This is a genomic window from Dictyoglomus sp. DH, assembly GCF_055181375.1.
In genome coordinates this window covers 1095176-1152846 of sequence record NZ_CM143706.1, presented here as the reverse complement: position 1 = coordinate 1152846, position 57671 = coordinate 1095176, and the positions used below count along the sequence as shown (strand labels likewise).

At 32.3% G+C, this 57671-nt stretch carries 64 protein-coding genes, 1 tRNA gene and 1 other annotated feature (2 of these 66 running past the window's edge); of the genes, 4 read left to right on the top strand and 61 right to left on the bottom strand.

What is annotated here, in order from left to right:
• The 3 genes in view from ACY3JJ_RS05600 to ACY3JJ_RS05590 are tightly spaced (at most 11 nt apart) and all read left to right on the top strand, a layout consistent with a single transcriptional unit that may run on beyond the window.
• Positions 1–871: the 3' portion of an ABC transporter permease gene (locus ACY3JJ_RS05600; protein WP_463091171.1), read on the top strand. It extends 515 nt beyond the left edge of the window; only the last 871 of its 1386 coding nucleotides appear in the window; its start codon lies off the left edge, out of view; it ends in the stop codon at positions 869–871.
• Positions 872–882: 11 nt separating this feature from the next.
• Positions 883–1851 carry an ABC transporter ATP-binding protein gene (locus ACY3JJ_RS05595; RefSeq protein WP_463091170.1) on the top strand — a complete coding sequence of 323 codons (969 nt, stop codon included), beginning with the start codon at positions 883–885 and terminating at the stop codon, positions 1849–1851.
• Complete coding sequence (locus ACY3JJ_RS05590) at positions 1844–2830, top strand: ABC transporter ATP-binding protein (RefSeq protein WP_463091169.1); 987 nt, start codon at positions 1844–1846, stop codon at positions 2828–2830. Before ACY3JJ_RS05595 ends, ACY3JJ_RS05590 begins: the two co-directional genes overlap by 8 nt.
• Positions 2831–2839: 9 nt before the next feature.
• Here ACY3JJ_RS05590 and ACY3JJ_RS05585 read toward each other — a convergent pair whose 3' ends face one another.
• The 10 genes from ACY3JJ_RS05585 to ACY3JJ_RS05540 all read right to left on the bottom strand — a co-directional run bounded on the left by ACY3JJ_RS05585 (position 2840) and on the right by ACY3JJ_RS05540 (position 11678).
• The gene (locus ACY3JJ_RS05585; RefSeq protein WP_463091168.1) at positions 2840–3142 is read right to left on the bottom strand and encodes a YerC/YecD family TrpR-related protein; all 303 of its coding nucleotides are present in this window, start codon (positions 3140–3142) and stop codon (positions 2840–2842) included.
• Positions 3126–4433 (bottom strand): 3-phosphoshikimate 1-carboxyvinyltransferase, encoded by a 1308-nt coding sequence (gene aroA, locus ACY3JJ_RS05580; protein ID WP_463091167.1) that lies wholly within the window; start codon positions 4431–4433, stop codon positions 3126–3128. Before aroA ends, ACY3JJ_RS05585 begins: the two co-directional genes overlap by 17 nt.
• Positions 4434–4436: 3 nt before the next feature.
• Complete coding sequence (locus ACY3JJ_RS05575) at positions 4437–5279, bottom strand: prephenate dehydrogenase (protein WP_463091166.1); 843 nt, start codon at positions 5277–5279, stop codon at positions 4437–4439.
• Positions 5276–6304: a 3-deoxy-7-phosphoheptulonate synthase gene (gene aroF / locus ACY3JJ_RS05570; protein ID WP_463091165.1), complete on the bottom strand. Its 1029-nt coding sequence runs from the start codon at positions 6302–6304 to the stop codon at positions 5276–5278. Before aroF ends, ACY3JJ_RS05575 begins: the two co-directional genes overlap by 4 nt.
• A gap of 71 nt (positions 6305–6375) precedes the next feature.
• On the bottom strand, positions 6376–7449 hold the full coding sequence (aroB, locus tag ACY3JJ_RS05565; protein WP_463091164.1) for a 3-dehydroquinate synthase: 1074 nt from the start codon (positions 7447–7449) through the stop codon (positions 6376–6378).
• A complete protein-coding gene (aroC, locus tag ACY3JJ_RS05560) occupies positions 7437–8603 on the bottom strand; it encodes a chorismate synthase (RefSeq protein ID WP_463091163.1) in 1167 nt (388 codons plus the stop codon). The genes aroB and aroC overlap by 13 nt, the downstream gene beginning before the upstream one ends.
• Entirely contained in the window at positions 8591–9430 is an 840-nt protein-coding gene (aroE, locus tag ACY3JJ_RS05555) for a shikimate dehydrogenase (protein ID WP_463091162.1), read from the bottom strand. The genes aroC and aroE overlap by 13 nt, the downstream gene beginning before the upstream one ends.
• 86 nt (positions 9431–9516) lie before the next feature.
• Positions 9517–10245, bottom strand: a complete 729-nt coding sequence (locus ACY3JJ_RS05550) for an amino acid ABC transporter ATP-binding protein (protein WP_463091161.1) — start codon at positions 10243–10245, stop codon at positions 9517–9519.
• Positions 10238–10894, bottom strand: coding sequence for an amino acid ABC transporter permease (locus ACY3JJ_RS05545; RefSeq protein ID WP_463082173.1), 657 nt, complete (start codon positions 10892–10894; stop codon positions 10238–10240). The genes ACY3JJ_RS05550 and ACY3JJ_RS05545 overlap by 8 nt, the downstream gene beginning before the upstream one ends.
• Positions 10895–10904: 10 nt before the next feature.
• Complete coding sequence (locus tag ACY3JJ_RS05540; protein WP_463082174.1) at positions 10905–11678, bottom strand: basic amino acid ABC transporter substrate-binding protein; 774 nt, start codon at positions 11676–11678, stop codon at positions 10905–10907.
• A gap of 89 nt (positions 11679–11767) precedes the next feature.
• On the opposite strand from ACY3JJ_RS05540, the gene hslO reads away from it, so the two are divergent.
• Positions 11768–12655 carry an Hsp33 family molecular chaperone HslO gene (hslO, locus tag ACY3JJ_RS05535; RefSeq protein WP_463091160.1) on the top strand — a complete coding sequence of 296 codons (888 nt, stop codon included), beginning with the start codon at positions 11768–11770 and terminating at the stop codon, positions 12653–12655.
• A 34-nt stretch (positions 12656–12689) separates the two neighbouring features.
• On the opposite strand, the gene ald is transcribed toward hslO, so the two are convergent.
• The 51 genes from ald to secY all read right to left on the bottom strand — a co-directional run.
• Positions 12690–13805 (bottom strand): alanine dehydrogenase, encoded by a 1116-nt coding sequence (gene ald / locus ACY3JJ_RS05530; RefSeq protein WP_463091159.1) that lies wholly within the window; start codon positions 13803–13805, stop codon positions 12690–12692.
• A 25-nt stretch (positions 13806–13830) separates the two neighbouring features.
• A complete protein-coding gene (locus ACY3JJ_RS05525) occupies positions 13831–14361 on the bottom strand; it encodes an NUDIX hydrolase (protein ID WP_463091158.1) in 531 nt (176 codons plus the stop codon).
• Between the two features lies 1 nt (position 14362).
• A complete protein-coding gene (recN, locus tag ACY3JJ_RS05520; RefSeq protein WP_463091157.1) occupies positions 14363–16108 on the bottom strand; it encodes a DNA repair protein RecN in 1746 nt (581 codons plus the stop codon).
• Between the two features lie 7 nt (positions 16109–16115).
• Entirely contained in the window at positions 16116–16907 is a 792-nt protein-coding gene (locus ACY3JJ_RS05515; RefSeq protein WP_463091156.1) for an NAD(+)/NADH kinase, read from the bottom strand.
• A complete protein-coding gene (locus ACY3JJ_RS05510) occupies positions 16883–17707 on the bottom strand; it encodes a TlyA family RNA methyltransferase (protein ID WP_463091155.1) in 825 nt (274 codons plus the stop codon). The genes ACY3JJ_RS05515 and ACY3JJ_RS05510 overlap by 25 nt, the downstream gene beginning before the upstream one ends.
• Positions 17704–19566, bottom strand: coding sequence for a 1-deoxy-D-xylulose-5-phosphate synthase (gene dxs, locus ACY3JJ_RS05505; RefSeq protein ID WP_463091154.1), 1863 nt, complete (start codon positions 19564–19566; stop codon positions 17704–17706). The genes ACY3JJ_RS05510 and dxs overlap by 4 nt, the downstream gene beginning before the upstream one ends.
• Positions 19547–19981 carry a transcription antitermination factor NusB gene (nusB, locus tag ACY3JJ_RS05500; protein WP_463082182.1) on the bottom strand — a complete coding sequence of 145 codons (435 nt, stop codon included), beginning with the start codon at positions 19979–19981 and terminating at the stop codon, positions 19547–19549. Before nusB ends, dxs begins: the two co-directional genes overlap by 20 nt.
• 2 nt (positions 19982–19983) lie before the next feature.
• On the bottom strand, positions 19984–20199 hold the full coding sequence (locus tag ACY3JJ_RS05495) for a DUF2273 domain-containing protein (protein ID WP_463091153.1): 216 nt from the start codon (positions 20197–20199) through the stop codon (positions 19984–19986).
• Positions 20200–20733 (bottom strand): Asp23/Gls24 family envelope stress response protein, encoded by a 534-nt coding sequence (locus ACY3JJ_RS05490; protein ID WP_463082184.1) that lies wholly within the window; start codon positions 20731–20733, stop codon positions 20200–20202.
• On the bottom strand, positions 20730–21095 hold the full coding sequence (locus ACY3JJ_RS05485; protein WP_463082185.1) for an Asp23/Gls24 family envelope stress response protein: 366 nt from the start codon (positions 21093–21095) through the stop codon (positions 20730–20732). Before ACY3JJ_RS05485 ends, ACY3JJ_RS05490 begins: the two co-directional genes overlap by 4 nt.
• Before the next feature lie 31 nt (positions 21096–21126).
• The gene (gene accC, locus ACY3JJ_RS05480; protein ID WP_463091152.1) at positions 21127–22470 is read right to left on the bottom strand and encodes an acetyl-CoA carboxylase biotin carboxylase subunit; all 1344 of its coding nucleotides are present in this window, start codon (positions 22468–22470) and stop codon (positions 21127–21129) included.
• Positions 22463–22906 (bottom strand): acetyl-CoA carboxylase biotin carboxyl carrier protein, encoded by a 444-nt coding sequence (gene accB, locus ACY3JJ_RS05475; protein ID WP_463091151.1) that lies wholly within the window; start codon positions 22904–22906, stop codon positions 22463–22465. Before accB ends, accC begins: the two co-directional genes overlap by 8 nt.
• A 38-nt stretch (positions 22907–22944) precedes the next feature.
• Positions 22945–23502: an elongation factor P gene (efp, locus tag ACY3JJ_RS05470; RefSeq protein ID WP_463091150.1), complete on the bottom strand. Its 558-nt coding sequence runs from the start codon at positions 23500–23502 to the stop codon at positions 22945–22947.
• A 22-nt stretch (positions 23503–23524) separates the two neighbouring features.
• On the bottom strand, positions 23525–24598 hold the full coding sequence (locus ACY3JJ_RS05465) for an aminopeptidase P family protein (protein WP_463091149.1): 1074 nt from the start codon (positions 24596–24598) through the stop codon (positions 23525–23527).
• Positions 24599–24621: 23 nt separating this feature from the next.
• Complete coding sequence (locus ACY3JJ_RS05460) at positions 24622–29415, bottom strand: secretin N-terminal domain-containing protein (RefSeq protein ID WP_463091148.1); 4794 nt, start codon at positions 29413–29415, stop codon at positions 24622–24624.
• A 1-nt stretch (position 29416) separates the two neighbouring features.
• Positions 29417–29989: a hypothetical protein gene (locus ACY3JJ_RS05455; protein ID WP_463091147.1), complete on the bottom strand. Its 573-nt coding sequence runs from the start codon at positions 29987–29989 to the stop codon at positions 29417–29419.
• Between the two features lie 10 nt (positions 29990–29999).
• Entirely contained in the window at positions 30000–30572 is a 573-nt protein-coding gene (locus ACY3JJ_RS05450; protein WP_463091146.1) for a type IV pilus inner membrane component PilO, read from the bottom strand.
• On the bottom strand, positions 30569–31123 hold the full coding sequence (locus tag ACY3JJ_RS05445; RefSeq protein WP_463082193.1) for a PilN domain-containing protein: 555 nt from the start codon (positions 31121–31123) through the stop codon (positions 30569–30571). The genes ACY3JJ_RS05450 and ACY3JJ_RS05445 overlap by 4 nt, the downstream gene beginning before the upstream one ends.
• 4 nt (positions 31124–31127) lie before the next feature.
• Complete coding sequence (gene pilM / locus ACY3JJ_RS05440) at positions 31128–32120, bottom strand: type IV pilus biogenesis protein PilM (RefSeq protein WP_463091145.1); 993 nt, start codon at positions 32118–32120, stop codon at positions 31128–31130.
• Between the two features lie 72 nt (positions 32121–32192).
• The gene (locus ACY3JJ_RS05435; RefSeq protein WP_463091144.1) at positions 32193–33395 is read right to left on the bottom strand and encodes a hypothetical protein; all 1203 of its coding nucleotides are present in this window, start codon (positions 33393–33395) and stop codon (positions 32193–32195) included.
• A gap of 13 nt (positions 33396–33408) precedes the next feature.
• Complete coding sequence (locus ACY3JJ_RS05430) at positions 33409–33963, bottom strand: PilW family protein (protein WP_463091143.1); 555 nt, start codon at positions 33961–33963, stop codon at positions 33409–33411.
• Positions 33960–34352: a type IV pilus modification PilV family protein gene (locus tag ACY3JJ_RS05425; protein WP_463091142.1), complete on the bottom strand. Its 393-nt coding sequence runs from the start codon at positions 34350–34352 to the stop codon at positions 33960–33962. Before ACY3JJ_RS05425 ends, ACY3JJ_RS05430 begins: the two co-directional genes overlap by 4 nt.
• Positions 34330–34806 (bottom strand): type II secretion system protein, encoded by a 477-nt coding sequence (locus ACY3JJ_RS05420; protein WP_463091141.1) that lies wholly within the window; start codon positions 34804–34806, stop codon positions 34330–34332. The genes ACY3JJ_RS05425 and ACY3JJ_RS05420 overlap by 23 nt, the downstream gene beginning before the upstream one ends.
• Positions 34803–35576, bottom strand: a complete 774-nt coding sequence (locus ACY3JJ_RS05415; protein WP_463091140.1) for a prepilin peptidase — start codon at positions 35574–35576, stop codon at positions 34803–34805. Before ACY3JJ_RS05415 ends, ACY3JJ_RS05420 begins: the two co-directional genes overlap by 4 nt.
• 12 nt (positions 35577–35588) lie before the next feature.
• Complete coding sequence (gene thrS / locus ACY3JJ_RS05410) at positions 35589–37490, bottom strand: threonine--tRNA ligase (protein WP_463091139.1); 1902 nt, start codon at positions 37488–37490, stop codon at positions 35589–35591.
• Positions 37491–37554: 64 nt separating this feature from the next.
• Positions 37555–37776, bottom strand: a binding site (T-box leader).
• A 5-nt stretch (positions 37777–37781) separates the two neighbouring features.
• Positions 37782–37856 (bottom strand) — tRNA-Val (locus ACY3JJ_RS05405).
• A 13-nt stretch (positions 37857–37869) separates the two neighbouring features.
• Positions 37870–38310: a Holliday junction resolvase RuvX gene (gene ruvX / locus ACY3JJ_RS05400; protein WP_463091138.1), complete on the bottom strand. Its 441-nt coding sequence runs from the start codon at positions 38308–38310 to the stop codon at positions 37870–37872.
• Positions 38307–40913, bottom strand: a complete 2607-nt coding sequence (alaS, locus tag ACY3JJ_RS05395) for an alanine--tRNA ligase (RefSeq protein ID WP_463091137.1) — start codon at positions 40911–40913, stop codon at positions 38307–38309. The genes ruvX and alaS overlap by 4 nt, the downstream gene beginning before the upstream one ends.
• A 264-nt stretch (positions 40914–41177) precedes the next feature.
• Positions 41178–42104: a tetratricopeptide repeat protein gene (locus ACY3JJ_RS05390; RefSeq protein ID WP_463091136.1), complete on the bottom strand. Its 927-nt coding sequence runs from the start codon at positions 42102–42104 to the stop codon at positions 41178–41180.
• Positions 42104–42496, bottom strand: a complete 393-nt coding sequence (gene acpS / locus ACY3JJ_RS05385; RefSeq protein ID WP_463091135.1) for a holo-ACP synthase — start codon at positions 42494–42496, stop codon at positions 42104–42106. The genes ACY3JJ_RS05390 and acpS overlap by 1 nt, the downstream gene beginning before the upstream one ends.
• Before the next feature lie 5 nt (positions 42497–42501).
• On the bottom strand, positions 42502–44331 hold the full coding sequence (gene glmS / locus ACY3JJ_RS05380) for a glutamine--fructose-6-phosphate transaminase (isomerizing) (RefSeq protein ID WP_463082205.1): 1830 nt from the start codon (positions 44329–44331) through the stop codon (positions 42502–42504).
• Positions 44332–44524: 193 nt separating this feature from the next.
• Positions 44525–45862 (bottom strand): phosphohexomutase domain-containing protein, encoded by a 1338-nt coding sequence (locus tag ACY3JJ_RS05375; RefSeq protein WP_463091134.1) that lies wholly within the window; start codon positions 45860–45862, stop codon positions 44525–44527.
• Complete coding sequence (locus ACY3JJ_RS05370; protein WP_463091133.1) at positions 45859–46260, bottom strand: hypothetical protein; 402 nt, start codon at positions 46258–46260, stop codon at positions 45859–45861. Before ACY3JJ_RS05370 ends, ACY3JJ_RS05375 begins: the two co-directional genes overlap by 4 nt.
• On the bottom strand, positions 46257–47270 hold the full coding sequence (gene amrS / locus ACY3JJ_RS05365; RefSeq protein WP_463091132.1) for an AmmeMemoRadiSam system radical SAM enzyme: 1014 nt from the start codon (positions 47268–47270) through the stop codon (positions 46257–46259). The genes ACY3JJ_RS05370 and amrS overlap by 4 nt, the downstream gene beginning before the upstream one ends.
• 3 nt (positions 47271–47273) lie before the next feature.
• Positions 47274–47801: an AmmeMemoRadiSam system protein A gene (amrA, locus tag ACY3JJ_RS05360; protein WP_463091131.1), complete on the bottom strand. Its 528-nt coding sequence runs from the start codon at positions 47799–47801 to the stop codon at positions 47274–47276.
• A 15-nt stretch (positions 47802–47816) separates the two neighbouring features.
• Positions 47817–48233 carry a 30S ribosomal protein S9 gene (rpsI, locus tag ACY3JJ_RS05355; protein WP_463082210.1) on the bottom strand — a complete coding sequence of 139 codons (417 nt, stop codon included), beginning with the start codon at positions 48231–48233 and terminating at the stop codon, positions 47817–47819.
• A 14-nt stretch (positions 48234–48247) separates the two neighbouring features.
• Complete coding sequence (rplM, locus tag ACY3JJ_RS05350) at positions 48248–48676, bottom strand: 50S ribosomal protein L13 (RefSeq protein WP_463082211.1); 429 nt, start codon at positions 48674–48676, stop codon at positions 48248–48250.
• A 53-nt stretch (positions 48677–48729) separates the two neighbouring features.
• Positions 48730–49461, bottom strand: a complete 732-nt coding sequence (gene truA, locus ACY3JJ_RS05345) for a tRNA pseudouridine(38-40) synthase TruA (RefSeq protein ID WP_463082212.1) — start codon at positions 49459–49461, stop codon at positions 48730–48732.
• A 1-nt stretch (position 49462) separates the two neighbouring features.
• Positions 49463–50272, bottom strand: coding sequence for an energy-coupling factor transporter transmembrane component T family protein (locus tag ACY3JJ_RS05340; RefSeq protein WP_463091130.1), 810 nt, complete (start codon positions 50270–50272; stop codon positions 49463–49465).
• Positions 50260–51123 (bottom strand): energy-coupling factor transporter ATPase, encoded by an 864-nt coding sequence (locus ACY3JJ_RS05335; protein WP_463091129.1) that lies wholly within the window; start codon positions 51121–51123, stop codon positions 50260–50262. The genes ACY3JJ_RS05340 and ACY3JJ_RS05335 overlap by 13 nt, the downstream gene beginning before the upstream one ends.
• Positions 51114–51932 carry an energy-coupling factor transporter ATPase gene (locus ACY3JJ_RS05330; protein ID WP_463091128.1) on the bottom strand — a complete coding sequence of 273 codons (819 nt, stop codon included), beginning with the start codon at positions 51930–51932 and terminating at the stop codon, positions 51114–51116. The genes ACY3JJ_RS05335 and ACY3JJ_RS05330 overlap by 10 nt, the downstream gene beginning before the upstream one ends.
• Positions 51932–52282: a 50S ribosomal protein L17 gene (gene rplQ / locus ACY3JJ_RS05325; protein ID WP_463091127.1), complete on the bottom strand. Its 351-nt coding sequence runs from the start codon at positions 52280–52282 to the stop codon at positions 51932–51934. Before rplQ ends, ACY3JJ_RS05330 begins: the two co-directional genes overlap by 1 nt.
• Entirely contained in the window at positions 52279–53250 is a 972-nt protein-coding gene (locus ACY3JJ_RS05320) for a DNA-directed RNA polymerase subunit alpha (protein ID WP_463091126.1), read from the bottom strand. Before ACY3JJ_RS05320 ends, rplQ begins: the two co-directional genes overlap by 4 nt.
• A gap of 31 nt (positions 53251–53281) precedes the next feature.
• The gene (rpsD, locus tag ACY3JJ_RS05315) at positions 53282–53902 is read right to left on the bottom strand and encodes a 30S ribosomal protein S4 (RefSeq protein WP_463091125.1); all 621 of its coding nucleotides are present in this window, start codon (positions 53900–53902) and stop codon (positions 53282–53284) included.
• Between the two features lie 20 nt (positions 53903–53922).
• The gene (rpsK, locus tag ACY3JJ_RS05310) at positions 53923–54318 is read right to left on the bottom strand and encodes a 30S ribosomal protein S11 (RefSeq protein WP_463082219.1); all 396 of its coding nucleotides are present in this window, start codon (positions 54316–54318) and stop codon (positions 53923–53925) included.
• Positions 54319–54375: 57 nt separating this feature from the next.
• On the bottom strand, positions 54376–54750 hold the full coding sequence (rpsM, locus tag ACY3JJ_RS05305; RefSeq protein ID WP_463082220.1) for a 30S ribosomal protein S13: 375 nt from the start codon (positions 54748–54750) through the stop codon (positions 54376–54378).
• A gap of 17 nt (positions 54751–54767) precedes the next feature.
• Complete coding sequence (gene rpmJ, locus ACY3JJ_RS05300) at positions 54768–54881, bottom strand: 50S ribosomal protein L36 (protein ID WP_148805503.1); 114 nt, start codon at positions 54879–54881, stop codon at positions 54768–54770.
• Positions 54871–55122, bottom strand: a complete 252-nt coding sequence (gene infA / locus ACY3JJ_RS05295) for a translation initiation factor IF-1 (RefSeq protein ID WP_463082222.1) — start codon at positions 55120–55122, stop codon at positions 54871–54873. Before infA ends, rpmJ begins: the two co-directional genes overlap by 11 nt.
• Before the next feature lie 9 nt (positions 55123–55131).
• A complete protein-coding gene (gene map, locus ACY3JJ_RS05290; RefSeq protein WP_463091124.1) occupies positions 55132–55884 on the bottom strand; it encodes a type I methionyl aminopeptidase in 753 nt (250 codons plus the stop codon).
• A complete protein-coding gene (locus tag ACY3JJ_RS05285; protein WP_463091123.1) occupies positions 55874–56527 on the bottom strand; it encodes an adenylate kinase in 654 nt (217 codons plus the stop codon). The genes map and ACY3JJ_RS05285 overlap by 11 nt, the downstream gene beginning before the upstream one ends.
• Positions 56524–57671: the 3' portion of a preprotein translocase subunit SecY gene (gene secY, locus ACY3JJ_RS05280; protein ID WP_463091122.1), read on the bottom strand. 112 nt of this gene lie beyond the right edge of the window; only the last 1148 of its 1260 coding nucleotides appear in the window; its start codon lies off the right edge, out of view — the gene reads right to left on this strand; it ends in the stop codon at positions 56524–56526. The genes ACY3JJ_RS05285 and secY overlap by 4 nt, the downstream gene beginning before the upstream one ends.

The window sequence follows — 57671 nt, the reverse complement described above, 5'->3', positions numbered from 1 at the left end:
AACTAAATATATTCAAGACAAGTTGGGATATTATCCTCCTTTTCCTGTAACTACAATGAAAGGACTTTTTATTGAACCTAATGAGAACCAATCTATTGCCAAGGGATCCTATTCTTTTATAATTGAAGTGCAATTTTCAGATAAATCAGATACCATTGAGATAGAACCTATAATATATGGAAAGGTCTATGGTATAGCTGGAACTGACCACTTAAGAAGACCCTTAGAATTAGGAATATTGTGGGGAATGCCTATAGACCTTGCCTTCGGTTTAGGTGCTTCTTTAAGTATTACTATTATTCATCTAATTCTTGCAACAATAAGTGGTTGGTATGGTGGTATTGTGGATAACCTAATTCAAAGACTTACAGAAATATATATGCTTCTTCCATTTCTACCACTCATGATCATGATTTCTTTATTCTATAAATTAACCATATGGAAACTACTCGTTGTATTAATAATATTAAGTCTTTTTGGGTCAGGTATAAAAACACAAAGAGCTATGGTATTACAAGTCAAAACCTTACCATATATAGAAGCTGCAAGAACTTATGGGGCAAGTAACATGAGAATAGTGTTTTTATATATTATTCCTAAAATCCTACCACCTGTAATTCCTGGTTTAATAATAAGCATACCTTCATATATATTTTTAGAGGCTATCTTATCCTTATTTGGAGTATTAGATCCAACAGAACCAACTCTTGGAAGAATTATTGAAGAGGCATTTCAAAATGGAGCCTTATATAAAGGATTCTACTATTGGGTAATAGAACCATCCATCATAATCATTCTTATGGCTATTTCCTTTGCATTGCTTGGATTTGTAATTGATAAGATAGTAAATCCAAGACTAAAAGAGATATAGGAGTGAAGAAAATGGCAGATGTAGTACTTAAGCTTGATAATTTTTCAGTATCTTATAAAACTCAAAAAGGAAGTTTAGAGGCAGTAAGAAATGTAAGTTTTGAATTAAAAGAGGGGGAAACTTTAGCTATTGTTGGAGAATCAGGTTGTGGAAAGAGTTCTCTTGCAAGAGGTATCCTAAGACTTTTTCCAAGAAATCTGGAAAAAGCAAGTGGAAAAATATATCTTGATGGTGAAGATATTTTATCTTTAAAAGAAGATATTTTCCGTAAAAACGTACTATGGAGTAAAATCTCTATGGTTTTTCAAGGAGCTATGAACTCTCTTAACCCAGTATTAAAAGTCATCTATCAAGTTGCAGAACCATTAATAGTACATATGGGAATGGATAAGAATTCAGCCTTTAACAGAGCAAAAGAGATGCTAAGTTTCGTAGGTATTTCTGAATCCTTCGCAGATAGATATCCTTTTGAATTATCTGGGGGTATGAAACAAAGAGTTGTTATTGCAATGGCATTAGTTACACATCCTAAGATAGTGATATTAGATGAACCAACATCCGCTTTAGATGTTATTACGCAAGCCAACATTTTAAACTTATTAAAAATTTTGAAAAAAGAACTCAACCTTACATATATTTTTATAACCCACGATATAGCAACTACAAGTGAACTAGCAGATAAAGTAGCAGTAATGTATGCTGGTGAAATTGTAGAATTAAGCCCTTCTGAGAACTTTTATAATTTACCTGCCCATGGTTATACCATGATGCTTCTAAACAGTGTACCAACTTTAAAGACAATAAAAAAGTTAAAGTCTATTCCAGGATCTCCACCAAGTCTTATATCTCCACCAAAAGGATGTAGATTTCATCCAAGATGCCAATATGTTATGGATATATGCAGAGAAAAGGAACCTCCCATATTTAAAAAAGGTGAAGAACATTATGCTAAATGTTATATAGGTGAGAGCCATGAATAACAATGAAATCTTACTTAGAGTTGAAAATTTAAAGGTTTGGTTTGAAATCAGGAAAACAATAATATCACAGCCTCTATACGTAAAAGCTGTAGATGGGGTAAACTTTGAGTTAAAGAAAGGAGAAACCATATCTTTAGTAGGAGAAAGTGGATCTGGAAAAACTACTCTTGGAAGAACAATTCTGAGGCTTTATGAACCTACTGATGGTAAAATTTTCTTTGAGGATAAAGATATTACAAATTTACCTTTTAAGGAACTAAATTGGTACAGAAGAGAAACAGGATTTGTACAACAAGATCCTTTTGGAGCATTAGCTCCCCATTTTACTGTTTATAGAATCTTAGAAGAACCTTTAATTATTAATAAGATAGGAACACCAGAATCAAGAAAAGAAATGATTATAAAGGCATTGGAAGAAGTAAAATTAACACCAGTTTCGGATTTTATAAATAAGTATCCCCACATGCTTTCCGGTGGACAAATGCAAAGAGTTGTTATCGCAAGAGCTCTAATTATGAAACCTAAGCTAATAATAGCTGATGAGCCTGTATCTATGTTAGACGCATCTGTAAGAATTGAGATTTTAGATCTTCTAAGAGACATCCAAAGGAACCATAATATGAGTTTAATTTATATAACTCATGATCTTGCTACTGTAAGATCATTCTCAGATTGGATTTTCATTATGTATGCTGGAAACTTAGTAGAAAGAGCGAAAACTGACGAATTACTAAATAATCCTTTACATCCATATACAAAAGCCCTTCTTTCAGCTATACCAGATCCAGATCCCACAAATAGGTTTAAACTAAGAGAAGTACCACCTGGAGAACCTCCAAATCTTATAAATCCACCAGAGGGCTGTCGTTTTCATCCAAGATGTTCTTTTGCCATGGAAATATGTAAGAAGGAAGAACCAAAGGAAATTAATATCGCAAAAAATCATTGGGTGAAATGCTGGTTATATAAAGAAGGGTAGGATTTAATCCTACCCTTCTTTTTTTATCAATCTATCTAATATAGTTTTGTAACCATCTGCTCCATAATACAGAAATTTTTTCACTCTACTAATAGTAGCAGAACTTGCTCCTGTTTTTTTTTCAATCTCTTCATAAGATTTTCCCTCATAAAGCATTTTTGCAACTTTAAGCCTTTGAGATAACTCTTTTATTTCATTAATAGTGCATATATCCTCAAGAAATCTTAATACTTCTTCTTCATTTTTTAAAGAAAGAATTGCCTTCACCAAAAATTTTACATCATCATCCACCCATTTAGGCTGATAACTCAATAATATTACCTCCTAACTGAGAAACAACCTCAACAAAATTAGGAAAAGAAATACTAATACTTTCACTTTCTACAATCGTTTCTCCTTCTGCTACTAAACCTGCAATAGCAAATGCCATGGCAATTCTATGATCATTAAAAGTATCAATCTCCGATCCTATAAGTTTAGAAGGACCATATACTACAAATCCTCCATCAATTTCTTCTGCCTTACCCCCCATTTTATTTATTCCATTAACTATAGCTTTTATTCTATCGGACTCTTTTACCTTCAACTCTTCTACATCTTTAAAAATACTTTTACCTTTTGCCTGTGTTGCAATAATAGCCAAAATCGGGACTTCATCAATAAGCCTTGGTACAATGTCTCCCATAACTTCTATTGGTTCTATCTCTGAAAATTCCACTTTGATATCACCAATAGGTTCTTTTCCAACCTCCCATTCCTTTAATATTTCAATTTTGGCTCCTGATTTTTTTAATACCTCCAACATACCTACCCGTGTTTGATTTAATCCTACATGTTTAATAACTATACTTGATCCTTCAGAGATTAGTCCCGCTCCAATCAAAAATGCAGCAGAAGATATATCCCCTGGAATATAAAAATCCTTTGCTTTATAACTCTCTATTTTGTGAGTCTTTATTGTCAAACCGTCTCTTTCAAATGGTAATCCTAAATATTCAAACATTCTTTCTGTATGATCTCTTGACAATGCAGGTTCAGAAACCCATGTCTCACCTTCAGCCAATAAACCAGCTATAAGAAGAGCTGATTTGACCTGTGCACTTGCCACTTTTAACATATGTTTGAAACCTTTAAGTTGATTACCTTTTATAGCTAATGGGGGATTATTGCTATCATTTCTTCCCCAGATCATTGCACCCATATTTACCAATGGATCAATAACTCTTCTCATGGGTCTCCTTCTTAGAGAATTATCTCCTGTTATAACTGAAAACATGTTTGGTATACCACTTAAAAGCCCTGTAAGAAGCCTAATTGTAGTTCCAGAATTACCTGCATCTAAAACATCCTCAGGTTCTTTAAAACCTTTAATTCCTACTCCTTTCACTCTTATTACTTTTCCAATAATCTCTATGTTTACTCCTAAGCTTTTCAAACAATTCAATGTGGAAAGACAATCTTGAGAAAACAGAAAATTTTCTATTTTAGATTCTCCCTCAGATAAAGCAGAAAAAATTAAAGCTCTATGGGAGATAGATTTATCTCCTGGTACTAAAACCTCTCCTCTTAAAGATACACTCTTCTTAATAACAATTTTTTTCATATTCTACCCCTCAATTTTCATTCTTTTTTCCCTTGCTCTTTTAAATATTTCTTCTATTTTTTCGAAATTTTTATCCTTTAAACAGTTACTAAAAAGATCTATATTATTTTTAAATTCACAAAATACACTCAATATTTCGTCATAGTTTTCCTTTATAATATCCATCCAAAGTTTAGTATCACTCTTTGCTATTCTTGTTGTATCCTTAAATCCTGTTCCAAAAAAATTAGTTGAATTTTTTATTGACGTATAAGCCAACAAATAAGCAACAATCTGTGGTAAATGACTTGAGTATGCAAGAATCCTATCATGTTCATATGGATCAACCAAAATTGGTAAGGCTCCTATATTTTCGATAAAATTCATTAAAGTATCTATTTTATTTTTTTCTACTCTCTTAGCAGGGGAAAGAAAATAAATCTTACCCTTGAATAAATCAGGGATAGCCCCATATGCTCCTGAAATCTCTCTTCCTGCTAATGGATGTCCCCCTATAAAGACTTCACATAATAATTTATCGTTATTTACAAAAGTCATAATCTTTCCCTTAGTACTACTGGTATCACTTATGATACTTCTTTCCGTTATATAACTCTTAAGCTCTAAAAGAACATCCGTAACCCCTGAAGGATATACTGATATAAATATTATATCCGTATTATGTATTTCTTTTTCAATTTCAGATATATTGATAGAGATATGGCTAAAAATGTCTTTATCCTTCAGAAAATTTAATGTATCACGATTTTTATCAATTCCCCATATCTCTATATCTTTATTTTCTTTTTTAATTGCCATTGCTATAGATGTACCAATTAAACCTAATCCTATTATTCCTATCTTCATAATCTTCTACCTATAGCATTAGCTATGCTTTTTAATTCATCCATAAGTCTTCTGAAATCAGAGAAGGTTAAAGATTGAGGACCGTCTGAAAGAGCTCTTTCTGGATGCGGATGAACTTCAATTATTAATCCATCAGCTCCTGCAGCTATAGCTGCCTTTGCCATACTTGGAACATATCTAAAGTTTCCAGTCCCATGACTTGGATCTACAAATACAGGAAGATGGGTTTTATACTTTAAAGCTGGCACAATAGTTAAATCTAAAGTATTTCTTGAATAATCCGAAAAGGTTCTAATTCCTCTCTCGCATAAGATAACCTCCGAATTTCCACCTACCATTATATATTCAGCTGCAAAAAGAAATTCTTCTAAAGTAGCAGAAATACCTCTTTTTAATAGAACAGGTTTTCTTAATTTACCCACTTCTTTAAGTAAGGTAAAATTCTGCATATTTCTAGCACCTATCTGAATTATATCTGCATACTCTGCTACTATTTCTAAATCTCTTGGATCCATTACTTCTGTTATCACTGGTAATCCATATTTTTGCTTTGCTTCATAAAGTAGCTTTAATCCTTCTATTCCAAGACCCTGGAAACTATAAGGAGATGTACGAGGCTTAAAAGCACCTCCTCTTAAAACCTTAGCTCCTACATCTTTTACAAATTCTGCAATCTCAAATAGCTGTTCTTTGCTTTCCACAGCACAAGGACCTGCCATAATTACTATTTGATCATTTCCTATTTCCACATCAGGAGAAATTCTTATTTTTGTTCCTGAAGGATTAAATTCTCTTGTCACTAATTTATATGAAGATAATATAGGAATCACTTGCTCAACAAAAGGTAATGAACTTATCTGTTCCATTATCAAAATTTTCTCTTCCATTCTCTTCTCCCCTATCGCACCAATAACAACTCTATTTTCACCTCTTGAAATGTGGGCACCATAGTTAAATTCTTTTAATTTCTCAACAACTCTTTGTATATCTTCATCAGAAGCTCCTGCTTTTAGTACAATTATCATTTTCTTACCTTTCCTCCTTTAACAAGATTATAATTTAATATAAAAAAGATAAGTTCTTAAACTCATAAAACTCAGATTCCATAACTATCACCCTCTTTCATAATCCTTAGTATATCTTCTTCTTTTAAATAATCTACGATCTTTACCTCTCCGATCTTTTCAGGTAATATAAATCTTAATTTGCCTTTGAAAGCTTTCTTATCTCGCTGTATAAATGGAATAAGTTCTTCAAATTTATAGGGGTTATTCACTACAAACCCAAAATTTAATAAAAGTCTTTTTAACCTTTCATACACTGAGAAATCACACATCTTCAGTTTATACGCCAACTGGGTTGCTAATATCATACCAATAGCTACTGCTTCTCCATGCAAATACTTTTTATATTTACTTTTTGCCTCAATTGCATGGCCAAATGTATGTCCAAAGTTTAAGATCATTCTTAAAGATGATTCTTTTTCGTCCCTTTCAACCACGTATTTTTTACATTCAAGACTTTTCTTTATAATCCATATTAATTTTTCTTTATTTCGATTTTTAATATCTAAATAATTTCTCTCCAAATATTCAAAAAGCTCATAATCCATAACTAATCCATATTTAACAATCTCTGCTATACCACTTATATATTCCCTTTGTGGAAGGGTTTCTAAGGTTTTAACATCAATAACAACAGCTCTTGGATGATAGAAGGTACCCACTAAATTCTTTCCTTCTGGTATATTTATCCCTGTCTTCCCTCCTATGGAGCTGTCAACTTGTGCAAGTAAAGTAGTAGGTATTTGTATATAATCAATACCTCTCATATAAACGGAAGATACAAATCCTGTTAAATCCCCAATAACACCACCCCCAAAAGCTAATAAAACACTCTTTCTGTCAGCACCTAAATTAGCCATATTTCTAACAATTCTAATTACTTCTTTAAAGGATTTACTTTTTTCTCCTTCAGGAACAAATATATATGAATCTTCCTTTATATTTACGAAATCATTTTTGTAATAATTAATTAAAAATTTATGAGATATAACAAAATATGAGGAGTATGGCAAAATTAATTCATTAATCTTTTCCTTTAATATATCATCACCAATATATATTGGATATTCTCTTTCATCTGGCAAATAAATCCTTAACTCTTCCATCCCAACCTCTTATATACATAATTTTTATAATTCTCATAAGACAATTTAATCTCCTCTATATGATCTCCAGAAAATTTCTTAAGGAGTTCATCTGCAATTATCCAAGCCATCATTGCTTCACCTACAACTCCTGCAGATGTAACTACACAAACATCACTTCTTTCATAGTATCCTTCCGTTATCCTCTTTTCTTTTATATCAAAAGTTTTTAATGGTTTTCTCAAAGTTGGTATTGGTTTTACTGCAGCTCTAATCATTATTATTTCTCCGTTTGACATACCACCTTCTATTCCCCCTGCATAATTTGTTTTTCTCAAGTTTGTACTTTCATTAATAAATTCATCATGAACTCTAGAACCCTTTTCTCTACTTGATAAAAAGGCCTCTCCAATTTCTACTCCCTTCACTGAGGGAATGCTCATAACTGCATATGCCAACAATGCATCAAGTCTTCTATCCCAATGAACATGACTTCCTATCCCAATAGGGACATTTTTTGCAAGTAAAATAAATCTTCCACCAAGAGTATCTCCCGTTTCCTTTGCTTCATCTATTAACTTTCTTGCTTGTTCTTCTAATTCATCGTCAATCATTCTAAGCTCTGAGTTTTCTACTTTATTTTTAATATCATCCCAAGAAAAGTTATTAATATCAAATCTACTTTCAATATTACCTATTCCTTCAACAAAACTTATTATATCTATATCAAATTCTCTCAATATACATTTAGCTACAGCTCCTACTGCAACCCTTGCAGATGTTTCCCTTGCACTTGCCCTTTCTAAAATATTCCTTATATCATCAAAATGATACTTTACAACTCCAGCAAAATCGGCATGGCCTGCCCTTGGTTTTGTTACAGGAACATAATCGTAAATTTCTTCAGGATCCATAACATTTTTCCAATTTTCCCAGTCCTTATTCTTTATTAAAAACCCTATAGGTGACCCTAAGGTATATCCACCTCTTATTCCTGAAATGATTTCCACCATATCTTTTTCGATTTCCATCCTCTTTCCTCTTCCATATCCTTTTTGCCTTCTATGAAGCTCCTTATCTATATCTTCTTTGTTTATCTTAATCCCTGCAGGAACTCCTTCTATTATTACTAATAAACCCTTTCCGTGAGACTCACCAGCTGTTAAGAAGCGCATATTATTTTTTCTGCCTCCTCCCTCATAATATTCACAGGTCCCATAAATCCAAACCATCTCTTCCAAGAAAATGCCGCCTGATATATGAGCATATCGAGACCATTTTTATAAGGAATATTATTTTCTTTTGCCATCATTAAAAGAGGCGTCAAAGGTGGGTTATATATCAGGTCATAAACAAAAACAGCCTTATCTAAAGATGAATCCCAAGGATTACTCTTACTATCAAGTCCTAATGATGTAGTATTTATAAGTACAAATTTATCTTTAACTTTCTCCTTCTCTTCCCAAGGTAATAATTTAATAGCAATGCCCTTATTATTCCATATTTCTTCTGCTAATTTTTCTGCCCTTTCATAAGTTCTATTTGTTAAAAAAATCTCCCTTACTCCATACTCAACTAATGCATATAAAACTGCTCTACATGCTCCTCCTGCTCCTAATACTAAATAAATTATGTCCTGAGGAAGATTTAATTCCCTTAATGTATATAAAAAACCTGGTAAATCTGTATTATCACCCAACCAACAATTTCTTTTATCTCTATAGATAGTATTCACTGCCCCTAGCATTTTGGATGTGGGTGAAAGATCATCTAAGAATTCTATAACCCTCTCTTTGAAAGGTACAGTTACATTAAGTCCCCAAATAGGTAAATACTTTAATCCTAAAAATGCTTGGTTAAAATTCTCGGGTAAAATGGGTATATTTAAGTAAATAGCATCAATACCTGATGCCTGAAAAGAGGCATTGTGTATATAAAAAGATATAGAATGCCCTAATGGGTATCCAATAAGTCCTAATAATCTTGTCGATGAGGAAATCAAAGAAAATAATTCACCCCTCTTTCCACTATTTTCTCCCCTTTGAGCTTTTTAGTTAAAGGATAATTTACCAAAAAAAGCGTATTTTGTCAAATAGAAAGGATTTTACTTAGAAATTCAATAGTTCTCTCCTCCTTAGGGTTTTCAAAAAATTCTTTAGGATTACCTTCTTCTACTATCTGTCCTTGATCTAAAAATATAACTCGATGAGCCACCTCCCTAGCAAAACCCATTTCATGAGTAGCAATCATCATAGTCATGCCACCATAAGCAAGTTCCCTTATTACATCTAAAACCTCTTTTGTCATTTCAGGATCTATAGCAGAAGTTGGTTCATCAAAAAGCATTACTTCTGGTTCCATAGCTAATGCTCTAGCAATTGCTATTCTTTGCTGTTGCCCCCCAGAAAGTTGAGACGGATAACTATTAGCTTTATCCTGAAGCCCTACTCTTTTCAAGAGTTCATATGCCTTCTCTTTAGCTATTTTAGGATCTATCTTTTTAACTTTTATTGGAGCTAAAGTTATATTTTCAAGAGCTGTAAGATGAGGGAACAAATTAAATAATTGAAAAACCATACCTACTCTTTGTCTTATTTTATTTATATCTACCTTAGGATCCGTGATTTTTACTCCATCTATATATATTTCTCCTTCAGTAGGTTCTTCCAACCTATTTATACATCTTAAAAGTGTGCTTTTACCTCCTCCACTTGGACCAATAATAGCTAAAACTTCTCCTTTTTTTACTTCGAGATTTACGCCCTTTAATACATGAAGATTTTTAAATTTCTTATGAAGATTTACAACTTTAATCACCTTTTTTCAACCTCTTTTCCATCCACATTGATAAACGGGTTAAAGGTAAAGTCATAAGAAGGTAAATAAGCGTAACTCCTAAAAAGGGACTGAAAACATTTGCTTTCCAAGCAACTATCTCTCTACCAGCCCTTAAAAGCTCAGTAACAGCTAAAGTAGAAGCTAATGAACTTTCCTTTAACATAGAAACAAATTCATTCGTCAAAGGAGGAAGAATTCTTTTAAAGGCTTGCGGCAAAATTACATATCTCATGGCTTGAAAATAGGACATACCTAAGGATCTCGCAGCTTCCATTTGTCCTTTCTCTATAGATTGAATTCCCCCTCTAAAAATTTCTCCTGTATATGCAGCACTATTAATCGATAGACCGACAATAGCAGCAGTAATAGCTCCTAAATTTATACCAAAGGACGGTAAAGCATAATATATGATAAGAAGTTGCATTAATAAGGGTGTACCCCTTATAACTTCTACATATAATGTGGCTGGTATCCTAAAAATATATTTTTTTGAAATTCTTGCAAGCCCAATAAATAACCCCAAAACTACACCAATACCTACAGATATAATCGAGAGGCGCAAAGTCACTAATGCGCCTCTCAATAGATATGGGATACTTTCTATGAAGATATTTATATTAAAATCCAAAATATCACCTCTACTCTATTGGCTCTGTACCAAACCACTTTTTATATATTTCTTTATATTTACCAGTTTTCTTTAAATTAACTAAAATTTCGTTTATTTTCTTCAAAAGATCAGTATCTTCTTTCCTCACAGCAATACCATACTGTTCCTTAGTAAAGGGTTTTCCTACACATTTTAACTTTGGGTTATTCTTTGAATAATAAAGGGATACAGGAAGATCATTTATAACTGCGTCTAGTCTTCCAAGTTCAAGATCCATAAATGCTTCTGGAATTGTTTCATAGCTCCTTATCTCTTTAATCCCTACCTGATCCTTTAACTTTTTAGCACTTATTTCTCCTGTAGTACCTAACTGTACTCCAACTATTTTACCCTTTAAATCCTTCTCACTTCTTATATCTTTATTATCACTCCTTACAACTATAATTTGTCCTGAATCATAATAAGGGATAGAAAAGGATATTTCTTTTTTTCTTTCCTCTGTAATTGTCATTGCAGAAATAATCATATCAAACTTCTTCGCTTTTAATGCAGCTATTATTCCATCAAAAGAAGTATTTATAACTTGTAATCTCACTCCTAAGGCTTTTGCAATTTCATTAGCTATATCTATATCAAAACCTACAGGCTTATCACCTTCCATAAACTCGAAAGGTGCATAAGCCACATCACTACCAACTTTAAGAATACCTGCTTTCTTAATCCTCTCTAAAGCAGAAGCCCCAAATGTTGGTAAACTTAAAACAAATATTAATAGGAATAATATTAACCATAGTTTTCGCATAAATTTTCCTCCTTTTTGAAATTTTTAAAAGTATAAGAATAGATATTCATAAAAGTCAAGTATAATATATGAAGTGGAGGTGAAAAATTATGGATTACCTAATAAGAGGAATCTCTAAAGACAAAAAAATTATTGCTTATGTTGCTAAAACAACAGAACTGGTAGAACAGGCCAGGATCATACATAATGCCTCTCCTACTGCAATAGCAGTTTTAGGAAGAACTCTTACCCTAACAGCTATTATGGGGAAAATGCTTAAGAAAAAAGATGAAAGAATTAGTTTGCAAATTGTAGGGAATGGCCCCTTAGGAAATGTTTTTGCTGATGCTGATGCTAATGGAAATGTAAGAGGGTATATTAAAAGACCTTACATAGATTTGCCACCTACCCCAGAAGGAAAGCTTGATGTAGCTTCTGCAATAGGAAAAGAAGGAGTACTAAGTGTCATAAGAGATTTTGGACTTAAAAAGCCATATCAAGGAATGACACCACTTGTTTCTGGAGGAATAGCAAAAGACTTAGCTTATTATTTTGCTTCCTCTGAGCAACAACCATCAGCTGTTGCTGCAGGGGTTTATGTCAATAAAGAAGGAAAAGTAATTGCAGCAGGAGGTTATATTGTACAGATATTACCAGATTCAGAGGAAGATATTGTAAGTAAGTTAGAAGAAAATATTAATAGATTAAAACCACCAAGTCAAATGATATTAAATGGACTAAACCCAGAAGATATAATTAACAAAATATTTGAAGGATTTGATTTTGACATGTTTAATAGAGAAGAATTGAAATATGCATGTAGGTGTAGCCGAGAAAGAGCTGAAAATACTCTCATTGCTTTAGGATTAAAGGAATTAGAAGAACTACAAAAAAGAAATGAGGACATAGAAGTGAAATGTGAGTTTTGTGGTAAGAAATATATTTTTCAAAAACATGATATAGAAAAAATTATCCTTGAACTTAAAAATAAAACTTAAAAAACCCCTGGTTTTTCCAGGGGTTTTTCATACATTAACTTAATACTTTTTCCAAAGGAGTATAAGGTAGGTTAAAAGCATTAGCAACTGCTTCGCAGGTAATTTCACCTTTTACTATATTTACACCTTTTGCAAGACTTTTGTTCTCTTTCACAGCTCTTTCCCAACCTTTATCAGCAATCTCAATTACATAAGGAAGAGTATTTAGAGTTAAAGCTCTAGTTGCTGTTCTTGGAACAGCTCCAGGCATATTAGCCACACTATAATGTATTACACCTTCCTCCTCATAAATAGGATTTAAATGGGTTGTTGGTCGTGATGTCTCAGCACAGCCACCTTGATCAATAGCTACATCAACAATAACAGCACCTGTTTTCATTCTCTTTAAAAGATCTCTCGTAATTATTTTGGGGGCTTTTGCCCCTGGTACTAATACTGCTCCAATAAGTAGATCTGCGTATTCTACAGCCATCCTAATATTGTATTCATCTGCTATCATCGTATTCACCTTTCCTTGGAAATAATCGTCCACAAATCTTAATTTTCTTGGATTTATATCCAACAAAGTTACAGATGCACCCATTCCATAAGCTATTCTTGCAGAGTTAAAACCAACAGTCCCTGCACCTATTATAACCACATTAGCAGAAGGAACTCCTGGAACTCCACCTAATAAAATTCCTCTCCCACCAAAAGGTTTCTCTAAATATTTAGCACCTTCTTGGGGAGCCATTCTTCCTGCTATCTCACTCATAGGAGCAAGAAGTGGTAAAAAACCATCTTCTGTTTGTACAGTTTCATAAGCTATGCATATTGCTTTACTTTTAATAAGATTTTTTGTAAGTTCTTCGGATGCTGCTAAATGCAAGTAAGTAAATAAAATTTTTCCTTCAGTAAGAAGAGGATACTCTTCAGGTAAGGGTTCTTTCACCTTTAAAATTAATTCTGCCTCATAAAACACATCCTCATGTTTTTCTAATATTATTGCTCCTGCCTTTTCGTATTCTTCATCTGTAAAACCACTCCCTAATCCTGCACCTTTTTCAATATATACTTTATGTCCTTTTTTGACCAATGTTTGTACTCCACCAGGAACAATAGCAACACGATTTTCTTCAGGTTTAATCTCCTTAGGAACACCTATAATCATATCTCTCTTAAGCCTCCTTGTTGTCTTATATCTTCTTTGATCTTAAGAAATAATAAATAGCAATTAATGTTTTAGAATCCTCAAACTTACCACTTTCTAAAGCTTTTATTATCTCATCTGCTGTTAAAGAAATTATTTTTAAAAACTCATCATCATCAGGATTTGTATTTGTCTTCTCAAGATCTGTAGCTTCATATAGATATAACACCTCATCACTTATTCCAGGTGATGGGTAAAAAACATGAATTAACTTTAAATTTTTTGGAATATACCCTATTTCTTCTTCCAGTTCTCTTTTAGCACAATTTATTGGTTCTTCTCCAAAATCAAGTTTTCCGGCTGGAATTTCTAATAAGACTTTTTTAGCTGGAAGTCGATATTGCTCTACAAAAAATACAGATCCATCCCTTGCTATTGGTAATATAGCTACTGCACCCGGATGATGTACTACTTCTCTCTTAGCTAATTTTCCATTTTCAAGTACTACATCGTACTCTTTTACTGTAATTATTCTTCCTTTATAAATTTCCCTTTCGCTTACTATTTTCTCATCCAACTTACATCCCACCTCCTATTTCTCTCAAGTTTTCTCTACTTTTAAATTCTGACGCTTTTACTAAAAGCTCTTTGGCATGCTGTTGACTTACTTCAGAAACTATACTACCTCCTAACATTCTTGATATTTCCATCACTCTGATTTTATCCTCTAACATAGAAACCCTTATTCTTGTTTGATCATTTATAATCTTCTTCTCCACATGGAAATGATAATCAGCCCACGCTGCTATCTGAGGTAAATGTGTCACACAGAAAACTTGTCTCTTCTTGGATATATTCCATAATTTTTGAGCAAGTAGATAAGCCGTTTCCCCTCCAATACCTGTGTCTATTTCATCAAATACCAAAACAGGTGTATTATCAACTTCGTTAAGTATAGTTTTTAAGGCAAGCATTATCCTTGAGAGTTCTCCTCCAGATGCTATATGTCTCAAGGGTTTAAAAGCCTCTCCAGGATTTGATGAAAGCATAAACTCTACAACTTCTCTTCCTTTTTCTCCCACTTTTATCCCATTAATAAATATAAATCCTCCTGTTGGTTCTTGAAAATCAACCGAAAATCTTGCATGTTCCATTCCTAAATCCTTTAACTCATTTTCTACCTTTCTTACAAAATTATCAACGATCTCTTTTCTCATTTGGGAAAGAATTTCACTTTCATATAAAAGCTTTTCCTCTAATTCCTTTATCTCCTTTTCTATGTTCTCTAAATGGGCTTCCATATTAGATAAAGTATTAAGTTCTTCTTTAGCTTTTTCTTTATAATCTAAGATTTCCTCAATATTTTTACCATATTTCCTTTTTAATTGAGATATTCTATAAAGTCTTTCTTCTATATATTCAAGATCATTAGGATCTATCTCTAAATTATCTTTATATCTCATTAAATTATCAACTGCTTCACTAAGATATAATTTAGCATTTTCCAATAGTTCTAATATTCCAGAAATATTTTCATCTATAGAAGAAAGAGCTTTTATACTATTTAATCCTTCTCCAATTAATTCAAAAGCAGAATATCCTTCGTTATTTTCATACAGACATTTTATAGCATCCTCAATACCATATCTTATTTTTTCAAAATTTTGTAGCTTTTGCCGTTGCTCTAATAACTCTTCTTCTTCTCCTATTCTCAAATTTGCCTTTTCAATCTCTTCTATCTGAAAAGATAAAAGATCTATTCTTTGCTGTCTCTCTTTTTCCTTTGCATAAATTTCTTCCCTTTCGGAATAAAGACCTTTTAATCTGGAAAATAATTCTTTAACCTTTTCCCTTTGTCTTATCAATGAATCTCCACCTAAGAGATCAAAAACTTCCAACTGAAAATCCTTACGAAGAATTTTCTGATGTTCATGTTGTCCATGTATTTCAAGAATATTCGATAGTAAACGCTCTAACATTCCTACTGTAACAAGTTCACCATTTACCCTACATTTACTTCTTCCATTTTTATTTAACTCTCTTGATACAAGTAATGTTCCATCCTTCTCTTTTGGAATCTCCCATTCATCCAATAGTCTTTCTGCTTCTTCATTCATAGCAAACATAGCTTCTACTAAACTTCTATTACTTCCAGTTCTAATAATGTCTGTTGATGCTCTTTCTCCAAGCAAAAAGGCTAAAGCATCCACAAGCAGAGACTTACCAGCACCTGTTTCTCCAGTGATTACGTTTAAACCATCATGAAAATCTAGAGTTATCTCATCTATTATTGCAAAATCCTTAACTCTAAGAGCAAGAAGCATTTCTTATCTACCTCCAATGTAATTTCTTTTTTAATCTATTAATAAAATCCCATCCTGGAAGGAAAATAAGTCTTCCATAAAATTCCGCTTTAGTTATAATAACTTTTTGTCTATTTCCAACAAGATCTACTTTTTTACCATCAACCCAAACTTGCACTTGTAACGACCTTTTTGAAAAACTGATCTGAATTTCCGAATTGATTGGAAAAACAACAGGTCTAGATATAAGAGAATGGGCACATATAGGCAAAAATTCAAAAGCTTCAAGATCAGGAAAAATTATAGGTCCACCAGCAGATAAGGCATAAGCTGTAGAACCAGCAGAGGTAGCAATAATTACACCATCTGCAGGTTGTGTGTTTAACAAAGCTCCATTTATTAATAGATTTAAAGATATCAATGGAGTATTCTCAGATTTCAAAAATACAACCTCATTAAAGGCATAATAAATCTTCTCATCAATTTTTAATTTGATTACAGGATGCTGTTCTATGAAAAACTTCTTTTCATCTAAAGAAAATAAAAATTTACCTATATCTTTAAACTCAACAGTAGTTAAGAATCCAAGTCTACCTGTATTTATTCCAGCTACAGGAACACCTTTAGGTGCTACCCTTTTTAAAGCATATAATACAGTACCATCCCCACCAATTGCTATTCCCAAATCCACATCATCATTATCTATTAGAACTTCGTAATTCTTTTTTATTGCCCACTCTCTTATTATTTCTATCCCCTTTTTTGCATCTCTTTTTTTAGGGTTGTAAAATACTCCTATTTTTTGGAAAGTAATTTCCAATTCGAAAAAGCCTCCTCTACTATCTCTTTTATCTTATCTATAGAAATCTCATCTTTTTCTTGTAAAGCAAACAATGTTGGATATTCTATATTTCCTTTCCCTTCCTTGCTATAAAAATATGTAATATTTCTTAAATAAAATCCAAGAGTTTTTAAATTATTTTTAATATTTTCTATCACTTTTAAATGGACGTCAATATTCTTTACTATACCGCCCTTATTAACATCCTTTGGAGATGCCTCAAATTGAGGTTTTATCAATGAAATAACCATTCCTTCTTCTTTTAAAAAAGATCTTATAACAGGAAATATCTTCAATATTGATATAAAGGATACATCTATAGTTATAATATCAACCTTATCAGGAATATCACCTTCCTTTAAATATCTCGCATTTATCCCTTCCATCACTATAACTCTTGTATCCCTCCTTAGTTTTTCGTGTAAAACGCCCTTTCCCACGTCAATAGCATAAATTTTCTTTACACCTTCTTGTAATAAACAGTCAGTAAATCCACCAGTACTTGCACCTATATCAATAGCTATAAATCCTGTAACATTTATCTTAAATTCATCTAAAGCCTTTTTTAGCTTAAATCCACCCTTACTAACATAGGGAAAAGATTGTTGAATTTCAATGGAAACAAAAGGTGAAAATTTTACGTCAGGTCTATCTGCTAACTTGCCATCTACTTTAACCAGTCCAGCAATAATAGCAGACTTAGCTTTTTCTCTACTTTCAAAAAATCCTTTCTTAACTAATAGAGTATCGAGTCTTTCCTTAGGAGTTTTTTCTTTCAACCTTCCACCCTTGTTTTATCAAGAACCCTTATTACTTCTTTTACTACATGATATTCTTTTAAACCGTATATTTCTTTTAAGATTTCCACATTTCCATGCTCTATGAATTTTTCTGGAAGTGCTATGGGATATACATTTACGTTAAAATGAAACTTAGAAACAAATTCAGAAATTGCCCCAAAAAGTCCTCCTGTTACAATGTTTTCCTCTAATGTAAAGATATATTTAAACTTAGAGAATAATTCTTCAAGTAATGGAATATCTAAAGGTTTTAAAAATCTTAAATTGACTACTTTGGCATATATTCCCTTCTCCTTCAGAACATTATGGGCTTCCAAAGCAGTATATACCATGGAACCTATAGCCAAAAAAAGAACATCCTTACCTTCTTCTAATATCTCAGCTTTACCTATTTCAATCTTATTAAGATTAGAAGGAAGTTTTACCCCGTATCCTTTTCCTTTGGGATATCTTATTGCAAATGGACCAGGATAATTAATTGCTGTATATAACAAATCTCTAAGTTCAGATTCATCCTTTGGAGAAGAAACAACTATATTGGGGATAAGCCTCAAATAAGAGAGATCAAAAATTCCTTGATGAGTAGGGCCATCATCACTAACAAGGCCAGCTCTATCTAATACAAATACTACAGGAAGCTTCTGTAAACAAACATCGTGAATGATCTGGTCAAAGGATCTCTGAAGAAAAGTAGAATATATGGCAACTACAGGTTTTAACCCATTCATAGCAAGCCCTGCTGCAAAGGTCACTGCATGCTGTTCTGCTATTCCAACATCAAAAAATCTTTCTGGAAATCTTTCTGCAAAATAGGAAAGTCCAGTACCATCTGGCATTGCAGCTGTAATAGCTACAATCTTCTCATCCTTTTCTCCTAATTCAACTAATGTTTTACCAAAAACCTCTGTATATGTAGGTACTTTTTTTTCACGTTCTTTCTTTGATCCCACACTATGGAACTTGGAAGGTATGGCTTCTGCATCTTTATGGCCAATTCCTTTTCTGGTTGTGACATGTATCAATACTGGACAAGATAGATTATCTTTTATACCCTTAAATACGGAAATTAAAAGGGGTATATCATGTCCATCAAAGGGACCAAAATATTTAAAACCTAAATCTTCAAATATTGGATTTTCCAAGAGAAGACTCTTTAAACTTCTCTCCAATTTTAGATCTAAGGATAACAAGGTTTTTCCTAAGGGTAAATTCTTTAAAAAATTCTGAGTTGTCTGCTTAAAAAATCTATAAAGAGGGTGTTTCCTTAGCTTAGCCAAATAAACTGCTAAAGCTCCTACATTAGGTGAGATAGAATGTTCATTATCATTTAATATAACAATAAGATCTGTATTCAAGAATCCAATTTGATTCAATGCCTCCCATGCCATTCCAGAAGTTAAAGCACCATCACCTATTACTGCTATAACTTTATATTTTTCACCTTTAATATCCCTTGCTTTAGCGAATCCTAAAGCAGCAGATAAAGATGTACCAGCATGTCCTACAGCAAAATGATCATACTCACTTTCCCAAGGAGCAATATATCCACTGATTCCACCATATTGTCTCAATGTATGAAAATCTTTTGCTCTTCCAGTTACTAATTTATGAGTATATGCCTGATGCCCTACATCCCAAATTATCTTATCAATGGGTGTATTAAAAACATAATGAAGAGCTAAAATTAACTCAACAGTTCCTAAATTAGATGCTAAATGACCACCATTATTCTCTACTGTATTAATAATTACTCTTCTAATTTCTTCAGCTAAATTCCTTAGCTCTTCTACAGATAGAGATTTTAAATCATTCGGAGAATTAATTCTCTCTAACAACATTTAAATATTCCTCTCTAATTTTTAAAATCTCATCCCAATTCCTAACTATATTCCTTAAAATACCATTAACAAATCTACCAGCTTCTGGACTGACATATTTTTTAGCCAACTCAACAGCTTCATTAACAGTAACACCAGGTGGAATATCTTCAAAAGCAAACATTTCAGCTATTGCCATTCTTAAAATGTTTCTCTCCAAGCCTCCTATTCTATCTAATCTCCAATTCTTACTAAATTTACTTATAATAGCATCAGCAACATTTCTAAAATAAAGAGTACTTTCATAGAGTTTGTGAGCAAAAGCTTGAGCTTGTAGTGAAAAATCATCAAAATCTACCTCAACATTTTGACCCAATTCTTGCTGGAATAAATACATCAAAACCTTTTCTCTACATCTTGTTCTTTCTTTGCTCATTTTTACCTTCCTATCATAAATATCTCTTTAATTTTTTCTACAAAAAGAAACAATAGATTCTTATCAATTATATTACCAATTAAATACCCTAAAAGTAACATAATGATTAGAAATAAGGTTCTCCAAAAACCAATAGTAAGAATAAGGATTCCTAATATTAAAAATACTAATGAGAAAATAAATCTATATTTATAATTTTTTACCCTTTCAAGATTCATCTACTTACCCCTTTTTGAAGGAACTACATCATCAATTATTACGTTTATTTTTTCTAAGTTCAAAGGTAAAACACTTTCAAAATAAACTTTTAATCTTTGTTGCATCTCATTAACAATTCTTGTTATATCTGCACTCGCAGGAATTTTTATCCTCAAAGTAATATATATTTTATCTTTTATAATTTCAATCTCAGGTCTTATATCTTGAATTTCTGAAAAATATCCAGCTATCTCTCTGATAGAACTTTTAATACCATTAACAGAAATCATTACATCACCTAAACCTGTTCTATTTCCTATAACAACAGAAGTTTTCTCTCTATTTATAATTAAAGCAAAACTTGATGAAAAAGCAAGAACAAAAAGAATTATAAACAAAATAGCAGAAAACAAAAAACCAGGTCCCTTAGCCCAATTTATTATACTTAATGCTAATTCCCATTTAAAAAGTCCAAGGATTAAAATAAGATCAATAAAAGAGAAAATTAACAAAATTATAGAGTAAATAATAATTTCATATCTATTAAGTTTCATTTCTTCTCCTCCTTATCTTTTTTACCTATCAATACTCCTTTTATAATAACATTCACTTCCCTTACATTTAATCCTGTCATACTTTCTATCACTTCCTTAACATGGGATTGAACTTCTCTTGCAACTTCAGGAAAAAAAACATTTTGTTTTACATAAATAGGTATCATTATGTATACATCTTTCTCATACAGATCAATTTTTATACCCCTTCCAAGAGGTATACCCGATACAAGTTTCATAAATGAAGAAGAAGGCTCTCCTACTTGAGCGACACCTTCTACCTCTTGAGCAGCAATACCCGCTATTACAGAGATAACCCCTTTTGATATATTTACCGTTCCATATGAAAGTTCTTCTTTCATAGCTTATCACCACTCTCTATTTTATCAAAAATTAATCCTCTACTAACACCCTTCTTGATAAAAAGTTAGTAGAATAGTCTCCTTTTATAAATGAACTGTTATTTAGTACTTTTAAATGAAGAGGGATTGTCGTTTTAATTCCTCTCAAAACAAATTCCTCCAAAGCCCTTTTCATCCTTATTATAGCCTCATTTCTATCTTTTCCCCAAGTTATAATCTTTGCCAGTAAAGAATCATAAAAAGGTACCATTTCATAACCCTCATAAAGATGAGTATCAATTCTTACAAAAGGGCCTCCTGGAGGTATATATTTATCTATTTTTCCAGCAGATGGAGCAAAATTATTATCAGGATCCTCAGCATTAATTCTACACTCTATAGCATGTCCTCTTAATGTTACTTCTTTAAAATCTAATTTCTCTCCAGCTGCAATTAGTATTTGCCATTTTACAAGATCAATACCAGTTACCATTTCTGTTACAGTATGTTCTACCTGAATTCTCGTATTTACTTCCATAAAATAAAATCTCCCATCTTTGTCCAAAAGAAATTCAAAGGTTCCAGGACCCACATACCCAACCTTATACGCCCCTCGAATTGCAGCTCTACTCATAGCTTCTCTCAATCTTCTATCTACTACTGGGGAAGGAGATTCCTCAATTAATTTTTGATATCTTCTTTGAATAGTACAATCTCTTTCACCAAGAGAAACAATATTACCATAAGCATCTCCCATTATCTGTATCTCCACATGTCTTGGTTCTTCTATAAACTTTTCAATGTACACGCCAGGATTTCCAAAATTTTTCTCAGCCTCCAATTTAGCAAGTCTTATATTTTTTACCAATTCCTCAGGACTGTATGAAATCCTCATTCCTTTACCGCCACCACCAGCAGTAGCCTTTATAAGAACAGGAAAACCTATCTCTTTAGCAATTTTTACTGCTTGTTTTTCATCCTCAACAAGTCCTTCAGACCCAGGTAGCAAAGGAACACCTGCTTCTTTCATTATTTTTTTGGCTCTGGCCTTGTCCCCTAAACTTTCAATAACTTCCTTTTTAGGACCTATAAACATTATACCGTGGTCTTGACAAATTTCAGCAAATCTTGATGATTCTGCTAAAAAACCATATCCTGGATGGATAGCATCAGCATTTGATATTAAAGCGGCACTAATAATGTTTGGAATATTTAAGTAGCTTTGTGAGGCAGGAGGTGGGCCTATACAGATTGCCTCATCTGCCATATATACATGAAGAGATTCTTTATCTGCTTCAGAATATACAGCTACTGTTTTAATGCCTAATTCTTTACAAGCCCTTATAACTCTAACAGCAATTTCTCCTCTATTTGCAATAAGAACTTTCTTAAACATTGCTCTCTGTATCTATTAGAAAAAGTTTTTGTCCAAATTCCACTGCCTGACCATTTTCAACTAATATTTTTTTAACTCTTCCTCTTACATGACTCTTTATCTCATTCATTAATTTCATGGCTTCAATTATACATACTGTTTGTCCTGGCTCTACCAAATCACCTTCTTCAACAAAAGGAGGGGCGCCTGGAGCGGGGGAACGATAAAAAACTCCAACCAAAGGAGCAGTAATATATACACCTTCCTCAGCAACCTCTTTTATGGCTTGTAATTTTTCAACTTGAGATTCTACCTGAGGTGATGAAATAGAAACAACATAATCACCTCTTCTTAAAACCAATTTATTTTCTCCATTTTCTATTATCAATTCTGAAAGATTACTCTTGTTAAATAGACATATTAACTCTTTTAACTCTTCTAAAGACCATTCTTTCATAGTAATACTCCTTTTTTATTAAAACTCATTATTAAAATCTATGCTCTTTCAACATATTTTGCATAACGAGTATCCACTACAACTTTATCTCCAATTTGTATAAATAAAGGGACCTGTATTACTAATCCCGTTTCTAATTTTGCAGGTTTTGATCCACCCGAAACTGTATCTCCTCTAAGACCTGGATCAGTTTCTATAACCTCTAAAACAACTGTAGTAGGAAGCTCTATACCAATAGGATTTCCTTCATAAAAAAGCACACTAACGATAGTTCCTTCTTTTAAGTATTTAATTGCATCTCCTAATTGCTCCTCAGTGAGCATATGTTGTTCATAGGTTTCATGATCAATAAAATAATACTCATCTCCTTGTTTGTAAAGAAATTCTGCTTCTCTTTTATTAATAAAAGCTTGAGGAACATATTCATCTGATTTAAATGTTCTTCTCAATACATTTCCTGTTTTCAAGTTCTTTAATTTTACCCTGACTGTTGCCTGACCCTGAGCCATATGTACATGTTGGTACTCAAGTACTATATATATTTCTCCATCTAATTCAATAGTAAGGCCAGGATAAAAATCATTTACTGAAATCATCTTCTTTATTACCTCCCTTTCCCTATATTATTATAAGTTCGTTAGTAAAACTATTTAATATAGTTGCCTTTTGCTCTTTAACAACCACCATATCTTCAATCCTTACCCCAAATCTTCCAGGAATATAAATACCAGGTTCAACAGTAACTACCATATTTTTCTTTAGAATCCAATTTCCTTTTGGGGATAACCTTGGTAATTCGTGTATTTCAAGTCCTACACCATGCCCAAGACCATGACCAAAATAATTTCCATAACCATTTTCTTGAATTATATCACGAGAAACTTTATCTACAAAACTACTTTCTACACCTTCTTTTATTATTTCTTCTGCCTTTTTTTGTGCATCAAAAACGATATTGTATACTAAAAGTTCTTCTTCAGTTGGGTTCCCGATATACACGGTTCTTGTAATATCCGAATGATATCCCTCATAAATAGCCCCAAAATCAAATACAATAAACTCATTACAATATATCTTTTTATTGCTTGCCTTTCCATGAGGAAGTGCAGCCCTTGGTCCTGATGCCACAATTGTATCAAAAGCTATTTTCTCACTACCTTTTTTTGCCATTTGATACTCTAATTCTATTGCTAAATCTCTTTCAGATATACCTGGCTTTATAATTTCTAATACTTCTTCAAAAGCCCTCTCTGCAATTTTCAAAGCTGTTTTTATTTTTTCTATCTCATTTTCATCCTTAGTCATTCTCATCTCTTCTACCCAATTTTCTACTGGAATCAATTCAATATTCAATAAACCTTCAATCAACTTTTTATACTTAAAGTAATTGAATGATTGTCCCTCAAAAGCTATTCTTTTAAAATCCTCTTTTTTTGAAAGATCCTTTAAGAAAGAGAATAAATTCACATCACCATTGATAAGAACAGGCTCTACTATATTAACTTCCTGATGTACTTGTTCCCAATACCTTGAATCTACTAATATGTAACCCCCCTCCTTTAAAAGCACAAGTTCAGCTGTTGAGCCCGTAAATCCTGTAAGGTATCTAATATTCACTATATTACTAATAATAACCCCATCTATCTCTTCTTTATTTAGTTTGTTTTGTATTTCTCTAATTCTTGTATTCATAAAATATTTATCCTCATTTTGTCTTATTCTATCGTCTTAGGAGTTATAAGTATAATAAGCTCCTTCTGAACATTTTGAGTCTTTCTTGCTTTAAAGAGCTCTCCAAGAATTGGAATATCTCCTAAGAGTGGTACCTTAGACATACTTTCAATTTCTTCTTGTCTTAACAAACCACCTAAGGCAAGAGTTTCACCATTCTTCAAGTTAACTATAGTTTGTGCTTCTCTAGTCGATATTACAGGTACATCTCCTTCCTTTCCTGCATAACCACTTATTGTACTAACCTGAGGCTTAATATTTGCAGTAATAGTACCATCAGGATTTACAGTTGGTGTTACCTCAAGTATTATTCCTACATCTATATATGTAATTGATCTATTACCTTGAGCATCATAAGATACCAATGGTACCCTGTCACCTATCATGATTCTTGTAGCTTTACCACTTATAGTTGTCATACTTGGTTGAGCAAGTATTTTAGCTTTATTTTGGGTCTCTAAGGCCTTTATAGTAGCAAGTACACTTTCAGGATTTATAATACTTAACTTCAGATCTTGCCAACCAACATTAGCTTCTATTTTAATACCTGTACCTATATTTTGTGTACCCCACGCTATACCTATATCCTTTACATTTTCTCTTGATACTTCTACTATTTGAACATCCACTTTTACTTGTGGGGTTGGCTTATCAAGTTTTGCTATCATATTTTCCACAGCTGTAACTTGGTCTACAGGGCCCTGAACCAACAAAAATCCTGAGGTTTGATCATAATAGAAGGATACATCTTTAGCAAGACCTGAAACCACAGATTTTAATGTATCCAAGGATATATATTTTAACTTATACTCTTTTGTAATAATTTGTACTCCCTCTTTAGCTGTTACAACTGGTGGTACATAAGGTCTAACATATGTCACAACACCCATTTTTTCAAAAGTTATATTTCCTATTCTACTCAATATATCAATAGTATCTTGTAACTCTACCCTGTTTAGATAGAGATCTACTTCTCCTGCTACCTTTGGATCTATCACAAAGTTAATATCTGCTTTCTTACCAAGCTCCCTTAATACTTCCCTTATATCTGCCTTCTTCAAATCACAACTTACATATATCTTCCCTTCTTCTTTCTCTACACTTAATAACTCCTTCGCTACTACTACCTCTTCCCCTTTCCTCTCCACATCTATCCTGCTTATTAGATCATCAAGTACCTTCAAGTCCTCTTCCTTTCCTTGGGCTATTAATAACCTCGTCTTACTATCATAACTTAAGCTTATGTTCTTTACTAATGCCCCTCCTACTCTCTCTATGTCTGATATGTCTATATATTTCAATACATATATCTTCGTCTTCGCTGTCTCTACTGGTACCGCTACCTTCTCCTCTTGCATCTTCACATAGGTCACTTTATCATCTCTCGTTATGCTTATCTTCGCTGCCTTCTGGAGTATGTTCAATACCTCCGATAACTCTACCCTATTTAGATAGAGATCTACTTCTCCTGCTACCTTTGGATCTATCACAAAGTTAATATCTGCTTTCTTACCAAGCTCCCTTAATACTTCCCTTATATCTGCCTTCTTCAAATCACAACTTACATATATCTTCCCTTCTTCTTTCTCTACACTTAATAACTCCTTCGCTACTACTACCTCTTCCCCTTTCCTCTCCACATCTATCCTGCTTATTAGATCATCAAGTACCTTCAAGTCCTCTTCCTTTCCTTGGGCTATTAATAACCTCGTCTTACTATCATAACTTAAGCTTATGTTCTTTACTAATGCCCCTCCTACTCTCTCTATGTCTGATATGTCTATATATTTCAATACATATATCTTCGTCTTCGCTGTCTCTACTGGTACCGCTACCTTCTCCTCTTGCATCTTCACATAGGTCACTTTATCATCTCTCGTTATGCTTATCTTCGCTGCCTTCTGGAGTATGTTCAATACCTCCGATAACTCTACCCTATTTAGATAGAGATCTACTTCTCCTGCTACCTTTGGATCTATCACAAAGTTAATATCTGCTTTCTTACCAAGCTCCCTTAATACTTCCCTTATATCTGCCTTCTTCAAATCACAACTTACATATATCTTCCCTTCTTCTTTCTCTACACTTAATAACTCCTTCGCTACTACTACCTCTTCCCCTTTCCTCTCCACATCTATCCTGCTTATTAGATCATCAAGTACCTTCAAGTCCTCTTCCTTTCCTTGGGCTATTAATAACCTCGTCTTACTATCATAACTTAAGCTTATGTTCTTTACTAATGCCCCTCCTACTCTCTCTATGTCTGATATGTCTATATATTTCAATACATATATCTTCGTCTTCGCTGTCTCTACTGGTACCGCTACCTTCTCCTCTTGCATCTTCACATAGGTCACTTTATCATCTCTCGTTATGCTTATCTTCGCTGCCTTCTGGAGTATGTTCAATACCTCCGATAACTCTACCCTATTTAGATAGAGATCTACTTCTCCTGCTACCTTTGGATCTATCACAAAGTTAATATCTGCTTTCTTACCAAGCTCCCTTAATACTTCCCTTATATCTGCCTTCTTCAAATCACAACTTACATATATCTTCCCTTCTTCTTTCTCTACACTTAATAACTCCTTCGCTACTACTACCTCTTCCCCTTTCCTCTCCACATCTATCCTGCTTATTAGATCATCAAGTACCTTCAAGTCCTCTTCCTTTCCTTGGGCTATTAATAACCTCGTCTTACTATCATAACTTAAGCTTATGTTCTTTACTAATGCCCCTCCTACTCTCAAAATATCTTGTAAATCAATATACTTAAGAACATATAATTTAGTTAATATAGGCTGAACCACTGTAGGAGCTGTTTGTATTTCCTTAGGTTTAACATAATAGGTCTTCCCTACTTTTTCCATATCAAAATTGGCAAGCCTTTGTAAAATAGTAAGAACTTCATCCAGTGGTACTTTATTTACAAATAGATCTACACTTCCCGAAACCTTTGGATCTATTACAAAATTAAATTCAGTTTTCTTTGCTATCTCTTGGATTATATCCCTTATATCAGATTTTCTAAGATCTGCAGTAACATAATAAATATCATTAATTTTATCTATTTTAACAAGTTCTTTTATCTCTAAAATAGGTACTGAAGGGGCTTCACCCTTAGGTACACTTACTATTATGAATCCACCTTCTCTTATCTCATATGTGTATCCTAAACTTCTAATAATAAGATCTATCGCTCTATCTAAGGAAACTTTGTTTAAGGTAAGATATAAACCTCCAGAAATATCTTTTGAAAATATTATATTCCTACCCGTTTTTTGTGCTATTTCTTGAAGAATATCTTTAATATCCTCTCCCTTCGCATTAAGAGAAACAAGATATGTATCTTCAAACCTTTCAACTTGAACCTTACCTACTCCCTTTGTTTCTGCAACTTTTTCAGATGGTATATCTAAAATTTTGATAGCATTCTCTATCTTCGGAAATTCTGTTGATGGAGCTGAAACTATTAGCCAATTTCTCGTATCATCAGAATCAAAAATTGCAGTCTTAGAGGTTTTAGATAGAATTTCCTTAGCCTTTTGGCTTTCAAAATATCTAAGTTGATATACTTTTGTAACTAAATCTCTACTTTCAATTTTTTGAAGTTTATCAAGGTTTGCTACAATAATCACTTCTCCTTGTTGCACATATCCAAGATCTGATGATGCAAGTAAAGCGTAAAAAGCATCTCTAAATGGAATATCTTTCAAATAGACACTTATTCTTCCTTGGACACCAATATCCGTTATTATATTAAGTCCAGCCAACTGCCCCATTGCTTTTAAAACATCCCTTATTTCAGCCCTATCAAAAGAAACTGAAATCTTTTGCTGGAATTTATCTTTTACTTCTACAGGCTTAGGAGGTTCCAATTTGGTTTCTACTTTTTGTTCTTGTTGTACTTCTCTGGTTTTTACCTCAGTTATCTTGGGAGTTTCTTCCTTTCCTGGTAATTCTATTGTCTTTTGACTTACAGTCTTAGTAGTTATTGGAGCAACCTTACCTAAAACCTCTTCTGTCCCTATATATATTTTATTATCAGCTGATCTTGCAGATATAGCAGGAAAAGAAGTCTTCAAGTCGATTACTACCCTTGTAACAAACGGTTTAGTACTAAATTGAGAAATTCTAATTGAAATAATAGGACTAGAATTTACAGATATAACCTTAGAACCTAGTTTATTTACTGTATTTGTTAAATCAATCACAAATCTTAAAGGATTTTTAAGGAGTAAGCTTTTAAAATCTGGGGCTTTATTAGAAAACTCCAACACTATAAGATTGGGCTTATAATTCTTATCAATCTTTATATTCAAAAGAGTATTTTCTATTGAAGAAATCTGTTTAATAGATGAAGTTTCTTCTTTGGAATAAGCATCTGAAGGACTTAGTGTAATTTTTAAAATTCCAGAAGTAGAAGTAACTGAATACTTAGGTAAGGATCCTACAAAATTTATTACAAGTATAGTATTATTTTTATTTTGAGAGAGTTCTAAATTAGTCAAAAATCCTTTATTTATTTCAACACTTTTTGATACTGTTTTTATCTGAGTATCATAAAAAGTTACCACAATTTTTGAGGCAGATTGTTTAATATCATATTTGGGTACCGAAGTAGTTGAAAAATAAATATTTATATTTATGGTACCACCACTACCATCTTCTACTTGAATTCCCACTAAACTTTTTAAACTATTTTGAGCAACTATCCCCCCAATTAACAAAAAGTTTATAAACAGAATCAAAGAAATTAATTTTCTTATGTAAGACAAACTATTCACCTCCCAGTTTAATATTGGTTGTTTCTTTTCCTTTCCTTAAAACTACCGTATTTTCCAAGATCTTTTCCAGATATATATCCCCCCTTAACAATTCTCCTTCTCTTATGATATAGCCCCTATCACCTTCTTCAATAATTGCATAACTTTTATCCCTACTTCTTATTATTCCTGTAAGCTTAAAATTACTATACCAAGATCTAGTAACAGAAGAAGATTGCGGTACTACAGAAATTCTAGCCGTCGCTTGAGGTAAAGACGATATCTTAGGCTGTGGTTTTGGATTTAAGTCAATAACAGGTAAAAAAGGATTACTTCTTCCTAAAGCAACATTTGAATAAGTAAAGACCACTCCTATTTGTTCAGTAAAAGTTTCCAAAATTTCGGTAAAAGTATAAGTCTCTGTTGTAGTTTTTGCCCTAGGTGTTGTTATAACAGGTTCCTCTTGGGGAGTTAATACATAATTTGCCACAATATAGTATCCTCCAATCGCACCTACAATAATAAAAAGACTTATAAGGACTATTAATCTTTGTTTTGGATCATTAAATATACTTTTAATATCCATATTTCCTCACCTATTTAATTATAAATGTAGACAATATGAAGGAAAATTTTAGTTCTTTAGCAGTTGTATCTACAGGATCAATTTTTAAATCCTTTAAAAGAATAATACGAGGTGCTGTCTTTAGCTTAGCTAAAAATAAGAGAAATCCACCATAGCTACCTTGTAAGTCCACACTATAATTTCTTTCTTCATAAAGAGGTTTTGGAGCCTCTTTTTTCCCCTCTTGTGAGGTAGGCTGAGGTTGTTCTTGTGCTTGAATTGGCTTAAAACTATTTACAGAAAGCTTTGATTCTTTACATATGGTCTCTACAAAAGCTAAAAGATGAGGAAGATCTTCCTTTGTAGGTAACTTCTGTTGTAATTCAGCAAATTTCTGCAAAGATTCTTTAAATTTCTCCCACTCTTCTAAGCTCTTTTTGTAATTCAGCTGATACTTAAGAAGCATCTGACGATTATTATCAATGCTTTCCACTAATGTGCTTTTTTCATTCTCTAAAGATTTATATACAAGAAAGTAAAATCCAATAACAATAACAAATAAAAAAATACCTACAATTATCCATATATTTATATTTGGTTTCATCTTTCACCCCTCTTATACTGAGCAGCTATCCTAAAATTAATAGCAATAACTGGAGGCTGTCCAACCTTCTGAGCAAAACCCAAGGTAATTTTATCCATAAGATTGGTTTTTTCTAATTGATCTAAAAAAATTGCTATATCTTTGTAGCTTACAGCAAATCCCTCGATATTTACATTATCTGAAGAATCTAAGCTAAAACTTTTAATCCAAAGATTTTTAGGAGTAATTCCATTTATAGTCTCAAAAATATCAACCCAAGATATCTCTTTAGAAGAAATCTCATTTAATAAATTTATCTTTTCTTCATATTGTTTTTTTATGTCTTGCAATTTTTGTAATTCTTTTATTCTTATTTTAAGATCATTTATTTGGGCTTCAAGAGAAGTATTTTCGTTTCTTAAATTATTAACTTCAGATGAAAGATTAAAATAAAGAACAATCTCTCCAAATAGAAGTAATATCCCAATCACAGTAATAAGAATACCTAAAAAGGGAATTCTTATTGCCTCTTTTTTCTTAGCTTCCTTCGGTAAAAGGTTAATCTTAAACATATTCCTACATCCTTCCCCAGAAAAATAGTCCTATAGGTACTACCCAAGAAGAAAGATCTTCTAAAAATGATTTATCTTGCTTTTTTGCATTTACTATTACGTCAGAGCTAAGAGTCAATGGGGCTACTTCTGATGGTACATTTAAGAGAGCCTCTAAAAGATCCACAAAATCTTTATTTTTAGCATTGCTTCCCATAACTATAGCTTGATCTATATGTTCCTCTGGAAACTGTAGAAAGAAAAAATTAATAGATTCTTGAATTTTTCTTACAAAATCTTCCAAAATAAAAGACTTTGTAAGCTCATCTACTCCTTCTTCATGTGGATTCCATTCTTCCATAATAGTGCTTCTAAAAAATATGGGTTGATTATCCTTTATCACAACAAATTCTGCAATATTATCGTGAGTATACAAGAACAAGGTATTACCCTTAGGAAGCTCTTTTCTATTAAATACTACTGATCTTACAGCCGAAAAAATACTTATATCTACTACCTCTAAATTTAGCCCTAAGGATTTTACTATCTCCAAATATGGATTTATGATTTCTTTTGGTACTGCAACCAGCATTACTCTACATTCTTTACTTCCTTCCCTCTCTATTACATCAATAATCTCTAAATCGTACACTATATCTTCCTCAGAAAATGGAACATACCTATCAAGCTCCCATTTTATAGCCTCTCTAAGTTCTTCTTCTGGCATATAAGGAAAATTAAAAAACCTTACCACCACATTTAAAGATGGTATAGCTATATATGTTTTTGGGTTCTTTATTCTCAATGTTTTTAAGTCCTTTCTAAGAGTTTCTATTATTTTTGAAATATCTAAAGGTTGACCTCCTTGAAAGATGTCAGATGAAAAAACATCAGAAATTGCATTTTTAAAGACTACCTTCTTATCCTTTCTCCTCCCCCCATATATTAATCTTACAGGATTTCCAAATTCAATACCCAAAATAGGCTCTTCTGAAGAAAATAAATTAAAAATCCCCATCTTTCCCTTCCTTTCAACCTCTCCCTGAATAAGATTTTATTTTAATACAAAAGATATAAATAGACAACTCTTTTAAAATTCATTCCATGAAAGAATCTTTAATTTTGTCTTTGTAGCTTTTACTACATTTGTTATGCCATGAGATTGCATGATACTTTCGATATAACTTCTATTGTGTTTTATAGTACTATTACCTCCAATTCTTACAGCCTCACCTATACTGGTACCTTCTATAATAGGATCTCCAAATATAGAAAGATCATCTGTAACAGAGTCAACTTTTGCTGCATATAATATCCCCCTTATTTTATTCCCAGTACCTGTAATCTTTACATCTCCTTTTACAATAACCATCCCTTGAAACTCAACATTCCCAGCCATCCTAGCATTACCATCTATATATATCACCAACGTCCATGTCAACCAAGTATTAGTGGCAGAATTGTACCAATTATGATTACTCTTTGCATAATCAACTAAATTCTTTAAATCTATATTTCCCCCTGATCTGTAAAGACCCTGCGACATAGCTACACTTTTAAGATAATCTTCATTCAAAGTTGGCATAGAAAGGGAATTATCATTTGCAATAACGTCTATTCCTAATACAGGAGAATAAGAACCATTTATAAGTGGAGGATTACTTAAATCTACAGGACCATTAGAATATATTGCAGTATCAAAAGTCCCATCAGGCAATCTCTCTCCTTCAATAACTGCAGCTTTTCCAGAAAAATTAACAGAGGTTCCTGCAAAGACTGCAAATTTAAATGGATCAAGAGTTATTTCAGTATTATTCCCATATACTTCAAGTTTCCTAATAACCCTATAATTATCTATGGATGGTACATAGCCTTCACATCTTATCTTATATATGGGATAATCGATTAAAACTCCCCCTGAATTTAATTTTGATAAGGTATATGAAACAGTAACATTATATTCACCAACAGATATAGAACCTATATTATAGCTAAATTTAAATAAATCTCCGTTAGTATAAGTCATTGTATAGGATAATAGATTACTACTGTTGTCTATTCTTCTTAAAGTAAGGGTCAAAAATGCTAAATCTGGGTTAGAATTTATTATATAAAAAGCTTGTTGAAGTCCTGATTGAGCTAAATAAAAGGCTTGATTACTTTCAAGAGTCCTCCTTGTAATAACATTTTCTGAGGGTATAAGTTGAAGAATAATTAACCCCAATACAAATATAAAGATAACGATACTCATTAATATCACTAATTGTCCCTTTTCTTTATTATTAGAAAACATTTTTTTCTTCCCCCTATTTTAAGTAATAAGTGTTTTTTATAGGGAGAAACATTGAAAAAGTCAAGGTATAATCAACAACATTATCTTTATTTCCGTCAAATTTAAGTACCACTTGAATAACTTGAGCATTCCTTGGAGAAACAATATTCCCAGAATCATCATAATAAAAAAATATAGGAGATATAACCTTGAAATCACTTTCTGTTAGGGGATTATTACCTACCCATAAGTTCCCCTGTTTTACTTGTCTTCTGAGAATACCATTATTATCTATATAATATCTTATAGTAGATAATGTAGACGAAATAGGATTAGTACTAAAGTCATAATAAGTATAACTAAATATTAAATTACCACCATCTGAAGTACTATCAATAATAGATGCTTTTTTAACTTCCCTAATAAGTCTCTCTGCCACTAATCTTGCATTTCTTTGATATTGTATCTTTTTATTTATAAACTGATATCCTAAGGAACCTGTGGTTAAGAAACTCACCACAAGAGCAACTATTATAAGGGATATGGAAACACCAATTAAAAGTTCAATTAAAGTAAAGCCCTTTTTCATAATTTAGCCCTAAAAAATTCAATTCTAAATTCTTTATTTTCTTTACCTTCAATCCAAGATGCTTCTAATCTTATGAATTTTCCCCATGTAAGAGTATTATCTATTGTACATGTAATAGTATATACCATGTTTTTATACTTTACAACCTTAGGATAATTAGAAGTTATATAGCTATATAAAATAGTATAACTTTTTGAAAAAATCAACTCTGCCTCTTTTGAAAGGATATAGTTAGCTCTAACAAGATTTTCTACCTTTGGAGCATTATAAAAAGTTACAAAATACATTTGTAAAATTCCTACAAGTACTATTAAAAGTACCATTCCAGCTATCAATGCCTCTAATACACTAAAACCACTATATTTACTAATCTTCTGGCATTTTATCACTTATATATATCCTCCCTGTAGCAGGAGTTACTACTATATATTTTCTCATATTTTTATACCTTATTATAACAGTTCCCCCTGAAGAAGGAATTCCCAGCCTATTAAAGTAAACATACTCATTTACTCCAAAAACTGAAGAAACAAGATCTATATTTTCTTCTCTCAGATCAATTATTTTCGTTATTTTATAAAAATTACTTTTTTTATCATAACATTTTAAAACAATCTTGTCTATGGGAGGAAAGAAAAATAAAATGTTTGGAGTACCCTCATCACAAGAATATGCACTATCTCTAAGTTCTACAAGCTCTTTTAATATTAATATAGCACAACTATTCAGATTAGCTCTATCTAAGCTTGCAATTGTAACATGGAAAGAAATATAGGATAAAATTCCAATAATAATAACAGTTATTAAAAGTTCTAACAGTGTATATCCGTTTAAATTTGTCATTTAATAAAAAAAGAAATATAAAGATTTATTATAGACTCTCCCCAAAATAAAGATATGAATGATCCCGAGATTAGAAAAGGACCAAAAGGTATAGCAGTTTTTAAGTCTTTATTTTTAAATAGCAAAATAAAGACGGATATAACACTTCCTAAAATGTAACTCAAAAATAAAGCTAATAAGGATAGTTTTAATCCAAGAAAACTTCCCAAAAAAAATCCCAACTTTATATCTCCCTGTCCCATGCCTTCTTCTTTTAATATTAAAAGAGCACCTAAATATATTAAAAGTAATATTCCCCCAAAAACAATGCTTCCTAAAATGCTTTGGTAAATCTTACCTTCTAATAAAGAGAGAAAAAAACCTATTCCTAAACCAGCAAAAGATAAAACGTCAGGAATCAACATATGTTCGATATCTATAAAAAAGATTGGCAAAAGGAATGAGAAAAGTATTAATATTTTTAAACAGTGAAAAGACCATCCATATACCCAAAAAGATAGGGCAAAAAATATTGCAGTAAGGGTCTCAACCAAGGGATATCTTATAGAAATCTTTGCTCTACAGTATCTACATTTCCCTTTAAGAAATATATAACTGAAAATAGGTACAAGGTCCTTCGGTGCTAATTTATGATTACAAGAAGGACAACGAGAAGAAGGAAATAAAATAGATTCTTTTCGAGGAAGTCTATATATCAAAACATTTAAGAAACTACCGACAGCACTCCCAAGCAAAAAAAACCAGATAGTAAAAAGAATCTTAAATAACATTTATTTATCCTCCTATAAGGCTTTTTTGGTATTTATCTCGTCCGAAAGCTTGTTAATAATGACATTAAGTTCAAAAACCCCTAAATCTTGATTATGGGTTCTTACACTTACCTTCCTTTCTGCCTTTTCCTTATCCCCTACTATAAAGATATAGGGTATTTTATTATTTATAGCCTTTCTAAGCTTATAATTCAACTTGGCTTGATCTAAATCAACTTCTACCCTAAAGTCATTTTCTTTTAAAATCTTAGCAATCTCTAAGGCATAATCTTCATGCTTTTCTGATATAGGAAGAATAGCAATTTGAACAGGTGCAAGCCATAAAGGAAATCTTCCACCATATTGTTCTATAAGAATACCTATAAATCTTTCATAGGAACCTAATATTGCTCTATGTATCATAACAGGTCTTTTCTTTGTTCCATCAGAAGCATCATAGGTTAAATCAAATCTTTCTGGCAAATTAAAATCCACTTGAATTGTAGGACCTTGCCATCTTTTTCCAAGTAACCCCCTTAACTTTAAATCAATCTTAGGACCATAAAAAGCACCTTCACCTTCAGCAACTTGATAACTAACCCCTACACTCTCTAAAGCATTTTTAAGAGCTATTGTTGCTTTTTCCCATATTTCATCAGATCCAATATATTTTTCGGGTCTCGTAGAAAGAGTAATTTCATATTCATTTAAGCCAAAACTTTTTAACATAAAAAATACAAAATCTAATACTCTTTTAATCTCATCTTCCAATTGTTCTTCTGTACAGAAAATATGTGCATCATCCTGAGTAAAACCTCTGGCTCTCTCAAGTCCATATAATACTCCTGATCTTTCATATCTATAAACAGTTCCCATTTCAAAAAATCTAAGAGGTAAATCCCTATAACTTCTTACAGTAGACCTATATATAAGAACATGTCCTGGACAATTCATAGGTTTTACAGCATAATCTTTTTCGTCTACTTGTAAAAAAAACATATTTTCTCTATAATTATCCCAATGACCTGATATTTTCCACAAATCAGCTTGCATTAAATGGGGAGTAATAACTGGTAAGTAACCTCTTTTTAAATGTTCTTTTCTTTCAAATTCTTCAATAATCAGTCTTAATAAAGCTCCTTTTGGTGGATAAAAAATTAAGCCTGGACCAGCTTCTTCAAAGGTATTAAATATCCCAAGTTCTCTTCCTACTCTTCTATGATCCCTCTTTAATGCTTCCTCCCTTTCTTTTAGGTAATCATTTAATTCTTTCTCAGAAGGAAAAGATATACCATAAATTCGTTGCAACATAGGATTATTTTCATTTCCTTTCCAATAAGCACCAGAAGTACTTAATAACTTTATAGCTTTTACTTTTCCCGTAGAAGGTAAATGAGGACCCTTACAAAGATCTATAAAATTACCTTGTCTATAAAAAGATATTTTTTCTCCTTCTGGTATTTCCTCAAGAAGCTCTAATTTAAAATTCTCTTCTAATTCTTCTAATAATTTTCTTGCTTCATCCCTTGTTAACTCTATTCTTTCTATAGGTATATCCTTCTTTATTATCTCCTTCATTCTTTCTTCTATTTTTTCTAAATCCTCCTGAGTAAAAGGAGTGTCTTTATAAAAATCATAATAAAACCCTTCTTCTATAGCAGGTCCAATTCCTAATTTAACCTCTGGAAACAATTCTTTTACTGCATGAGCCAAAATATGAGAAGAAGTATGCCAATAAATACTTTTCCCCTCAGCATCATCCCAATCCACAATTTCCACTACACTACCAAAAGGAGGAATTATCTTCAGATCAGTTAAAATACCATTAATCCTTGCTCCTAATATTATATCTTCTAAACCTTCTTCCCTTAATGCATCCAGCAAACTGCCTTTTTCCTCCCAACTTTTATTTTTATATACCATTTTCCAAATCATAATATTCCGACCTCCCGTTTAATTTTTCACTATTTATTCTACAAATAAAAAAGCTCTCGTCCCATTAAAGGACGAGAGCTCCCGTGGTTCCACCTTAATGGATCTAAAAAAGATCCACTCTTGATCTTTAACGGAATCACCCGTCATTGCTTACTTTTCCATTAATGGAATTTCAACAGGAAGCTACAAGGTGGTTTTCATCTATTTCAGATATGGAAGACTTCCAGCTTCTCGTCTTCTTCTCTGTATATCTGAAATAGATTACTTTCCTTTTCTTCGCTTTTTCTTTTATGGTGGGCGCGGGTGGGATTGAACCACCGACCCCTACCGCGTCAAGATAGTGCTCTCCCACTGAGCTACGCGCCCTTACAATGCAAAATTATAACTTTTCTTGTTCTTCGATGTCAAGTTGTATGGATGACAAAAACTTTTGTAGTATAATTATTGCTGACTGCTTATTCTTAATAATCTTTCTATCCTTTCTTTTAACATTAGCCTCTATTAAAATCCTCTCTACCTCCATAGTAGTGAATCTTTCATCTACTAAATAGGTTTTGATTTTAAATTTTTCTTCTATTTTCTTGGATAATTCTTTTATTTTTTCTGTTTTCTCATTCTCATGTCCTCTTAAGCTTATCGGATAGCCAATCACTATCCCTTCAATATCATATCTTTGAAGTATACCTTTGAGATAGTCGAAAAAGGATTTTTCGTTTTTAAACTCTATAACATCTAATCCTTGAGCTATAACCCCTAACGGATCAGAAATAGCAAAACCTATATATTTTTCTCCCCAATCTATTCCAAGATATCTACTCATTTGTTTTTGAAATAATCCTTCAAATATTCCTTAATTCTTGTGATATCTATTTTAGGAATATTAAACTGTGCTAATGTATCCCTTCCTCCACCTCTTCCTTTAAACTCTTCTGTTATTACTCTTACTATATCTTTAGCAAGAATATTTCTATCTACTAACTTAGGACTTATCATAACTGTACCTGTAAAACGTCCATCAATCTCTTTAAGAAAAACTATAACAAGATTTTCTTTTTTACTCTTTAAATAATCTCCCAATCTTTTTATAGCCTCATTATCCATGTCAACAATTTCACAAAGTATAGCTATATCCCTAATCATCTCAATTTTATTTAGTAAATTAGAGGATTCTTTTTTAATTATTTCTTCCTCTAGATTTTCTATCTTTTTATCTTTTTCTTTTAACTCTGAAATTAATCTTTCAATTCTTAAAGGTATTTCTTCCATATTATTTGCACCTAATAAATCCATAGACTTTTTAAGAATACTTTCCTTTTCTTTCTGATATTCCCAAGCTTTAATTCCACATACTGCAAATATCCTTCTTATTCCACTCCCAATTCCTTCTTCTCTGAAAATGTAAAAACTTCCTATCTCTCCCGTATAATCTACATGAGTACCACCACAAAGCTCCATACTAACATCCTCAATTTTAATGACCCTAACATCCTTCTGATACTTTTCAGTAAATAAAGCTATTGCTCCCATTTTTCTTGCTTCATCTAATGTAGTCCAAAATTTTTCAACTTTAAAATTTAATAAAATATTTTCATTAATTTCTTTCTCTATAAGCCTCAACTCATCATCTGTTATAGGAGAATGGTGAGTAAAATCAAATCTTAAAAATTCTGGAGAAACTAAAGATCCAGATTGCATAATATGATTACCTAAAATCTTCCTAAGAGCTGAATGTAATAAATGGGTGGCAGTATGATGTCTCATAGTATGATATCTTCTTTCTTTATCTACTTCTGCCTTAACCTTCATCCCTTCCTTAAAGATTCCTTTAACTACTTTTCCTTTATGAAGAATAAATTTATCTCCAAGTTTTCTTACATCAGAAACTATTACCTCCACATTATCATTAAATACCTTGCCAGTATCTGCAACTTGACCTCCACTTTCTGGATAAAATGGTGTTTTATCTAATACAAAGTATACTTCTTCCTCTTCTTTTATTTCTTTATTATGTTTATTTCCCAAGAAAAAAAGAACGTTACTTTCAGAAGAAAGAGTATCATATCCTACAAATTCAGTGTTAGGAATCTCCCTTAATTGATATACCTCATCATCGGATAATGATATGAATGTACTTTCAAGTTTTTCTTGAGTAGATAATCTTGCTTTCTCTCTTTGTTTCTCCATTTCTTTATTAAATCCTTCAATATCAACTTTAAATCCTACCTCTTCTGCAATTTCCTGCGTCAATTCAATAGGAAAACCATAAGTATCATAAAGTTTGAAAGCAAATTCACTATTAACAACTTTACTTGTAGATTTTCTAAAATAATCCTCCAAAAGATTAAGACCTTGCTCTAAGGTTCTTATAAATTGCTCCTCTTCTTTGATAAGTACTTTCATAATATAGTCAGATTTTTCTTCCAATTCAGGATAAGCATCTCCCATTATTTCTACAACAGTAGGCACAATTTTGTAAAGAAAAGGCTCTTTCACTCCTAACTTATAAGCTCTTCTTAATGCTCTTCTTATTAACCTTCTCAAAACATAGCCTCTTCCCTCATTAGTAGGAACCACACCATCACTCATAAGAAAAGTTATAGCTCTAATATGATCTGAAACCATTCTTTCTGTAACCAAATCAGAATCCTTAATAATTTCTTTTACCTTTTGAATAATTGGTTGAAAAAGATCTGTTTCAAAAACATTACTAACATTCTCAACAACCGTTACTATTCTCTCAAGTCCCATTCCTGTATCTATATTTTTCTGAGGCAGAGGTGAAAGTTTTCCCTCTTCATCCATATAGTAAGCCATAAATACTAAATTCCATATCTCCATAAAACGATCACAAGGATCACCTGGCTTGCAATTTTCTTCCTCCTTAGATTTGGGACCAAAATCATAATATATCTCAGAACATGGACCACAAGGTCCCGTGGGTCCTGGAGGACCCCAGAAATTATCCTCTTTTCCTAATCTTACTATTCTTTCTTTTGGAATTCCCATTATTTTATTCCAAATTTCAAAAGCCTCATCATCTTCCTCGTATACAGAAATCCAAATTCTTGATAAAGGAATCTCTAATTCTTTCGTCAAGAATTCATAAGCAAAACCAATCGCTTCTTTCTTAAAATAATCTCCAAAAGAAAAATTACCAAGCATCTCTAAAAAAGTTAAGTGCCTTGGGGTAAGGCCGACCCTTTCTATGTCTGTAGTTCGAAAACATTTTTGAACTGTGGTAATACGCCTTTTAGGTGGTATACCTTGCCCTAAAAAATATGGTTTAAAAGGAACCATCCCAGCAGTGGTAAAAAGTAATGTGGGATCATCTGCAGGAACTAAAGATGCACTGGGTAAATGTAAATGGCCATTTCTAACGAAATACTGTGTAAATTTCTCTCTTATTTGTTGGCTTATTCTCATTTCTACAACCCCTCTAATGAAAGAATTTTTTAAACAATTATTAAAAGCCCCGCTGTGCCGTGATGCCGAAGTCCTTGTGCCCCGTTCCACAATTTTGAGGCCTACCCTGCTTGGTTATGTAGCTCTTTAAGAGCCGCAATCCCAAGTCAGGAGATCAGCCTCCTGAAACAAGGTGTTGAGCCAGGACCACAGCATACACCACGCACACAGCAGGGCTTTCTAAATTGAATATACCACAAAACCAAACAAATTTCAATTACAACCCTATTTTTGTGGTAGGGTTACTTTCTGAAGTAGCACAGAAAGTCTAATTTTCACCATAACTAAAATCTGCGGGTTAGCTTTATCACCTAAATCCTCAATAATCTTGTAAGTTCTTATAGCATCAATGATATTGTCTTCTTCTTCGTAAATAGTGGCTAAAATATACAAAGCATTTGAATTATTTTTATTCCTTTCAAGTACTTTCTTGATATCTTTTTTAGCTTTATCAAATTTACGTAATCTTTTATACTCTAATGCTCTGTGTAAATAAAACCTATCTTCCTCACCACTTATAAAAAGCCCCTTTTTAAAGGTTTCTTCAGCTTCCTTTATTTTTCCTTCTTCTTCTTGAATAATCCCTAAAACTATGTATAACTCCTCTTTATCTTTATATTTTTTGATTTTTTCATTCAATAATTTTTCAGCCTCTCCGTATTTTTTAGCTGCCATAAACTTATAACTTTTATCAATAGCTTCTAAGATCTCTTCAGCAGGTGTCTTATAATTTAAAGCTATAAAAATAATTAGCCCGATAGTAATAATAGCAATAACACTTCCTAAAAAAATTCTTTTTAATTTTCTTTTCCTTTTTTCATCTACTATTTCAACTATGTGCCACCACCAATATTCTTTAGGATAAAGATTAGATTTGTCCTTTAGTCTATTACTCTTTCTCATTATCTTATACAAAGAATTTATATTCTTCTTTAATTCACCATCTATTTCACTCAATCGAGAAAGCTCTGGATCAATTGTAACATTTAATTTTTTCAGATCAATAAGCAATTCCTCTACTTCTTGTCTTAATGTCAAAAATTTTTCAATATATGACTCACTTTCTTTAAAATCAGGTACTATAAGTCTTCCAGAAATCTTCTTCAACTCTTCTAATTTATCCCTCAATTTTTCTAGAGGACTTTCTTTCATTATTTATCCTCTTTTATAGTTATTAAAACTACTGCAACTGCATATTTATGAGTATGAGAAATACTCACCTTTATATCTTTAACTCCTTTTTGAAGAGCAAATTCAAGAGCTTTATTCCTAAGATTAATCTCAGGCTTTCCACTTATTCCGTAAAGAATTTCCACATCTTTCCAATCCCAACCTGAATATCTCACACCAATGGCTTTTATAAAGGCCTCTTTGGCTGCAAAACGCGCAGCCAAAGAGGGATATAAATCTTTTTTCCCACTTAATTGCTCTAACTCTCTTAAAGAATATATCCTTTCTTTAAATCTTTTATATTTTTCACATAATTTCTTTATTCTTTCTATCTCAACAATATCTAAACCTACCTCAATAATCACATTCTCCATATTATCTATTCTACCGTAACTGATTTTGCTAAATTTCTTGGCTGATCTATTTCTCTACCTAAATTATTAGCCATATAATAGGCAAAAAGCTGTAAAACAACAGCAGCTAAATATGGGTAATAAAAAGGATCAATATTAGGCATAGGAATCAAATCGTCTACCAAATTTAATAATTTTTCATCCTTTTCATTACCTATAGCTATAATTGGAGCTTTACGTGCCTTTGCTTCTTCTAAATTATTTACCATTTTAGAATAGGTCTCATCTTTATATACCAAACCAAAAACAGGAGTATCAGAATCTAAAAGGGCAATAGGACCATGCTTCATTTCTCCTGCAGGAACCGCCTCAGCATGTATATAAGATATCTCTTTAAGCTTCAATGCACCTTCCAAGGCTAATGGATAATTTTTACCACGAGCAAGATATAGAAAATTTCTTTTCAAATAATATTTATCCGAAATATTTTTTACAAGATTCTTTACACTATCTAAATAGTTTTCTAAATAAGTGGGCAGTAAATTCCAATTATCTAAATTAATATTTTCTTTTAAAACTTTAGCTTTTATATAATCTTTTAATAGACCTAACCATATTAATTGAGCTATAAAAGTTTTTGTAGCTGCTACCCCAATCTCAACTCCAGCTTTAAGCCCTATTACATAATCGCTTTCCCTTGCAATAGTACTTTGGGTATTATTCACTAAAGATAAAACTTTAAAACCTTTCTCTTTCAAATTTTTAACTGCTGTAATCACATCTGCTGTCTCACCAGACTGACTTATAGCAATAAAAAGAGTATTTTGAGGAACCTTTAGCGATCTGTAATAGATCTGTGATGCGAGTTCTATATCTACAGAAAAAGGAAGCTCTGATTCCCATAGAAATTTTGCAAAATAGCCTGCATGATATGATGTACCACAAGCAATTATGAAAGTATGTTGAACTTTATCCCATTCAATATTACTCTCCTTTAACTCTTTAATTTCAAAAACATTATCGTACCTTTCTAAATTAGAAATAATTCTTCTTGCAACAGAAGGTTGTTCAAATATCTCTTTAAGCATAAAATGAGGGTAACCATCTTTCTCAGCCCTTATATTATCTTGGGGTATTTTTATTGGATTAATTGTAATTAATTTACTCTTATCACCAGTCACATGGAATATCTCTACTTTTTCGGGAGAAACCTTAGCAAATTCATTATCTTTTAAAAAATAAAAAGTATCTGTATACATACCTAAAGCAGGAATATCAGAAGCTATAAAATTCTCTCCTTTTCCATATCCTATAATCAGTGGACTTTGCCTTCTTATAGCAAAAAGTTCTCTATTTCTTCTCTTATCCATAACTAAAAAAGCAAAGGATCCTTCAAGTCTTCTGAAGATTTCTTCAATAGCCTCCTCTAAGCTAAGTTTTTCTTCTTCTAAAAGATACTCTAAAAGATGAACTGAAACTTCAGTATCTGTTTGACTTAAGAATTTATGACTTTTATTCTCTAAAAACTTTTTTACCTCTTTGTAGTTTTCAATTATTCCATTATGTACTAAGGCAATATTTTTTAAACAATCCACATGAGGATGTGCATTTTCGTAAGTAATACCACCATGAGTAGCCCATCTAGTATGACCAATACCAATATTTGAAATAGTAGAAAAATCTAAACTATTCTTAAGGTCTTGTACTTTTCCTACCACTTTTTTAATTTCTATCTCTCCATTTTTTATATAAGCAATACCAGCTGAATCATAACCTCTATACTCTAATTTCTCGAGACCCGATATTATATAAGGCAAAGAATTATTACTTCCTGTATATCCAAAAATACCACACATCTTTCTCCTCCTCCTTAAATTTTTCTGGGAGAAGGAGAATGTCCCTATAGCTACTTAGGGACCTTTTGTCCTGGTAGTCACCCACCAGTTTTGTGAGTCCCCTTAAGGCAGGTAGCTACTGCCTAGAGGCATCCGCCGAAAACCTCGATTAACCTCCACCTCGTCAACTTGCCTAAAAGGCAAGTCCTGGCGCTTAGATACTCAAATAACTTAAAATTTTCTCTTTAATATCTTTTAGAAAACAATCTAATTCCTTTTTAGGGACATCTCCTTCTAATGTGATTCTTAAAACTGGTTCTGTGCCAGATCTTCTTATAATAATTCTTATACTATTATCCTTTATCACCTCCTTAGCAATATCCATTATTCTTTTCTCATCATCTTCTGTAAGTTTTATTCCACTTATATTTATCTTATCATGTACTTGAGATAAAAGTTTTATTTCTTCCAACATTCTTACAAAATCATCTTTCATATGCTTAAAAATTTTTACTAAAAAAAGAGATGTAAGAATTCCATCTCCTGTAGGTAAATAATCAAAAAGAATTATATGGCCAGAAGTTTCTCCACCTAAATTTAAATCATGTTTTAGTATAGTCTCAAGTACATACCTATCACCAACATTTGCCCTAATAAGTTTTATACCTTTTTTATCTAAATACATCTCAAGTCCATAATTGGTCATAATTGTACCAACTACTTTGTTATTTCTTAGGATTCCTTGCCTTTTAAAATATTCTGCAAGAATACCCAAAATTTTATCTCCATCGATAATTTGATCTTTAAAGAATCCTATAACTCTATCCGCATCTCCATCATATGTAAATCCTATATCAGCCTTACTTTCTATAAAAAGAGATTTACCTATCTCTGGATATACTGCCCCACAATTTTCATTTATATTAAGACCATTATATTCAATATTATAAGCATACACTTCTGCCCCTAATTCTCTATAAATTTCAGGTGCTACATTAGATGCAGATCCATTAGCACAATCCAACATAATTTTAAAACCAGTGAAGTCTTCATTCACTACTTGTTTAAGATAATTTTTATATATTTCTTTTCCTTCATTAAATTGAAATATTCTTCCTATTTCATAAGGGTCTGCCCTGTAATAATTATCAGTTCCTTTCATGTATTCTTCAATCTTTTTCTCTACTTCATCAGGTAACTTAAATCCATCATTAGCAAAAATTTTTATACCGTTATATTCAACAGGATTATGGGAGGCTGAAATTACAATACCCAATAAAATATCTGGATTAGTCTTAACTAAATAAGATACAGATGATGTTGGCAATATTCCAGCATCTAATACATCTATACCACCTGAAGTAAGTCCTGCTGACAAAGCACTTTTTATCATATCACAAGATCTTCTCGTGTCTTGAGCAATAATAACCTTCTTGCCTCGAGAATTCTCAAAATAACCTAAAAGAGCCCTAGCTAATTTATACGCGAGCTCAGGAGTTAAAGCTTTATTAACAATACCTCTAATGCCATCAGTACCAAAAAGTTCTCTCACTTAATTTCACTCCTCTCCTTTTCCAAAATAACAATATCATATTTTTCATTTACTTCTTTACCTTGCCAAAAACCAACCACTTCAAAATTCTTTCTTACCTCACCAGTTACAATTAGTTTTTCACCTTCAGCAGGAATTCCAGTAGTACTTAATACAGTAATCTGAAAGTTTTCAAAAGTAAGAGAATAGGCAGAATATATACTTCCCCATATACCATAAGGGTTTGTAGCCTCACCTTTTAGGGTTATTTCTTTCCCTATATATTTTTCTATATTTCTCCACTTCTCTTTCCATGGAGAGTCTTTTAACCAATCGTAATAACTATAACCAATAAAACATAATAAAAGAAATGAAAAAATTAAAAAATTTCTTATTCTTTTATTTTTAAAAAATTTCATGACAAATTACCCCCTACATATATAGGAAGTCCATAACCACAATAAGGACATTTATTATTGTGTCGTAAAAGATTTTTTCTTATAAAATATCCTTCTCTTACAATTAATTCACTACCACAAGAAGGACAATATGTAGTACTACCCCTAACATCCCTTACATTTCCAGTATATACATAATTTAATCTTTTTCTTCCTTCTTCATATGCAAAATTAATTATTTCAAGAGGAGTGGGAGGCTCTATAAATTTATATGCTGGAAAATATCTAGTAAAATGTAAAGGAATATCCTTACTAATTTCCGCTACCCATTCAATTAATCCGATTATTTCTTCCTTCTTATCATTATAATTTGTTATAATTAAATTTGTTAACTCAATGTGAATCTCTTTTTCAAAAGCCAAAAGTATAATTCTTTTTACCTTTTCTAAGTCTCCTTTACAAAGTTTTCGATAAAAATCAGGATTAATTGACTTAATATCTATATTCATAGCATCTATGAATGGAGCAATCTCTAAAAAAGGTTCTTCCTCAACAAATCCATTAGTCACAAAAACATTTTTTAAGTTATATTCTCTCGCGAGTTTAGAAACGTCAAAAACAAATTCGTACCATATAAAAGGCTCATTATATGTATAAGCTATTCCTATGGATTTATTTTTCAAAGCAATATTAACAATAGTTTCTGGAGAAATCTCTTCTAAGTAAATTTCCTCTGGCAAAACTTGAGAAATACTCCAGTTTTGGCAAAAAGGACACTGAAAATTACAACCTGCTGTGCCCATAGAAAGAATTGAATTTCCTGGATAAAAATGGTATAGAGGTTTTTTTTCAATAGGATCTAAAGCAATAGAACTTACTTTTCCGTATATAAGAGTTACAAGAGTACCTTCTCTATTTTCTCTAACACCACATATTCCTCTTTTATTAGGATAAATTATACATTTATGAGGACATAAAAGACAGTGAACTTTCTTTTGATCTAATTTTTGGTAAAATAGAGCCTCTCTCATTAATCATTCCTTAAATCTTTGAACAGAAAACCTATATATTTTAAAATCCTCATCGGGATATATTCCAGCCTTAGCAAGAGCGATACTTAGCTGTTCTTCCACTGTATCCACACCTTCTAAATCAGGAAGTAATACCCCTTTTCTCCATCCTTTCTGAACTACAATACCATATTTTTTGGGATCAAGTTCTGAAATATCTTGAACTTCTTCCAAAGGGGAAAGTATATCTACAGAAATTTCTATATTATCTAATTCATCTAAGGACACAGAGGGAAATCGAGGATCTTCAGTAGCTGCACTTATAGCATTCCTTATAATTTCCTCAGCTATATTGGGAGTAGTAGGTAAAATAGTACCAATACATCCTCTAAGATCTCCATTGGGTCTTTTATGTAAAGACACAAATACACCTGATCTCCTTCTAAGAAGTTCATGAGGTAAATCCGAGGGAGGAGAAATTACTCTCCCCTCCCTGAGGTATGTCTCAATAGCTTTCCTTGCCAAAGAGACTATATGATAACCAATATCCATATAAATTCTTCCACATTAACGTTTTGAGTATTGGGGTGCTCTTCGTGCTCTCTTTAAACCATACTTTTTTCTTTCTTTTTCTCTTGGATCTCTCTTTAAAAGTCCCTCTTTCTTAAGAAGAGTTCTCCAATCAGCTTTTAAGGCAACAAGAGCCTTAGATATTCCATGAGCAAGAGCTTGAGCTTGAGCACTAACTCCCCCACCAATCGTTTGAGCTAAAACATCCACTTGATCTTTCATGCCAGTAAGTTCCAAAGGCTTTTGTACCACTTTATGGAAAAAAATTCTCCCTCCAAAATACTCTTCCATTGGTTTATCATTAACTATTATTTTACCTTCTCCTGGAAATCTAAGCCAAACCTTTGCTCTTGCTGTCTTTCTGCCACCTACCTCATGAATTACTTTTACTTCTTGATTTGCAAACTCCAACATTTATCCCTCCCGTTTTATATATTCAGTTCTTTTGGCTTTTGTGCTTGATGTGGATGATCAGGTCCAGGATAAATCTTTAATTTCTTTAACATTTTTCTTCCTAATGGACCCTTAGGTAACATTCCCTTAACAGCCAGATATATTAACATCTCTGGCTTCTTAGCTTTTAATTCCTTAGCAGGAATTAATCTATGCCCTCCTGGATATCCTGAATGAAAGAAATAGATTTTTTGATTTTCTTTTTCTCCTGTAAGAACTACATCCTTAGCATTAATCACAATCACAAAATCACCTGTATCCACATGGGGTGTAAAAATAGGTTTATGCTTACCCCTTAATATTTTAGCTATCTCTGAGGCAAGCCTTCCAAGAACTTTTCCTTTAGCATCAACCACATACCATTCTCTTTTTACCTCTTCTTTTTTTGCCATAAAAGTTTTCATTTTTAAATATTCCTCCTTTCCCGTTGCATTTTAATATAAATTTGTAAAATATGTCAATAATCTATTTTATATAAATATAAACCATTAGAGGGAGCAGGAGCTGAAAATCTATCTTTATATTCCTCTATTAAATAACTCTCAAAATCCTCTAAACTTTTTCTACCTAAGGATATCTCTACCATACTACCTACCAAAAACCTTACCATTTTTCTTAGAAAATAGGGGGCACATATGAAATAAAAAAGATAGTTTTTTTTAAAACACCAAAATGATTCAAAAATTTCAATAATAGTATTTTTTTCTGATTCTTTAACTGCAAAATTCACAAAATCATGTTTACCTTTTATAATAAATGCTGCTCTCATTAGTAGATTCCTATCAAGAGGCCCTTTTATCCACCAAGAAAAGTCATTTAAAAAAATATTTTTCTCTGAATGATTATATATGAAATACATATACCACCTTCTTTTAGCAGAAAACCTTGCATGGAAATTGTCTTCAACCTTTTCAACCTTTTTCACTACAATGTCCGTAGGAAGTAACTTATTCAAAACAGATTTAATTTTTTCTTCCTCCCATTCTCTTTGAGATTTAAAACTAATTACCTGTCCCAATGCATGGACACCAGCATCAGTTCTTCCAGCTCCAACAATTTTTATTTCCTCATTAAATATATAACTCAATATTTTCTCCATCTCCCCTTGAACTGTTCTTTTACCTTTTAATCTTTGAAAGCCATAAAAATCTCTTCCTAAATAAGATATCTCCAATTTCCAGTTTGGCATATCAACTAAAAAATACCAGCAATAAAATTGGATATAAAATACCAATAGTCAAGAATACTAAATCCTTTATAGTCCAATAAGATACTCTATATCTTGTCCTACCCTTTGCTCCTCTATAACAACGGGCTTCCATAGCTTCAGCCAGCTCATTTGCTCTTCTAAAGGCATTTATAAATAAAGGAATAATTATAGGCAGTAAACTTTTGGCTTGAGATATTAAATTTCCTTTTCCAAATTCCGCTCCTCTCGCCTTCTGGGCTTTAATAATCTTATCTGTTTCCTCTAAAAGAGTAGGAACAAATCTTATTGCTATAGTCATCATCATGGAAAATTCATGTACAGGAAATTTAACAAAATTTAATGGCTTTAATAGATCCTCAATAGCTTGGGCTAACTCTAATACTGAAGTGGTAAGAGTAAGAAGGGAAGTTATCAATACTAAGTATATGAGTCTTAAAGACATAAATAAAGCCATTTTGATACCATTGTCAGTAATATGAATAATTCCATATCTAAAATATACTTTTTCACCTTCCTCTCCAAAGAAAAAATGAATTACAAACGTGAATAATATCAAAAAATAAACTGGTTTTAGACTTCTAATAAAATAGTTTATTGATAAAGAAGATAACAGTATTCCAAGTAAAACTAAGAGAAAGAAAAGTAAATAAGAATAGAAATTCAGTTTAAGAAGGAAAATAATAATTATCAACCAAAAAGATACTATAATCTTAGCTTTAGCACTAATTCCATGAAGTAAAGAATTTCCCGGAATGTATTGTCCCAACGGAAATGTCTTTAAGATTTCCATATCGAAATATGCTCCTTAAAAGCTACAATTCTCTCTACAATTTCATGCACAGTAAAGGCTCCTTCTAAAGGATAGCCTTTATCTTCTAATATCTTTCTTAATTTAAGAATTTCCGGAAGCTCCAACTCTGCTTCTTCAACTTTTTCGTAATTTAAAAACAATTTTTCAATAGGACCATCAAAAATAATTTTTCCTTCTTTTAAAACTATTATCCTCTTAACGGTTTTTATTATCTCATCCAAATCATGAGAAACCAAGATTAAGGTTTTATTTTTACTTTGTATCCACCCATTAATATAGTTCATTATTTCGATCTTACCTTTAGGATCTATATTTGCAGTAGGCTCATCCAATATAAGTACCTCTGGATTCATAGCAAGAATACTTGCAATAGCCAATCTTCTTTTTTCTCCACCAGAGAGATTAAATGGAGATCTATCTTTAATCTCTTCATATGGCAATCCAACTGTAATAAGGGCTTCTCTTACACAATTTTCTAACTTTTTATCTGATATCCCTATATTCCTTGGACCAAATGCTACCTCTTCAAAAACTGTCTCAGCAAAAAACTGATGTTCTGGATATTGAAAAACAATCCCTATAATCTTACAAAGTTCTTTAGAATTCCATTTTCTAATATCTCTGTCTTTTATAAAAATTTCTCCTTGGGTAGGATAAAGAAGACCTGAAATCAACTGAATCAAAGTTGATTTACCAGATCCTGTTTTCCCTATTATTCCTATACTTTCCCCTTCCCTTATATCCAGAGAAATATCTTTAATTGCTTCTCGTTCTAAGGGGGTCTTTTCTAAATATATGTATTGTACATTCTTAAGGCTTATCAAAGCCATACAGAAAGTTCCTCAATGGTAAGAATGGGATGAGGTATTTCAAAACCTCTTTCGACTAAACATTTAGAGAGTTTTGTAACTAATGGTACAGAAAGTCCCCATTTTTCTAACTTTTCGTCTTCCATAAATATCTCCTTTGGAGAACCTTCTAAAACTATCTCTCCTTTATTAAAGACTGCTATTCTATCCGCCCATACAACCTCTTCCATATGATGAGTAATAAGTATAATAGAAGTTTTCTCTTCTTTATATAATTTTTTTATAACCTCCATTATCTCTTTTCTACCTTTTGGGTCCAACATAGTTGTAGGTTCATCTAAAACTATATATTTAGGTAACATGGCCAATATTCCAGCTATTGCTATTCTTTGTTTTTGTCCACCAGAAAGAAGATGAGGAGGATATTTTCTATATTCTTCCATCCCGACAGATTTTAAAGCAAAAGCAATTCTTTCTTCAATCTCCTTGGGAGGCAAACCAAGATTTTCACAACCAAAAGCCACATCTTCCTCAACAGTCATTCCTACTATCTGATTATCTGGGTTTTGAAAAACTAATCCTACTCTTTTTCTTATTTCCCACAAATTTTCAAAGTTTTTAGAATTTAAACCATCAACGATCACATCACCATGAGTAGGAACAAGAAGGCCATTCAAAAGCCTTGCAAAAGTTGACTTACCTGAACCATTAGCCCCAATTACAGCTAAAAAAGAAGGAGAAGGTATCTCTATATTAATATCTTTTAGAGCTACCTTCTCCTGAATTGTACCTTCATGATATACATAAGAAACATTTCTCAATTGAATCATTATACAAGTTCAATTACTGCCTCTTCTGCTGCATCCCCTCTTCTAAAACCAGCTTTTAATACTCTTGTATACCCACCATTTCTATCTTTATATTTTGGGGCTATCTCCACAAAAACTTTCCTCACAAGTTCTCTATCTTGTAACCATGCATAAACTAACCTTCTATGATGCACAGAGTCATCCTTGGCTATAGTAAGAAGTTTCTCAGCTAATTTACTTACCTCTTTTGCTCTTGGTAAAGTTGTAACTATCTTTCCGTTTTTAAATAAAGAAATTAAAAGAGCTTTTAAGAGAGCCTTTCTTTGAGGTGTTGGCTTACTTAATTTTCTATATGCCTTTCGATGTCTCATTCTAAGTCCTCTCCTTTCTCCAAATCAGGGTTTTCAGTATCCCTTAAACTCAAGCCTCTTTCTCTAAGCTTCTCCTCCAATTCTTGGAGAGACTTTAAACCAAAGTTTTTAATCTTCATTAGATCTTCTCTTGTCTTTGTAAGTAAATCCTCAATAGTATGTATACCAGCATGTCTTAAGGAATTATAAGCGCGAGTAGAAAGACCTAAATCCTCAAGAGTTAATCCCTTCTTGCTCTCTTCTTCCAGAGTTGTAATTTCCTCGGCTACTTCTTCATAGGAAATTTGAAAGTCTCTCTCTGCTAAAAGTTTAAAATATTCCATAAGAATTCTCGATGCTTCTCTAAAAGCTTCTTCTGGAGTTATAGATCCGTTTGTCCATATATCTAAAACAAGTCTATCCAAATCTGTCCTTCTACCTACCCTCGTCTTTTCTACCTCATATCCAACCTTCTTTACAGGAGAAAAAATAGAATCTAAAACTAAAACTCCAATAGGTTGGTTAAGCTCTTTATTTTCTTCAGCAGTAACATAACCCTTTCCTTTTTTAACTTCTACCTCCATTCTAAATGGTACTTCATCAATTAAGGTTGCAATTTGCAAATCGGGATTTATTATTTTAACATTAGCAGGTACTACAAAATCTCCTGCCTTTATTACTCTTGGACCCATAACATCAAGATGGAGTATATGGGAATTATTATCTTCTATCTTTACTACCATCTTTTTTAAATTCATTAATACTTCAAGAATCTCTTCTTTAAGACCTGGAAGTACTTCTAACTCATGTTTTACTCCTTCAATCTTCACAGAAACAACTGCCGCACCTTCGATAGATGATAAAAGTATTCTCCTCAAAGCATTTCCAATAGTCCAACCATAACCCCTCTCTAAGGGTTCTACTATGAAACGACAATAACTATCAGTTTTCTTTTCAATAATAACCCTTACATTTTCTTCTATAAGCAAATTATCTACCTCCCTTTTTCCTGCCACAAAACTATCTAGAGTAGAACTCTACAATAAGTTGTTCTTGTACTGGTGTATCTATTTCATTTCTGACAGGAAGTCTCAAAACTCTACCCTTAAAATTATCTTTATCCAATTCTAACCAAGCAGGAACAGATCTACTTCCCAATACAGAGACAGCTTCTTGAACTGGAAGTAAATCTTTGTCTAAAAGTTCTATTACATCTTCTGGTTTTACATTAAAAGATGGTATATTAACTCTTCTTCCATTAACAGCAATCTTACCATGAGAAACTATTTGTCTTGCTTGATCACGAGAAAGAGCCCATCCAAGTCTGTAAACCACATTATCAAGTCTTGTTTCTAATAACTGTAAAAGACGTTCACCTGTAACTCCTCTTCCTTTAGAAGCTATCTCAAAATATCTTCTAAATTGTCTCTCTAATACACCATATATTCTTTTAGCTCTTTGTTTTTCTCTTAATCTCAATCCATATTCTGTTAGTTTTCTCTGAGCTCTGCCATGCTGTCCTGGAGCATAAGATCTTCTATCAAAGGGGCATTTTTCAGAAAAACATTTTGTACCCTTTAAAAATAATTTCATTCCCTCTCTTCTACACAAACGACAATCTGGTCCTGTATATCTTGCCATTTTCTCTCCTCCCTTAAATTTTACACTCTTCTTCTACGGGGTGGACGACACCCGTTATGAGGTATTGGTGTAACATCCTTTATAAGAGAGATCTCAAGGCCTGCAGCTTGCAAGGCTCTTATAGCAGTCTCCCGTCCAGGGCCTGGACCTTTAACTAACACATCTACTTTCTTCATTCCATACTCTGAAATAGCCTTTTTAGCTGCCATCTCAGCTGCAAGTTGGGCAGCAAAAGGAGTGCCTTTCTTTGTACCTTTAAAACCAGCTGTGCCACCACTACCCCAGGTAAGAACATTTCCTTCAGGATCTGTAATGGTAACAATTGTATTATTAAATGTTGAGTTTATATGCGCAACTCCTACAGGAACAATCTTCTTCTCTTTACGAGGACCTCTTGTTCTCTTCTTTTTAGCCATTTACTTAGTTTCCCTCCTGTTTTTACAAATTTTATCAGTTTTATTTAAAGCTAAAAATTATTTTTCCTTTCTCTTAGCACCTACAGTCTTTCTTGGGCCTTTTCTTGTACGTGCATTACAACGAGTTCTTTGACCTCTTACAGGTAATCCTCTCTTATGTCTAATACCACGATAACATCCTATTTCTATAAGACGCCTTATATTAGAGGCTATCTCTTGCCTTAAATCACCTTCTACTTTATAATTATTTTCGATTTCCTCTCTTAATTTGCTTATTTCTTCTTCAGTTAAATCCTTTACTCTTTTATTAGGATCAACACCAGTGGCTTGTAAAATCTTTTTGCTTGTAGTTCTTCCTATTCCATATATATATGTTAGAGCAATCTCTATTTTTTTATTGTTTGGTAAATCTACTCCTGCAATACGTGCCATTTTAAATAAAACACCTCCTATCCTTGCTTCTGTTTATGTCTTGGATTTTCGCAGATAACAAAAACTCTTCCGCCTCTCCTTACAATCTTACATTTTTCACATATTTTCTTCACCGAAGCTCTAACCTTCATCCTTATTACCCTCCTTATTTACGAATCTATATGTTATTCTTCCTTTAGTAAGATCATATATCGAAAGCTCTACTTTTACTCGATCACCTGGCATTACTCTTATAAAATTCATCCTCATTTTTCCAGATATATAAGCCATTATTTCAAGACCGTTATCTAATTGTACCTTAAATGTAGCATTTGGCAATGCCTCTTTTACCGTTCCTACAACTTCAATAACTTCTCTATCCTTTTTTGTCATAGGCCCTCCCTAATCTATGGTCAATACCTGAGGACCATTTTCAGTAATTGCTACTGTATGTTCAAAATGAGCAGAAAGTCCACCATCTACTGTAACAGCTGTCCAACCATTATTCAAAATTTTGACCTCATAACTTCCTGTAACAACCATTGGCTCTATAGCAATAACTAACCCCTCTTGTAATACAGGTCCCATTCCTGGCGGCCCATAATTAAGAACATTTGGGGGCTCGTGCAATCTCCTTCCTATACCATGCCCAACAAAATCTCTTATAACATTAAATCCATTTTTTTCAACATATTCTTGAATTGCCCATGATATATCTGAAAGTTTTGCCCCAACTTTAGCCTTCTCTATTCCACGCCAAAGAGCCTCCTCGGTAACTCTTATAAGCTTTAAAGCTAAAGGAGAAATATCTCCTATAGCATATGTTTTTGCTGCATCTAAAAAGAATCCTTTATATTCTATACCAATATCTACACTTACAATATCTCCATCTTCTATTAGTTTCTTTGTGCTTGGAATTCCATGCACTATTTCTTCATTTATTGAAACACATATTATCTCAGGATAACCCCTATAACCTTTAAAAGCTGGTTTAACGTTATAGTTATTCATAAATTCTTCTGCTCTTCTTGCCAAATCATAAGTTGTCATTCCACTTTTTAGAACTCTTTCTATCTCATTAAAAATTTTTGATAATATTCTTCCTCCTTCTCTCATAATTGCTATTTCATCTTTTGTTTTTAACTCAATTGCCATCTTTTACCACCTTTAATATCTCCTGCAAAACTTCTTCTCTATCTTTCTCAGCACTTATTGTATATATTACTTCTCTGTTTTTATAATAATCAATAAGAGGTTGGGTCTCTTTATAATAAGTCTCTAATCTTTTCTTAATAACCTCGGGATAGTCATCACTTCGTTGATATAACTCTCCTCCACAAATATCACATATTCCTTCCTTTTTAGGAGGCATAGAAGTTATATTATATATAGCCCCACAATTTTTGCAAATCCTTCTCGATGAAAGTCTTTTTATTACTAAATCATCACTTGCATCCAAATATATAACTTTTAAATCTGCATTCCTTTCATTTAAATATTTATCTAATAATTCTGCCTGCAAAATGGTCCTGGGAAAACCATCTAATATAAAACCATCCTTGCAATCTTCTTTATCTATACGATCTTTCACTACTTCCCACACAAGTTCATCAGGCACCAATTTACCAGAATCAAGAAATTCTTTAACCCTCATTCCAAGTTCAGTTTGATTCTTAATAGCTTCCCTAAATATATCCCCTGTAGAAATATGGGGGATGTTTAAGATATAACTAATTTCTTTCGCATGTGTACCTTTTCCAGCCCCTGGAGGACCTAAAAATATAATTGCTTTCATCATTTTAAAAACCCCTCATAACTTTTCATTATCATTTGAGCTTCAAGAGTCTTTATAGTCTCTAATATCACACCAACCATAATTAATATACTTGTTCCACCAAGTTGAAATTCTGTAACACCAGTAATTCTTTCAATAAAAGTAGGTAACAAAGCAATCAATCCTAAGAACACACCACCAAAAAAATTTAATCTATTTAAAGTTTTCGATAAATATTCCTCCGTTGGTTTTCCGGGTCTTACTCCTGGGATAAATCCACCATACTTCTTAAAATTCTCAGCTAAATCTGCAGGATCAAAGACTATGGATGAATAAAAGTAAGTAAATCCAAGAACAAGTAAAAAATAAATAATAGGGTAGAGAATGGAACTTGGAGAAAAAATATTCAAAATACTCTTCAACCAGCCAATTTTTACAAAAGGAATAAAACTTTGGGGGACCATAAGAATTGTAATTGCAAAAATGATTGGTATAACACCAGCTTGGTTTAATTTTAAAGGAAGATAGGTGCTTTGTCCTCCATAAACTCTTCTTCCCACAATTCTACGAGAATATTGTACAGGAATTCTTCTTTCTGCACTCTCTTCCCAAACCACACCTATAATAATCAATATCAAAAGAACAAAGAAGGCAATCACATTTAATATTCCAATCTCTCCTCTACTTAGTAAAGCAAAAGTTCTTGCTAAATCAGTTGGGAATCTTGCAACTATAGATGTTAATATGATTAAGGATACACCATTTCCTATTCCGTATTGAGAAACCTGCTCACCAAGCCACATTATAAAAGTACTTCCCGCTGTTAATGTTATTACACTACTTATTACATATAATGGAGTAAGACTTGGAATAACTTTATAATTATGCATAAAAATAGTTAATCCAAAAGCTTCAATGGCTGCTAATAAAACTGAAAGATTTCTTGCATATCTTGTGAGCTTTTTCCTTCCATCTTCTTCCTTCTTTAACTTAGCTAATGATGGAAATACAGCAGTTAAAAGTTCCATCATAATGGAAGCATTAATAAAAGGTATAATACCCATAGAAAATATAGAAAATCTTGATAGCGCTCCTCCTGTAAATAAATCTAAAAATCCTAAAGCTCCTTGGCCTTTAAAAAGATTTGATAAAGCTACCCTATCTACTC

What these genes read in the sequence shown, in the direction of transcription:
- ACY3JJ_RS05595 (WP_463091170.1), top strand. Translation starts at nt 883, where the DNA reads ATGGCAGATGTAGTACTTAAGCTTGATAATTTTTCAGTATCTTATAAA.
- ACY3JJ_RS05590 (WP_463091169.1), top strand. Translation starts at nt 1,844, where the DNA reads ATGAATAACAATGAAATCTTACTTAGAGTTGAAAATTTAAAGGTTTGG.
- aroA (WP_463091167.1), bottom strand. Translation starts at nt 4,433, where the DNA reads ATGAAAAAAATTGTTATTAAGAAGAGTGTATCTTTAAGAGGAGAGGTT.
- ACY3JJ_RS05575 (WP_463091166.1), bottom strand. Translation starts at nt 5,279, where the DNA reads ATGAAGATAGGAATAATAGGATTAGGTTTAATTGGTACATCTATAGCA.
- aroF (WP_463091165.1), bottom strand. Translation starts at nt 6,304, where the DNA reads ATGATAATTGTACTAAAAGCAGGAGCTTCTGATGAAGATATACAAAGA.
- aroB (WP_463091164.1), bottom strand. Translation starts at nt 7,449, where the DNA reads ATGGAAGAGTTAAGGATTTATTTGCCAGATGAAAGAGAATATCCAATA.
- aroC (WP_463091163.1), bottom strand. Translation starts at nt 8,603, where the DNA reads ATGCGCTTCTTAACAGCTGGTGAGTCTCACGGAAAGGGTTTATTAGTA.
- ACY3JJ_RS05540 (WP_463082174.1), bottom strand. Translation starts at nt 11,678, where the DNA reads ATGCGAAAACTATGGTTAATATTATTCCTATTAATATTTGTTTTAAGT.
- hslO (WP_463091160.1), top strand. Translation starts at nt 11,768, where the DNA reads ATGGATTACCTAATAAGAGGAATCTCTAAAGACAAAAAAATTATTGCT.
- ald (WP_463091159.1), bottom strand. Translation starts at nt 13,805, where the DNA reads ATGATTATAGGTGTTCCTAAGGAGATTAAACCTGAAGAAAATCGTGTT.
- recN (WP_463091157.1), bottom strand. Translation starts at nt 16,108, where the DNA reads ATGCTTCTTGCTCTTAGAGTTAAGGATTTTGCAATAATAGATGAGATA.
- dxs (WP_463091154.1), bottom strand. Translation starts at nt 19,566, where the DNA reads ATGTTGTTAGAGAGAATTAATTCTCCGAATGATTTAAAATCTCTATCT.
- nusB (WP_463082182.1), bottom strand. Translation starts at nt 19,981, where the DNA reads ATGAGCAAAGAAAGAACAAGATGTAGAGAAAAGGTTTTGATGTATTTA.
- ACY3JJ_RS05495 (WP_463091153.1), bottom strand. Translation starts at nt 20,199, where the DNA reads ATGAATCTTGAAAGGGTAAAAAATTATAAATATAGATTTATTTTCTCA.
- ACY3JJ_RS05490 (WP_463082184.1), bottom strand. Translation starts at nt 20,733, where the DNA reads ATGAAACTTAATAGATATGAAATTATTATTTACTCTATAATTTTGTTA.
- ACY3JJ_RS05485 (WP_463082185.1), bottom strand. Translation starts at nt 21,095, where the DNA reads ATGAAAGAAGAACTTTCATATGGAACGGTAAATATATCAAAAGGGGTT.
- accC (WP_463091152.1), bottom strand. Translation starts at nt 22,470, where the DNA reads ATGTTTAAGAAAGTTCTTATTGCAAATAGAGGAGAAATTGCTGTTAGA.
- accB (WP_463091151.1), bottom strand. Translation starts at nt 22,906, where the DNA reads ATGAAAGAATGGTCTTTAGAAGAGTTAAAAGAGTTAATATGTCTATTT.
- efp (WP_463091150.1), bottom strand. Translation starts at nt 23,502, where the DNA reads ATGATTTCAGTAAATGATTTTTATCCTGGCCTTACTATTGAATTAGAT.
- ACY3JJ_RS05465 (WP_463091149.1), bottom strand. Translation starts at nt 24,598, where the DNA reads ATGAATACAAGAATTAGAGAAATACAAAACAAACTAAATAAAGAAGAG.
- ACY3JJ_RS05455 (WP_463091147.1), bottom strand. Translation starts at nt 29,989, where the DNA reads ATGGATATTAAAAGTATATTTAATGATCCAAAACAAAGATTAATAGTC.
- ACY3JJ_RS05450 (WP_463091146.1), bottom strand. Translation starts at nt 30,572, where the DNA reads ATGAAACCAAATATAAATATATGGATAATTGTAGGTATTTTTTTATTT.
- ACY3JJ_RS05445 (WP_463082193.1), bottom strand. Translation starts at nt 31,123, where the DNA reads ATGTTTAAGATTAACCTTTTACCGAAGGAAGCTAAGAAAAAAGAGGCA.
- pilM (WP_463091145.1), bottom strand. Translation starts at nt 32,120, where the DNA reads ATGGGGATTTTTAATTTATTTTCTTCAGAAGAGCCTATTTTGGGTATT.
- ACY3JJ_RS05435 (WP_463091144.1), bottom strand. Translation starts at nt 33,395, where the DNA reads ATGTTTTCTAATAATAAAGAAAAGGGACAATTAGTGATATTAATGAGT.
- ACY3JJ_RS05430 (WP_463091143.1), bottom strand. Translation starts at nt 33,963, where the DNA reads ATGAAAAAGGGCTTTACTTTAATTGAACTTTTAATTGGTGTTTCCATA.
- ACY3JJ_RS05420 (WP_463091141.1), bottom strand. Translation starts at nt 34,806, where the DNA reads ATGACAAATTTAAACGGATATACACTGTTAGAACTTTTAATAACTGTT.
- ACY3JJ_RS05415 (WP_463091140.1), bottom strand. Translation starts at nt 35,576, where the DNA reads ATGTTATTTAAGATTCTTTTTACTATCTGGTTTTTTTTGCTTGGGAGT.
- thrS (WP_463091139.1), bottom strand. Translation starts at nt 37,490, where the DNA reads ATGATTTGGAAAATGGTATATAAAAATAAAAGTTGGGAGGAAAAAGGC.
- ruvX (WP_463091138.1), bottom strand. Translation starts at nt 38,310, where the DNA reads ATGAGTAGATATCTTGGAATAGATTGGGGAGAAAAATATATAGGTTTT.
- alaS (WP_463091137.1), bottom strand. Translation starts at nt 40,913, where the DNA reads ATGAGAATAAGCCAACAAATAAGAGAGAAATTTACACAGTATTTCGTT.
- ACY3JJ_RS05390 (WP_463091136.1), bottom strand. Translation starts at nt 42,104, where the DNA reads ATGAAAGAAAGTCCTCTAGAAAAATTGAGGGATAAATTAGAAGAGTTG.
- acpS (WP_463091135.1), bottom strand. Translation starts at nt 42,496, where the DNA reads ATGGAGAATGTGATTATTGAGGTAGGTTTAGATATTGTTGAGATAGAA.
- glmS (WP_463082205.1), bottom strand. Translation starts at nt 44,331, where the DNA reads ATGTGTGGTATTTTTGGATATACAGGAAGTAATAATTCTTTGCCTTAT.
- ACY3JJ_RS05370 (WP_463091133.1), bottom strand. Translation starts at nt 46,260, where the DNA reads ATGAAATTTTTTAAAAATAAAAGAATAAGAAATTTTTTAATTTTTTCA.
- amrS (WP_463091132.1), bottom strand. Translation starts at nt 47,270, where the DNA reads ATGAGAGAGGCTCTATTTTACCAAAAATTAGATCAAAAGAAAGTTCAC.
- amrA (WP_463091131.1), bottom strand. Translation starts at nt 47,801, where the DNA reads ATGGATATTGGTTATCATATAGTCTCTTTGGCAAGGAAAGCTATTGAG.
- rpsI (WP_463082210.1), bottom strand. Translation starts at nt 48,233, where the DNA reads ATGTTGGAGTTTGCAAATCAAGAAGTAAAAGTAATTCATGAGGTAGGT.
- rplM (WP_463082211.1), bottom strand. Translation starts at nt 48,676, where the DNA reads ATGAAAACTTTTATGGCAAAAAAAGAAGAGGTAAAAAGAGAATGGTAT.
- truA (WP_463082212.1), bottom strand. Translation starts at nt 49,461, where the DNA reads ATGCCAAACTGGAAATTGGAGATATCTTATTTAGGAAGAGATTTTTAT.
- ACY3JJ_RS05340 (WP_463091130.1), bottom strand. Translation starts at nt 50,272, where the DNA reads ATGGAAATCTTAAAGACATTTCCGTTGGGACAATACATTCCGGGAAAT.
- ACY3JJ_RS05335 (WP_463091129.1), bottom strand. Translation starts at nt 51,123, where the DNA reads ATGGCTTTGATAAGCCTTAAGAATGTACAATACATATATTTAGAAAAG.
- ACY3JJ_RS05330 (WP_463091128.1), bottom strand. Translation starts at nt 51,932, where the DNA reads ATGATTCAATTGAGAAATGTTTCTTATGTATATCATGAAGGTACAATT.
- rplQ (WP_463091127.1), bottom strand. Translation starts at nt 52,282, where the DNA reads ATGAGACATCGAAAGGCATATAGAAAATTAAGTAAGCCAACACCTCAA.
- rpsD (WP_463091125.1), bottom strand. Translation starts at nt 53,902, where the DNA reads ATGGCAAGATATACAGGACCAGATTGTCGTTTGTGTAGAAGAGAGGGA.
- rpsK (WP_463082219.1), bottom strand. Translation starts at nt 54,318, where the DNA reads ATGGCTAAAAAGAAGAGAACAAGAGGTCCTCGTAAAGAGAAGAAGATT.
- rpsM (WP_463082220.1), bottom strand. Translation starts at nt 54,750, where the DNA reads ATGGCACGTATTGCAGGAGTAGATTTACCAAACAATAAAAAAATAGAG.
- rpmJ (WP_148805503.1), bottom strand. Translation starts at nt 54,881, where the DNA reads ATGAAGGTTAGAGCTTCGGTGAAGAAAATATGTGAAAAATGTAAGATT.
- infA (WP_463082222.1), bottom strand. Translation starts at nt 55,122, where the DNA reads ATGACAAAAAAGGATAGAGAAGTTATTGAAGTTGTAGGAACGGTAAAA.
- map (WP_463091124.1), bottom strand. Translation starts at nt 55,884, where the DNA reads ATGGCAATTGAGTTAAAAACAAAAGATGAAATAGCAATTATGAGAGAA.
- ACY3JJ_RS05285 (WP_463091123.1), bottom strand. Translation starts at nt 56,527, where the DNA reads ATGATGAAAGCAATTATATTTTTAGGTCCTCCAGGGGCTGGAAAAGGT.